The organism is Psychromonas sp. 14N.309.X.WAT.B.A12, from assembly GCF_030397575.1.
In the GTDB taxonomy this organism is placed as follows: domain Bacteria; phylum Pseudomonadota; class Gammaproteobacteria; order Enterobacterales; family Psychromonadaceae; genus Psychromonas.
Map to the genome: position 1 here is coordinate 576,716 of NZ_JAPNXS010000001.1, position 57,671 is coordinate 634,386.

A 57,671-nucleotide genomic window follows, 5' to 3' on the forward strand; every position below is an offset into this window, starting at 1 on the left:
ACTTTAGTGAAGCCATTGCAAAAGATGAATTTGCAGCTATTCCTGCAACGTGTCGCCGTACCAGCAAATACTTAACACACCCAGTTTTCTCAGCACATCATAGTGAAACACAAATGATGCGTTACATGAAAAAACTAGAAAATAAAGATTACTCATTAACTCACGGTATGATCCCACTAGGTAGCTGCACCATGAAGTTAAATGCAGCAGCTGAAATGCTACCAGTAACCTGGCCTGAATTTGGTCAAATGCATCCATTTGCACCAACAGAGCAAAGCTTTGGTTATCAAGAACTCGCTGAAAAGCTGTCAGCTATGTTATGTGAAATTACAGGTTATGATGGTATGTCATTACAACCTAACTCTGGTGCGCAAGGTGAATATGCAGGGTTAATTGCTATCCAGCGTTACCATGAAAGTAATGGTGATTCGCACCGTAATGTTTGTTTGATCCCAAGCTCTGCACATGGCACTAACCCTGCCTCTGCGACAATGGTATCAATGAAAGTTGTTGTTGTTGGCTGTGATGATGAAGGTAATATCGACCATGCTGACCTTAAAGCTAAAATTGACAAACATCGTGACAATCTATCGTGCATCATGATCACCTACCCTTCTACACACGGTGTATATGAAGAAGCTATTCAAGAAGTATGTGACTGGGTACATGAAGCTGGTGGTCAAGTTTACCTAGATGGCGCGAACATGAACGCACAAGTAGGTTTGACAACACCAGGCTTTATCGGGTCTGATGTATCACACCTTAACTTACATAAAACATTCTGTATTCCACATGGCGGCGGCGGCCCAGGTATGGGACCAATCGGTGTTAAAGCTCACCTTATCCCTTTCTTACCAGGACACATTGAAGTTACTGAATCTGCAGATAACAAACATTATGCAGTATCTGCTGCTGAATTAGGTTCAGCGTCTATCTTACCTATTTCGTACGCTTACATTGCGATGATGGGAGAGCAAGGTTTAACACAAGCAACTAAGTTAGCTATCTTAAACGCTAACTACGTTATGGAACGTTTACGCCCTCACTACCCAGTATTATACCTAGGTAAAGAAGGCCGTGTTGCCCATGAATGTATTATTGATATTCGTCCAATCGAAGAACTATCTGGTATTTCAGGTGAAGATATCGCTAAACGTCTAATGGATTACGGGTTCCATGCGCCTACTATGTCATTCCCAGTAGCAGGTACATTGATGATTGAACCAACGGAGTCTGAAAATCTAACTGAATTAGATAGATTCTGTGATGCAATGATCGCAATCCGTAATGAAATAAAACAAGTAGAATCAGGTGAATATACACTAGAGGATAACCCACTTGTTAATGCACCGCATACACAAGTTGACCTAATGGAAACGGAATGGACACATGCTTATTCACGTGAAATAGCTTGCTTCCCATCTGAATTCAGTAAAGGTGCTAAATACTGGCCTTCAGCAAATCGAGTAGACAATGTCTTTGGTGATCGTAACTTGATCTGTTCTTGTCCAAGTATTGAAAGCTACATGGAAGACTAATAAGCCACTTAGTGGTATCGCTATACTTCAAAGTGTTCAAGCTTTTTGAACATATTATCTAAACGACACCTTTATTTAGGTGTCGTTATTTAACACACTTACTTAGTATCTAATTAACCTTTTTTTAAAGGTGACGATCTCACTCGTTTTAAATATTTAATTTTCACAAAACAAGCAACAACAAGGTACCTATTTATAAGCATAAACCACTAAATTTAAGGAGTTAAATAATGAAGGATAAACAATCATCAGTACCAACATATGTCATTACAGCAGACTGCCCTAGCCGCTCAGGTACCGTTGATGTGGTAACACGTTTTTTGGTTGAACAAAGCTGCTACATTAACGAAATCCACTCTTTTGTGGATACCACGGAAAATAGATTTTTTATTCGAATTGAATTTAGATTAGATTCAGACGCCACATTTGACCAAGCTGAATTTAGTGAAAAGTTTGAACAACGTGCACAACAATTTGCAATGAAATGGCAACTTACTCCAAGTGATTACCAATCTAAAGTTGTGATCATGGTGTCAAAGCATGACCATTGTCTAAATGACCTACTTTACCGCTACCGTACTGGCGATCTCAATATACAAATTCCAGCTATTATTTCTAATCATCCAAACTTAAGAGAACTAGCTAACTAGCATGGTATTCCTTACTACCATTTACCAATCACCAAAGAAACTAAGCCAGAACAAGAAGCAAAAGTGTACCAAATCATTCAAGACTGTCATGCAGATCTAGTGGTTTTAGCACGTTACATGCAAGTGCTCTCACATGAAATGTCCAAAAAATTGTCAGGTAAAGCGATTAATATTCATCATTCATTATTACCCGGTTTTAAGGGCGCACGACCTTACTATCAAGCCTATGACCGCGGTATTAAATTAGTAGGAGCAACAGCACACTATGTGAGTGATGACCTAGATGAAGGGCCAATCATCAGTCAAAGTGTCGATACCGTAGACCACAGTTACTACCCACAAGACTTGGCAGCGAAAGGCCGCCATATCGAATGTTTAACCTTATCTCGTGCTGTACGTTACCACATAGAAAATCGTATATTCCTTCATGGTAATAAAACCGTCGTGTTTGGAAAATAATCGCTTTATGCACTTCGCGACGTATAAGGCTATGGTACTTTATGCCCTTTGATAGTTACAAAGGGCATAAAGTGCTATCGGCCTAAAACTAATGCTAAATAATAAGTCCAACCTAGTTAATATAATTTCAATAGCTTATATCGTACTCCGCCCTTATATTAAAAGCGGAGAATAATGATAATCCTATAATATTAGTTTTTTAACCATGCCCGCTTCAAAATGACCTGCAATATTACATGCAAGCTCAACATTCTTTTCTCCATGAAAATGCCACATAATTTGACCTGCTTCCCCTGGTTTTACTGTGATTGAGTTATCTGATTCGTGTTTATCATGATTCATTTTTGTCATCATTTCACGATGCTCAAACTGTTCTTGTGCGCTACCAATCATGAATTCATGATCCATTTTACCGGTATTCATTACTACAAATTGCACCACATCATTTGGCTCAATTTTCACTTCCTTCTTAAATGTTATTTTCATATCGTCCGATAACATTACATACACGACTTTATTTGGTTTTGCCCCTGTAGCGAGCATGCCAACATCTGACATACCTGGCATAGACATATGGCTATGATCCATAGCTATTTCGTCCATATTGTCGGTTTTCATGCTTGAATGATCCATCATCTCCTCTGTCATCGTTGCATGATCCATTTTTGCAACCGTTTGATCCGCTGCAACAGAAAATGGGGCGCTTAATAATATTGATAGCGATAATATTGTGCTGATTCTATTAAGTGTTTTGTTCATTGTGTTATTCCTTTTTTGTTTACGTAAATGTTGATTACAAGTCTTTTAATTCTTTGCTTTTCCAAAGTTTAAAAATGGCAGGGATAATCAGTAAGGTTAATATAAGTGCCGATGTCATACCGCCGATCATAGGAGCAGCAATACGTTGCATTACTTCTGAACCTGTACCAGCACCATACATAATAGGAATTAACCCTATTATTACGGTTAATACAGTCATCATCACAGGTCGAACACGCAAGCCTGCGCCTTCACGGATAGCATTTAATAAGTCAATTTGTGTGATTGATTGTTGATTTTCTTGTGCTTTAAGCTTTTTGTCATGCCATGCTTGATTAAGATAAACCAACATGATCACTCCAATCTCAACTGCAACACCAGAAAGTGCAATAAATCCAACGCCCACGCCAATAGAGAAATTGAAACCAAGTTGATATAGTAGCCAAACTCCTCCTACCATGGCTAAAGGTAAAGTGGCCATAATAATCAACACTTCGCCAATACGTCTAAAGCTCAGGTATAAAAGCAACATAATGATGGCAATGGTAATCGGTACAACAACACTTAAGCGCGCTTTTGCACGTTCCATATATTCATATTGGCCAGACCAAGCTAAAGAATAACCAGTCGGTAAAACCAGCTGTTCTGCTACAACTTGTTGTGCTTCTCTTACATAAGATCCTAAATCTCGACCATCAATATCAACAAAAACCCAACCATTTGGTCGTGCATTTTCTGTTTTTATCATGGGAGGCCCATCCTGGTAACGAATATCAGCGACATCAGCTAAAGCAATTCGGGCACCACTTGGGGTCACTAAAGGCAAGCTTTGTAACTTAACAACTGAGTCTCGATAACTTTGTGGATATCGGACATTAATAGGGTAACGCTCTAAACCTTCGACGGTTTCACCTACATTAATTCCGCCAATTGCAGTTGAGATAACACGCTGTATATCATCAATATTTAATCCATACCTTGCTGCACTTAGACGTTTAATATCAATGTCAACGTAGCGACCACCCGCAACACGTTCAGCATAAACAGAAGCGGTTCCGAATACGTTATTCAAAATAGGCTCCATATCTGCGCCTATTTTTTCAATCACTTTCAAGTCAGGACCAGCTATTTTTATGCCTATTTGGGTTTTTATGCCTGTTGCTAACATATCAATACGCGTTTTAATTGGCATCACCCATGCATTGGTTAAACCCGGAAATTGAATCAGAGCATCGAATTCTTTGCGTAATGATTCAGGTGTTACGCCCTCTCGCCATTGATCTCTAGGCTTAAATTGAATCGTCGTTTCAATCATGGTCAGGGGTGCAGGATCCGTTGCAGTCTCAGCGCGGCCAACTTTTCCCCACACCGTCTTAACCTCGGGAACGGTTTTGATTAACTTGTTGGTTTGTTGTAATAACTCTCTGGCTTTACCAATAGATATGCCGGGGTAAGTTGTTGGCATATACATTAAATCGCCCTCATCTAAAGGCGGAATAAATTCACTACCTATTTTTGAAATAGGGTAATAGGCGGAAGCCATCAATAACAATGCACATAGAATAATCACTTTAGGGAATTTAAGGCTGATATTTAATAACGGACGGTATAGTGCAACTAAAAACCGATTAACTGGGTTTTTATTCTCTGGTATCACTTTACCTCGAATAAAATATCCCATTAAAACAGGGACTAATGTGATCGCTAAACCTGCCGATGCTGCCATAGCGAATGTTTTAGTGAAGGCTAATGGAGAAAACATTTTCCCTTCTTGGCCCTCTAGTGCAAAAACGGGTACAAAGCTTAAAGTGATAATGAGTAATGAGAAAAATAAAGGGGCACCAACCTCTTCTGCTGCACGTCCCATTACTTGCCAACGGTTTTTATCAGTGAGCGGTGTTTTTTCAATATGCTTATGCACGTTTTCTATCATAACGATAGCACCATCAACCATTGCACCAATGGCAATCGCAATCCCGCCTAATGACATGATATTGGCATTAACGCCTTGCCAATGCATCACTACAAAAGCAGTCAAAATACCAACAGGTAAGCTTAACGCAATCACAATTGATGAGCGGATATGAAATAGGAAAAGTGCACAGACAATAGCAACAACAATAAATTCTTCTGCAAGCTTATGCCAAAGATTTTCAACAGCGCTATCGATAAGCGTTGAACGGTCGTAAGTTGATACGATCTCAACACCTTCAGGTAAACTATTTTGTAAAACGTTTAATTTATCTTTTACATTTGCAATGACTTGACTGGCATTTTCACCAAAGCGCATAACAACCACACCACCAACGGCTTCACCTTCGCCATTTAATTCGGAAATACCACGACGCATTTGTGGACCTAAATTAATGTCAGCGATATCCCCCAATAGTAAAGGTGTACCATTTTTATTCACTTTCAATGGCAATGATTTAATATCTTCAATATTGGTTAAATATCCTGATGTCCGAACCATATGCTCAGCTTCGGCAACCTCAATAACTGATGCACCAGTTTCTTGATTGCCACTTTTAATCGCCATATTTACTTGTTGTAATGTTAAGTCATATGCTCTTAACTTAGCTGGGTCAATTTGCACCTGATATTGCTTAACCATGCCACCAATCGTTGCGATTTCAGACACTCCATCTACAGTCTGTAATTCATATTTTAAGAACCAGTCCTGAATACTACGCAATTCTGCCAAGTCATGTTTACCAGTTTTATCTTGTAATACATAACTGTATATCCAACCCACACCTGTAGCATCGGGACCTAAACTAGGTTTTGCTTGATCAGGTAAATTGGGGGTGACTTGACTTAAATATTCCAACACACGAGAACGAGCCCAATACATATCTGTACTGTCATTAAAAATGATATATACATAAGAGTCTCCAAAAAATGAATATCCCCTGACTGTTTCTGCTCCTGGCACCGCTAGCATTGCAGTTGTTAGAGGATAAGTGACCTGATCTTCAACGACCTGAGGAGCTTGGCCAGGGTAACTGGTTTTGATAATGACTTGTACATCAGATAAGTCAGGTAAAGCATCCACAGGAGTATTTTTTACACTGTAAATTCCAGCTAAAACCAAAAAAACTGTGCCGACTAACACTAAAAATCGATTGTTGATCGACCAACGTATAATTGCCCCTATCATTGTTCACCTCCGAACAACTCAAGTTGCTCAAGAGAATAATCCCCTGCTTTTTTTGAAACTAAAAAGCTAACTTTTTGACCTTCTTTAAAGGCACTTAAATCAATGCCATTGGTGACAGAAAAATTCATTTCTCCTTTATCCCATTGCCATTCATCAATTGGCTCATGAACGATAGTAATCATATTAAAATCAACCATTAACATTGATATCTCACCACTAGACCAAACTTCATCAGCGAGCGTCTCTTGATTAACTTTTAAATTAAGAATTTCATATCCACCTGATTCTGCCTTTGCAATTTCAAAGTCAATCATCTGCCCTATTTTAATATCATTAAGATTGAGAGAATTGACAGCAGTAAAATTCATTACCATTCCCGGCCAATCCCATTCATCGATTGGCTCATGACTAATCGTAAGCATATTGTGGTCATTCATAACAGCCGTCACCTCACCGCTAGTCCAAATGCTTTTTTTAGGTTCATCGAGTCCATTAATTCTTGAAAGCTCTGCAGATTGACTCGACTCTGAATCTAATAAAAAATGTGCAGAAGTAACGACAGTATGTTGTTCATTTAAACCAGCTAAAACTTCAACCCGCCCATTCGCTTCTCGACCAATACTAATTCTAGCTGAACGGTATTTACCTTCTCCTTCTGACAAAACAACACGTGTCATTTCATTTGCTCTAATCACAGCAGAATAAGGGATGGTTAATACTTTCTCGCTGCTTTTGGGCTGCAAAAGAATGTTCGCGAACATATTCGGTTTTAGCTTGTTTTCTGGATTTTTAAATTTAAGACGTAGGCGTAAAGTGCGGGTTTCAGGATCTAAAATAGGGTAAATATAATCTACTGTCCCTCGCCATGTTTTGCCTGATACTGCATCAAGCGTCATAACTGCCTCGGTTCCCTCTTTTATCCATTCAGATTGACGTTCAAATACTTCGACTTCTACCCAAACGCTATCTATTGGGCCACCACTTATAATTGATTGTATTGGCGATATATAACCACCTTCACGGATATTTAACGACGCAATAACACCATCTGCATTAGCTTTTACAGCAATATTTTGCGTTGTCTTTTGCGCTTTGATGATCTGTTTTATCTGCTCACTATCAACCCCTAATGATGTTAACCTCTCTTTGGCACTGTTCACTAAACCGGAACGTCCACTTTGAAATGCATTGATCAGATCTTGCTGTGCTTTAACTAAATCTGGTGAATAAAAAGTAAATAGAACATCCCCTTTTTTCACTCGCTCTCCAACTGCATTAATATATAACTTATCAACCCAGCCTGAGATTCTGACATTTGTTTGCCATAATTGACTTTGATCAAAGGCTATATAACCGACTGTTTCAATACGTGGAGATAAACTTTCTTTACTGACTTGTTCAACTTTAACACCTAAGTTATTTTCAACCGATGAGTCAATAGTAACTGTTCCAGCTTGCTCACTTTTAGCACTTGCTTGCTCACCATACACAGGTACAAGCTCCATGCCCATTGGTGATAGGCCGGGTTTGTCACGCTGATAGTTAGCATCCATCGGGGCAACCCAATACAGTGGTTTATCAGATTTATTATCATTATTTGAATTCGTTTGATCTTCGATGCTGTGCCCCATCATCAATTTACTACTAGCAAACCCAATGACACCACCCGCAATTAAAGCCAGTACGATAATATTAAATTTTTTCATTATTTATTCCTAAAGCAAATACTAGTAGTGTGTTTCATTAAATGGTGAGTCAATTAATGGCTTAGAAACTGAGTATTCGAAACCATCTAATAAATAGGCTAGATTGCTATTGGCTTTATTTAAGTCTGTTACCAACCGCCACTTTTCAATTTCCATGGCTAACGCTTCGGCAGAGGTATTAATAATCTCGTCAAACTGGGCAGTATTTTGTTGATAACCTCGCTCAACCGCGCTTGTTTTTGCTTTCATTTGAGGAAGTAATGAATTGTTGTAACGAAGTATTCGTTGCTCTAAATTATGTTTATCAACAAGTAGAGCATTCACCTGTGCATTCATTCGAGAAAGAATAACTGCTTTGTTCGACTTTGCTTCAACAACTTGATATTTAGCTGAAGAATAAGATTTATCTTGGCGTTTATCTGTAAATAATGGAATATCCATTGTTAGATAAGCACTCACTAAATCGGCAGCGGGTTGTCCGTCCATACCGTCAGCTTGTCGGTGACCATATACTACTTCGACAGCAAATTTAGGGGTGTAGGCTTCTTCGGCGATAGAGACCTGGGTGGTATTAGCTTCAATTTGTAATTGAGCCATTTCACTTATTGGATGTTTGTTCAAAAAACCATAAAATTGTTCACCTTTAACCTGATTCAAATACTTATCAAGCTTGTCCCAAGTTAAGGATGGCGTTGCATTCAAGTCGGTTTGATTAGATAACCATTGAATACCAAGCCATTCAGAAAGTTGTGAGGATACACGTTGTTGCATTTGTTCATTTTCTTGCAGCCTTTCATCCAATTTACTGATTTGAATTTCAGCGTTAAGCAAGTCATGTACTTCACTTTGACCTAGCGAATAGCTAGTTTTAATATAGCGAGCCATCTCCTTCATTAGCTTTTTATTTTCTACTAATATTTGATGTGCTTTTTGTTGAAAACCTAACTCTAACCATAGTTTAGTCATGTTATTTATCACATCAAGTTCACGTGCTTTAATTTTAAATACGACGCTATCAGCTTGTTGATTAAGCTTTTTTTTCTGTAGGCTAAGTGTTGAACCTCGTTCAAATTCTTGCATTAATCCAATTGAAATGTTCGTCATTGACTCTTGATCAAAAGCAAAGCTATCAACTGGTAAATTGCCCACTCCCAACTTTAACTTAGGATCTTTTAAGGTGCTGTTTGCAATGCCCATTTCACGCATCGCTTCCGATTGAGCAAAAAATTGTTTTCTGCTTTGATCATTATTAAGTGCAAACTTGATTAGCGTATTCAGTTTATCTCGGTGTTTTAAATCAAAGTCTGCTGTATTAGCAAGGGTCAGCGATGAACTTAAAAGGCCCATGCTACCTACTGCTAATATCAGTAAATAGTGTGTTAATTTCATTATAAATTCCAATACATAAGATTTAGAAAAATCTTAATTAAATAAATATCTACACAAAAAAGTGCATCAAATAGATCTAACTTGTATTAGTTTATAAAATGGGAGGTCGATAAAGAGAGCTTGAAGGGGAATTTATAGTTGAATTTATACTTGTAGGAAATAACAAAGCAGTGCTTTGAGCACTTAGTAAATCATTATGAGTTGGTGTAATTAAAGAAGGTGTAGCCATGCAGTTTGCTGCAGCACAAGATTCTGAGCAACAGTCTTTTATATCGTCGGATGAGTTTATGCAATCATTCATTACATTAGTATGATGAAGATTATTACTTTTAACCATCAAGCTATGATCCATCGTTTGCATATCACAATGAACATTTTTCGTTGCGGCAGACATTAAAGTCATATCCATAGTTGAAACAGGTAAACTGAACGCAATAGAAGACATTAGCATACAAAATATGCTGAATAACGTTATCCCTATTTTACGAACAAAACTGAATTTCATAACTATTCCATAATGATTATTGGCATCAATATAATATTTCTTTATAAGTCTTGTCAAAGTTTATAACAATCTAATGATATTTATTTCGTACGTATTCTCGATTTAGATATTAATGATATCCACTTAATTTAAACGCTTTGTACCTAACTTCTTTAGATAATTTTATTTATGATAAGATGAAGTATCAATTTTTCTTAGTTTATAGAGAGTCATTAACTTTAAAAGGGTCTTCATGATAAATTCTCGTTTTATACCGTTTATATTTTTAGTATCGCTGACAGGCTGTGAAGTATTAGGTCCATCAATCAAGGTAACTGGGCCTAAAGTTATTATTGATGATTCAGAACATCGAGATGTTGGACATACAGAAAAGACTAAAAGCAAAGGAACGTTTTGTCCTCCAGGGCAAGCAAAGAAAGGAAATTGTTAATTATCGAATAAATTACTAAAATTTACCTTGATTTCTTACCAAGGCAGACACATTTTTCGATGAAAATGAATAAAGCACAGCGACGCTCTCAATTAATAGAATAATGACTCAATCATAGACTATGTATTTTAGACTTCTCGCTTAATTATTTCTTGTTCAAGAATCCGAAATAAAGGCAACCGTTTAAGGTTGCCTTTTTGTTGCAGCTTAATTAGCACTCTTAAATTGCCGTTACACTTTGCCGTTTAAAGAAAACGCTTAGTTACTTTTTAGCATTCCAAAGCGGCTCAGCACTAAACTCTTTTAAAGCTAACAATGCTTGCTCTGCTTTTTCAGTTTGCACAAATACATGATCATGGAAATAAGCTGCAATTACGTTTGCACTTATGTCATAAGACGATAATTTATTTGCTACAGCAGCAGTTAAACCAACGGCTTCCAAACTTGAATGAACAGTAAGAGTGATTTGCTTAAATGTCCCTGCAAATGCTAGTTTTTCTTGCCTTGCTGCTTCGACAGAAATTATCAATGTTAATCCTTCTGATTCTTTAAATGAAGCTAGGGGATTAAGGTGCTTATAATCTGAATAATCACCAGCAACTGTACAAAATACATATTCACCATCTTGTATTTCAGGTGACATTGATTTCAATAATTCATCTAACTCAATAATACCCGACACAATTGGGGTTTCCTTTTGGTTGCTAACAAAGCTATAAAATTTCTCATTCTCAGCCCAATTTTAATTATAAATATACACTATTTTATGTTTTCTTAAGATTCAAATAGATTATTGGGTTTTCAATAAATGATTGATGAAATTCAATTGTAAAGGCGTTTAAGCAAATTACATGGCTATTATACACTTATTAATGTTTTTGCTTTATGCATCAATCTACTAACACAATATCCAAACTATTTAACAAAGATAATGCTTCATAGCGTGAGAATTTGGCGCGCGATATTTTATTTTCCAATACATCGATGGTGAAGTTATTTGATTCGCTGAAATCCACGCTTTGTAAGTTCGTTCGCATAAACAAGCTGTTGGTAAAATCACAATAAGTCATGACCGAATTAGAAAAATCGCCTTCTCGAAAATCTACTTCGTGTAATTTGCATTCATCAAGTTTTAATTCATTTAGCGACAATCCAAAAAAAGTTGAATCATTTAAAATGCATCGATTAAACTTAAGTTCTGAGCATAAATTGAATGATGACCAATGTGCCACTGTCCAATCAATACCAACTAGTTTGCAATCAATAAAGTCAACGTCAAAAAAACGCGAGCTAGGTATCTTTAATAAACTAAGATTACAACGGTTGAATGAACAATTAAGAAAATTACATCGCGTGAATATAGCAGCTGATAAATCGCAATCATTAAACTCACACTCCTCAAACTCACAACCAAAAATATCGACAGATACTAGCCCTTGCTTATCAAAAGACTCATCAAAATACTGAGTGTTATTTTCTATATTTATCACTAAAAGTCCTTTAATTGTGGGAACGTGTTAATGGGTATAATTATTACCTATGATTTATTGCAGTTCGGAACAGGCAGCGTTCTTTATGATAATTGGTTAGACTCCTCTACAAATCAGCTTGAATCATCTCCTTAATTTTATAAGCTTTAACGAAATGATCTAGTTTATGTGTTTGAATCCACCAAGTAGCTACTTCCATAAGTAATTCAGGATTATCATTTTTATTGGCAAAAAAAGCATAAAAAGAAAGACCTACATTATCGCCTTTCTTCGCTATTTTTTGATCACATACTTCTATAATTTTTAACCTTAACGCTTTTCTCATGGTTTACTCATAAAATGAAGCTAATTCAATAAACATAGCCGTTTATTAAACCAAATAATCTTCAATTCTCAGTTGGAAATATACAATAATTAATCGATTCAAAGTAGCATCGATGCATTTGTAGTATGTTAAATCAAATTATTATCATGCCGTAAGTTAAAAAGACGAGAATAGAAAATGACTTATTAGCCTTTTGTGTGCTAATAAGTCATGATTTGTAAGGGTTAACATTGAAAGTTTAGTCTCTAAGTATCGGATACCTTTATGCTTATATCAAATGATCATGCCAAGCGATAATTAACACCACAGTAACCTGATATTTAGTAGTGTATAAAAGTCAATGCTGTACTTAATTTAACTCCTAAGCACTAAATACCACTTAGCTTTTTATAAATTACGTTGTCTAAGGCAAACTTTCCGGCCCCAGATAAGACCAATGAAAGACTCACTGCAAATAATGCTAAGCCAAACTCATATCCATTATTTGACATAAATAATCCATTTTCAATATGCACAGTGAATATTGCAACAGCCATTGTTACAGCGAGAACCCCACTAACGGGACGTGCTAGCAACCCTAATAAAATAAATATTCCTCCAAAAAACTCTGCGCTACCCGCCATAAAAGCCATTATAAAACCTGGTCCTAAACCAATTGATTCCATAAATTGCCCTGTACCCTCTAAGCCATATCCACCAAATGCGCCAAATAACTTTTGTGCTCCATGTGCAATAAAAATAATAGCGATAGGCACACGTAGAGCCAATGCAGAGTAACCTGCTTGTGAGCAAGTAATACTCTTGAATAAAGATTTCATATATTTCTCTTTCGAATTAAAAAAACCATAAACGGTTCGTATTGTAATTAAAGTGTAATTTCAGTTAACTCTTTCTGTGCTGCTGCTAACCGTGTTTCACTACCCGGCATGTTGAGCCCTTCTGCATAAACAAAACTCACATCTTTAATGCCAATAAAAGCAAAAAAGTCTTTCAAATACTGAGTTTGTGAATCATGCTCAGTACCCGCATAAATACCACCTCGTGCTGCAACAATAATCACTTTTTTATTTTCTAGTAATCCTTCTGGCCCGTTTTCGGTGTAACGAAATGTCACTCCAGCTCTTGCCACCCTATCAACCCATGTTTTAAATGTAGAAGGCACACCAAAATTATACATTGGCATTCCTATTACAATCGTATCGCTATTTTTTAGCTCTTCAACTAGGTTGTCTGAGGTTTTTGCTAATGCCACTTGCTCTTCAGTTCGCTCGTTCGGCTCTGCCATCCATGCACCTATTTCAGACTGACTTAGGTGCGGTAAATCATCAGCAGCTAAATCTCGTTGAATAACATTTGCATTTTTATTAGCAGCAAGGTTTGACACTAACGTTTCTCCAAGCATAGTGGATTGGCCTTGATGGCCATTTAGCGATGACGTAATAAATAGTATGTTTTTCATATAAACTCCTCACAATTTGAAAGTTAAAACACTTTGTTTCAGCGACGAGGCCATTATTTAGAAAAAATAAAAGAATGGAAATTGGTTAAAATAGTACAATCCATTCTATTAAAACGAATGATTTAAATGTTAACATTGCTTGTAAATACTATTGAACTTTCCGTCTCCCTTTAAGGAAAATAGGGTTTAACAAAAATACACACCGTAAAATTAAATAAAAGGCGTAATGATGCTAAAAATATCTTTAGAACAATGGAGAATGTTTCATGCTGTTGTTGAATTTGGTGGCTTTAATCAAGCTTCACAGAACGTCTATAAAAGCCAGTCTAGTATCCACAATGCGGTCAGCAAAATAGAAGAGTCACTTGGTGTAAAATTGTTTTTGATTAAAGGAAGAAAAACCGTTTTAACTGAAGCTGGACGAATGATATTAAGACGTTCTGATTATTTACTCGAAGAGGCGAAGAAAGTTGAAGACATCGGCCTAACATTAAGTAAAGGCATTGAAAGCCACCTTAAAATTGCCGTTGATGAAGTCTTCCCTCGAACACTACTTTATCAAGCGCTAGAGCAAGTATCAGAGAAATTCCCATTAGTGCAAATTGAGTTACTTGAATCAATATTAAGTGGCGCAAATGAAATGCTTGATAATGATAATGTTGAGATCGCTATTTCTCCGAACTCTCTAGGCGCTGGCGTGAGTGAGCACCTTTGTGAAATAAAATTTGGAGCCGTTGTAAATCCTGACCACCCTCTTAACAAAATTGACAGAAAACTGACGTTAGAAGATTTGAAAAAATGCCGACAAATTGTAGTAAGAGATTCTTCTACATCATCTAATAAAGAAAGAGCGAGTGATGGTTGGCTTAAAGCGAATCAACGATGGACCGTTAGCCACATGCAAAGCTCTATCGATATGATATCAAAGGGGTTAGGTTTTGCATGGTTACCGCTTAGTTTAATTAAAGATAAGCTTAATGATGGCACTTTGATCCCGCTTCAACTGGATGGCAATAGTGAACGAACAGTACCATTGTATTTAACATTTAAAGATTTTGATGCCTTAGGGCCAGTAGCACAACATTTTATCGTCACAATTAAAGCACTATGTACTGCCGCCTAAGAAGCACGTACAAAAACTAGAATACTATATTAAATAACGTTCTATTTTGTAGAACAATAAACGCTGAATTAACTAATTTTAACCACTTTTCAGAAACATTAGTATGAACTCCACATAAACAAACGGAGAAACTATAACTTATGAAATATATAAGAAGATCTGAAGATCGAGGTATCGCTAACTTTGGTTGGTTACAAAGCAAACATACTTTCTCATTCGGTCGTTATTATGACCCCAAACACATGGGTGTATCTGTATTACGTGTAATCAATGACGATATGGTTATGCCAGGTAAAGGTTTTGAACAGCACAGCCACCGTGATATGGAAATAATATCATATGTGATTGAAGGAGCTTTAAAACATGAAGATAGCTCAGGAAATAACTACATTGTACCTGCGGGTGAAGTACAAAGAATGAGTGCAGGAAGAGGAGTAATGCATTCCGAGTTCAATGCTTCACTGACAAATAAGGTTAAATTCCTTCAAATTTGGATCGAACCTAATATAAAGGGAATTAAGCCTAGCTACCAACAAAAAAAGCTTCCACAACAAGACGCCTTAACCAAATTAGTGACACCAAAGGGCGAAAATGGCACTTTATCAATCAATCAAGATGCGACTATTTCCCGCTTGGTGTTGGCAGCAGATGAGACGTTCTATTTAAAAACAGAAGCAAGAATTGGTTATTTACACCTTATTAAGGGAAAAATAATTGCAAATGATCAAGTATTTGAAGATGGCGATGCTTTCTCAATCGATCCAGAACAAGAAATAGAAATTAAATCTAACACAAGTGTTGAAGCGCTCTGGTTTGATTTACCTGAATAGAATTATAAAAACAGCTAAGTAATTATAAATCTAAAGTAAACTCAAATATAACGCTTAAAACCATAGTCGTTAATAACTAATACCTTTTCAGGTATTTAAAGTGCAAAAATATAATTACAAAACTATGCACATTGAAGGTAAGTCATGAATTCTGCGCACATTAGCTACCAGCTAATGCTGCGAACGCTAATTATTTTCTGATGATGAGGGTTTTAAGAAGAATTAATTAATTTGTCATCGCATTGTTTTTAATGGCTATGCAACCTTTATCGATATACTCCGTGAATAAAACGGACACTTCTAAAGGGTCAACAACGTCTTAGTATTTTGATAAAAATTACCAGCGTTGAATTACCATGAACTAACAAATAGCGACTAAAGGTTTACACCAAGGGCTAATAGTAGCTAAGACTATCAAACCTAACCGACCTTTCATTCCTTAGCTCATGGTTGAGTGGTTCAGCAAACTACAATACTAAATATTATTTCTGTCTTGTAAAATGCTTACATTACATAGTTATTTCGTTCCTCACATAAATCACTGCGGTATTCTACGAACTCTACTTCAAACCCGTTGGGGTCTAAATAATATAAGTTTGAACGAAAAGGATCTGATGCCCCATCCTTAGCGTGTTTAAAACCCGCTTTTAATAAACGAGATTGCATCGCATCTAAATTAGTGACCACAAATGCAAAATGCGCTAATCCAACTTGATGGCCATTTAAATTACGATTATCCCCTTCACCGTCATCACAAAATGTGAGGTATTGGTTATCATCTCCAAAATGCAGCCACTTTCTCGCTTTACCATTCCAAATTTGATCACCTTCCCCTCTCACATACCAATTAGGAAAGGCTACGCGGTAAAACTTTAAAGTTTCTTCTATATTAGTGACCGTTAAGTTTAAGTGTTCTAAGTACATGAGTTTCTCCGTATAGGTATTAAGTTTTCAGGCACTATAAATCCTCAACCTAACTTGAGGTCAATGAATAATTAATATAATGTAAAAAATAGAATAACTAGAGAGAAATGTGAAATGGATAATAAATTAGTACGTGAAGATCCTCTAACTGTTGGTTCAGTTGCCAAACGCTGTGCTGTAAAAGTGTCTACGCTGCATTTTTATGAAAGCAAAGGGCTTATTAAAAGTACCCGTAACATTGGCAACCAACGCCGTTATAATAGACAAGTATTACGTCGTGTATCACTTATTAAAGCAGCACAAAAAATGGGAATAACACTATCAGAAATTAAAGAACAATTAGATACATTAAACGGTAAAACTGCACCAAACCAGGAAGACTGGCAACGGTTATCAATGCATTGGAAAGACAGTTTAAATGAGCGAATTCAAAGTATGCAAAAATTGCGCGATTACTTATCTGGTTGTATTGGTTGCGGTTGTCTATCAATGGATGCTTGTCCGCTTTACAACGAGAACGACAAACTAGCAACAATAGGAAATGGTGCAGTTTTAATTGATAATCTAGCGGTTAAATAAACACTATTTAAAGATGAAAATCCCCTGACGTCTGCTAAAAATATTTTATATCTATACGCATTCTCGCAATTGTTGATAAGGCCTATCGGAAGCGACATTTGAACTTGGCGAGGCTGAGTTATAACAATTCTCCTTTAGCATGTAAATACTACATAACTAAAGATAAAAGAGTAATGATGAATAGTTAAAGCTAATGGTGCAGACCTTTAACGCGCCTTCGAAACAATACTGTTACAACTTAGGCTCTGGTAATATGGGGGGTGTACTATCCATATAAGTTAGGAAATTAGACCATATTTCATGAGTCCGCTGTTTTGTCAGTTTTGTTTTACAACTTAAAGACATTACCCCTCTTATTGTGCCACCACGCCACTGAGTATAGATAGCGTCACAATGCGCTTTTTCATACAATAACCATGCTTGTTGAGCTGAAACAATCGACTTAATCAGCTTAGGGTCACCTTTATTATGCTCCTTGCTTTTGTTTAGATATTTATTCAATATCGATTGTGCTTTTTCTAGTTCAACGCCTGCACAATAATTGATATCTAACGTGCTTATCGCTTTGTTACAGTCAATATCATCACTTAAAGCGTTTATAGAGTAGACACTAAGCAGTACGATAAAAAGTTTCTTCATTGGAGTTCCGTTAATACAATAGCAGCATTATCATAGCCTGTATTTTGTGGTTATGTTTGATTGCCATTTATATATCCATTTACTCAAGTGTTAATACCATCTGTTCGCTCAAGCACCCAGCATCTTGGATTATTTGAATACCCTATTTGTTCATAATAAAGGTTTGCTGTAGGCGCTGAAATCAGGATTAATTTACAGCTCTTATTCAATTGCCTCTGTGTTAATATTTGTAATTGTTTACCAATGCCACATTGTTGAAATACTTTATCTATGGCTAAATCTGAAAGGTAACAAGCATAATGAAAATCAGTTATTGACCGAGCTATACCAACTAAGCGATCTTGACGCCATGCTGTTATTATTAAATTACTATTTGAGAGCATACCATTCAAACACACCGAATCATTGATTGGGCGACGTTCACTTAATGTCGATTGAATCAATAAATCTCGAAACTGCTCAACAGATATAGACTCATTAATTCAATATCCATATAACCTTTAAACCTCATAGTCAATTAGTCAGAGCTTACTTATATCCGCGTGGAGAAAGCTAACCATTCAATTTATTTAAATTAGATAATAGAATATCAATTTTAATCGACTAATCAATGCCTTATAAACCAATAAAAAGCTAAATCATACAGATAAGCAAGCCGGCGTTTACCAATTAGGCTTATATTAACTTGTAAAAACAGTTAATTAAGCTGAACACTTTTATTAACAATTATGCCATTGCTAAAACAATGTAATTTTAACAATTTACTTTGAACATTTTTCATTATTTAGCATTGAAAATCTATTGCCTCATACTTACAAGAAAAAATAAACCATTATAATCAACATCTTAATGTAAATTACAAAGCTGGCATTGCCTTTGCTATGTTATAAATACGTATGCAATAAAGAGGTAACTGTTAAATGAGTAATTCAATACAAACGATCAACCCTTTTACTGAGAAACAATTAAAAGAATATACTTTGATGAGCCATCAAGAGGCTAAAAATGCGGTGAGTAATGCAGATGATTGCTTTGATGAATGGAAGCTTGTTCCTATTGCAGAGCGTGCAAAACTTGCTAACAAATTAGCTGAGGTAATCGAAGAAAATCGCGATGAATTAATTGAATTAATGGTCACTGAAATGGGCAAGGTTCAATCACAAGGTGAAGGAGAAGTCACACTTTGTGCGAATATTTGTAAATATACTGCCGACATTGCGGAGCAAGAATTAGCCAATGAAACACGCGACTATGAAGGCGGTAAAGCAGTAATCACCTACCAACCTATTGGTGTTATTTTAGGCATTCAACCTTGGAACTTTCCGTTATATCAAGTCATTAGATACAGTATCACTAATTTGGTTGCAGGTAATACTACGGTGATGAAACATGCGTCAAATGTATTTGGTATGGCTGAAAAAATACAGTCTCTATTTGATCAAGCAGGCTTCCCAAAATATGCCTACCAATCATTATTAATTGATGGGAAAACGGCAAGTAAGCTAATCAGCCATGAAGGGATTAAAGGTGTTACATTCACAGGTAGCGATAAAATTGGTAAAAAAGTAGCTAAAGAAGCGGCTAAACGCAGTAAGAAAACAGTATTAGAATTAGGTAGCAATGATGCTTATATCGTATTAGATGATGCAGATTTGTCACTTGCAGTTGAAACGTGTGTTAAAGGTCGTGTGGTCAATAATGGTCAAACTTGTGTATCAGCCAAACGTTTTATCGTCACTGAAAAAAACTACAATAAGTTTAAGGAGGAATTCACAAAAGCGATGTCCTCGCTTAAAACGGGTGCCCCTAAAGCTGATGATACTGACATCGGTCCAATGGCAAGAAAAGACTTACGTGAAAAATTGCACCAACAAGTCACTGAATCTATTGAAGCTGGAGCAACTGTTATTTGTGGCTGTAAAATCCCAGATGGTAAAGGTTACTTTTACCCAGCCTCTATCTTAGAAAATGTAACACCTGGTATGCCTGCCTACGACGATGAGTTATTCGGCCCAGTAGCAGCACTTATTAAGGCTAAAGACAATGATGATGCCATGCGTATCGCAAATGATTCACGCTATGGCTTAGGGGGTGGTATCTTTTCCAAAGATGAAGATAAAGCGACAGAACTGGCCATTAAACACTTTGATACTGGTATGGTAAATATCAATGGTTTTGCTTTATCGCAACCAAATCTACCTTTCGGTGGTGTAAAAAGCAGTGGTTATGGCCGAGAGCATGGTGGTTTTGGGATAAAAGAGTTCGTTAATATCAAATCAGTAATGGTCGCTAAAACAGCGGAATAGACATTAAACAGAGGCTTTGCTCTGCCTCCCACTGGCTAGACTTGGACATAGCCAGTGGATTCATTAGCGTGACAGGTTATTGATTGGAATGATCTGTCACGTTTCTAACAAGAGAATGTATCTCAAATCATTTAATATTACTTAATTTTCACCCCTAACGACAATGAAACTAAAGTCCCAACTACTATAGTGATCACCATCGATAATAAAGAACCAATCAACACATATTCTGTCATACTCCGATCGCCTGACTTACTTAACTCACCGAATCTAAAGATAGACTTAGCCGCTAATACAAACCCTACTGCTGCATAACTTCCCACTAGGGTAAAGGTGAGTATTAACACACGCTCTAAATAACCAATTAATTCACCACCAGCCACCAGTCCATTGGTATTCGCATTATTACCAGTATTTGTTATTGGGTACTTTTTTAACACAGTGCCAATAACAATTGAAGTTGGTTTAAGGATTAACAAGTAAGCGAAGACCACCATTAAGCCATCAAAAAACTTATCGTGCTTTAATACACTCTCAATAGTCACTCCCTTTGTCATATAAAAGGCAATCACTGTTAATAACAACGCATACAAAGTTTGTTGAAATACAAAATAGGAGAATCTATCCCCTTTCTCTGCTGTTGCCTTCCATAAATCCAGGATTACATGACTAACCGTCACAACAGCGACCAAATAAGCCGTTGTTTTTAAATCAAATGCTAACAGCCAAGCAGGCAAAAATATTGAGACGCCATGTAATAATGAATTAAGGTACAGTTCAGGTGAACGAGCTCTAGTTTCTTTCTTAATCTCTGTCCAACGTTTAGGTTGGAGGTAAAATTCACAAATGATATGCATCAGCATTAAGGAAATAACAATATTATAAAAATCAAGCATACTTAAGCTCCATGACTTGCTTATTAAACTTCATGTTAAGCGCCTTGATAAGCGGCCAACCTGACGCTTTTAGTGATTTGCTAGCGGTAGCTGTGGCAATATCCAGTTGTTCCGCTAACTCACTAATGCTTAACTCATCTTGGTGTTGAAGCATTGGTAGCATTACTTCACATTGTCGAGCAGTTAGCTCAGTTAATTGCTTATCAAGATATTTAAACAGTAATTCAAATTGCTCGGTCAAATTTGGATGTTCACAATTAAAAAGCAACCGTTCGTTTCTTAATCCTTTTAACCCTCTTCCAGACAACACAAAAGCTTCACCCATTGATTCCGAAATTAACGCTCGTAAGTCAGCATTTGCAGCAATGGCAAAACTAATACGACTATCAAAAGCCTTGCCAAGCGCTTTAATACCAAGTCGATATACAATGGTATACCTAAGTACATGCTCAATATCATGAACGACAGACTGAAACTCATCACCACGTTCAATACGATGCGCATTGGATGCGTTTACTTCCGTTATCCACCCTTGAATATCTTTAATGCGTATGAGTAATTGTTCAAACTGTTTAGAGCTCAATTTCGTTGAGCTAACAATATCACCACTGATCACTGCAATAGGTTTAGAAATAGGATTCACATTAACACTCCTTTCAGTATCCAAATATTAATTTAGCCCTTTTCGGCTAAAAGTGCAAATTTAGCTATTTATGGCTAAATAATGCAATATTGCTATTTCTGGCTAAATAGAGCGATAACATGAATTAATACTAATAATTATTTTGAGCGAGTTAAACGAATTAAAGAGGGTTAAACGTTTATTATATTGAGCTTGTATTTTAATAAAACTTAATTGCAGTACTGATAACTAATCATCTATTGTCTGCGCGATATAAAGCAAATCTTTTTTTATTTCGATAAAAGCATCAACTACATCTGGGTCAAAGTGTTCACCTGACGCCTGTTTAATATAACTAAAGGTGTCTTCAAAACTCACTGCATTTTTATAAATACGCTTATTAATCAATGCGTCAAATACATCAGCGACAGCCATTACTCTAGCGGATAGAGGAATAGCATCGCCCTTCAGCCCTAATGGATAACCACTTCCATCCCACTTTTCATGATGATAATTTGCAATTTCTACCGCAATATTAAGGTAAGGATTGGGGCCTAGTTTCTTAATAGTTTGTCTTAAAATATCGCCACCTAAAGCAGCATGAGTTCTCATAATAACCAGTTCATCGGTAGATAATTTACCCGGTTTAAGTAAAATATGATCGGGAATTCCTACTTTTCCTATATCGTGTAAAGGCGATGCGGCAGAAACAAATTGAATATAGTCATCATTAATTTCATGTTTATATTTAGGGTTTTTCTGTAGCTGTTTAATCAGCGTTTTAACATATAATCGAGTTCTGGTTATATGTCCGCCTGTTTCAGAATCCCTTAATTCCGCTACTGTTGCCATACAATCAATGATAGATAGATTAGCGTTAGCAATAGCATTTTGTACAGAGGCTAACTGCCTTTCTGAGCGATAATATTTTAAAGTCGTCATTACAATAAAGCTTGTTATTAAGCTAACGATAGAAATAAATGGAGATAGGTAAACCTGCGCATTATAAAGTAGGATTGGCGGCAGGATCAGTAACATACAAAATAATGAAACAGCAGATATATTTAAAGCCGTCACGTTTTTTCTGGCCATTAATAAAGAGAGTAATGCACCAATGACTAGGATCATAATCGACTCTAGTTGCTCAAACCACACAGGTAGGGTTAACACATCCCCACTGATTACATTGTCGATTAACGTTGCATGTAATTCAATGTTAGGAAAAACAGGATCTAAGTAAGTATTAGAAACATCATTCAATGCTGATGCCGTTGCTCCGAGTAACACTATTTTTCCGGTAAAGTAATCAGGTGAAATAGTGCCACTCAATAACTTCAGCATTGGAATCGTTTGATAGTGACGCCCTTTCCCTCTAAAGTTTAAAAGTGCATCACCAGATTGATCAACGGGGATATGATTATTATGTAACTGAACCGTAGCCCCTAAACCCCTATTCTTGATAGTAAACTCACTGCCTAAAGTAACCGTTAGCCCAGCAAGAGAGAGACTTGGTATTAATTGATTATTATATTGTTTTACAATAGGGATCCGTCTTACTAGACCATCTTTATCTATGCTGGGATTAATAAATCCAGTTGAAGCACTGTGTTGGTAAAACTGCCGTAAAGGGCAAATGATGCCGTTATAATATTCAAGGTTTAGGTTGGTTAGGCTATTTCCTCCTCTATCAACATTGATTGATTTATCACTGGATTTTTCGAGATAGCGATTGACGCATTGAACTTGTTGACTCACTTTGTGTTGAGAAAGTAAAGAAGGAAGAATGACAGGTGCACCATCAATGACCTGTGAAAAGTAAGTATCATAATCTTTTAACGCTTGTGGAATAGACATCAAATCTAGATCGATTGCAAATTGTGATGCAAAAAGTTGTTGAATGTTTACTAGAGATGTACGGTCTTTCTCTGATAATAATATATCCATTAAAATAGATGATGGCATACCTTCAATAATGATACGTAATGCTTCAGCAATTTGAAAACGAGGCCATGGCCATTGACCAATGGCTTCTATACTCTGGTCATCAATATCAATAATGATGATGCTATTATTAGGCTCCGAATGTGGATAATAACTGCTATAAAAATCGTATACTTTCCAGTCTAATGTTCTCTCATTAATGGGCGTTGAAATTGTGTAATATGCAAACAAAGTAGCAACAAGAAAACCGGCTAATGAGGGTAAGTATTTTGTTAGTTTACTAACAATGGCTTTTAAGTCACTTATCATGAATAAGGCATTACCAAATTTCAACTTCTACACGTCTATTTTTTGGTTCAACCTGTTTATCGGATTTGATCAGTGGATCACTCTCTCCATGTGAATCTATTCTATATTCAGCCTCTTTAATATTCTCAAATTGTAATAATTTAGCAACGGCATTTGCTCTTTCAGTAGAAAGCTTCAAATTGTATTCAGTGCTTCCTGCAGCGTCAGAATGACCAATAATATTGATAATAGGTGCTTTTCTTGCCTTAGCAGCTTCAATAATAGTAGGTACTAGTAATTGAGAGCCATTAAGTAATACCACACCATTACTTTCAAAATAAAGTAGGAATTTTTCTGGTTTTTGAGGTTGAATGGCGAATAAGGCTGCATGTTGTAACTTTATCTTTTGTAAGTCGACTTGTTCAGGAGGTGTTGGGCTATCAACGTCAGAAGTGACAATTACAGCATATCCTTGCTCATCAACAACTTGTGAGCCTGATTCATTTAAAACAATGATTTTGCTATTTTCTTTATCGTCAGGGAGTAACGTCACAGTGGTGGTTGTGGACTGAGTAGCACTCAATACCGCAACAAATGCAAAGGTGATAAAAATAAACATTTCCATATATTAATCCACCTCTACTAAGAACTTTGTACCACGCACACCGATTGTTGCTTCAGGTGTTTGTACTTTTATTGACTCAGGGGATAATTCGCCAAGTTTACCTGATGAATAAATTGCACTGCCATTTTGGATCATGACATCAAAGGAGTATTGCTTTTTCTTAGGAGAGAACAAATAACGATTAATAATAACTTGAGAGCTTGGACCAATTGATAACTGCGTACCATCAATAAAGACAAGCCCAATACTACTGTTGTCCTCTGTATCTATTAAATAACCTTCGTAAACCTTATCATTCAATTGAGCGTCGACTATTGTTGACCCTAATTGGATTGATACTTTTCCTTGTAAGGCTTTTATAGTGCCTATGTAAGCAGGCTCAGCGACAGCAGAAAAGCAAATAAAAGAAAAAGTAAATATTAAGTAAGAAAATACTCTGAGTACCATACACATCCCTTTAGCATGATTTATGAATAAATTTCATTTACAACTATACAAACCTATAATAGATAAACAAAATAATAATACAATAGCATTAAAATATAATTGTGCTGGGGCGGTGTATTTTCTTAACTATTGATTTTAAAGTGGCTGTGTTTACTTTTAATAAGTTAGATCAACTCAAAAAATACAAAGGCATATTAATTTTAATCATGAGGACTAGAATCTAGATTTGGACATTAAAGAAAATGAAGGCTAAACAATCGCTCGTATAGCCTTCTTGCCTACGATTATAAATAACGCGTTTCTAAATGCTTTTTAAAATGTGCTGTATTTAAGGTTTCACCTGTAGCACGCTTGATTAGTTCGTCAGTAGTATGCAGTGAACCTTGTGACCAAATGTTATCGCTTAACCATTTAAAAATTGGGCTAAGGTCACCACTTTTAATTGCACCATCAATATCAACTGTTTCCTGCATGGTTGCTTTATATTGTGCGGCATACATGGCACCTAGTGTGTAAGATGGGAAATAGCCAAAGGCACCATCAGTCCAGTGAATATCTTGCATGCATCCATTTTGATAATTACCTTTGGTGGAGAGCCCCAATGACGCTTGCATTTTCTCATCCCATAAGCCTGGTACATCGCTATGTTCGATAACACCATTGATTAAGTCGCGCTCTATTTCATAACGCATGATCACGTGTGCTGGATAAGTCAACTCATCAGCATCAACACGAATAAACCCTTTTTCAATTTTAGTGTAAATTTTATAGAGGTTCTCTTCTGCAAATACCGGATCTTGATGTGCACGAAAGGCATCAGCAGATAGTTTAGATAAATGAGAGATAAAAGGCTTACTACGACCAATTTGCATCTCAAAAAACAATGATTGAGACTCATGAACCCCCATAGAACGTGCTTCGCCAACAGGTAAACCTGCAAAAGCTTTTGGTAAACCTTGTTCATAACGCGCATGACCGGTTTCATGAACGATACCCATTAATGCTTGTACAAAGTCTCTCTCATCATAACGCGTAGTGATACGCACATCAGATGGAACACCGCCACAAAATGGATGAACACTTTGATCTAATCGCCCATGGTCGAAATCAAATTTCAATAATTTCATGGTTTCTATACCCAACGCTTTTTGACTAGATGTCGAGAAAGTGCCAGAAGGCATAATGATTGATTGTGTTCTCTGTTTCTCTAAAGCTTTTTCAATTAACTCAGGTAACCAAGTTTTTACATCTGAAAATAAAATATCTAATGAAGCTGTTGTTGTCCCTGGTTCGTATTTATCAAGCATTGCATCATAAGGTGTCAGTCCCAGCGCCTCACTACGAATTTTCGCTTCTTCACGAGATAGTTTAACGACCTCCTTCCAATTTTTTTCAAAGCCTTCCCAATCATTAACAGGACGTTGCGAACGCCAGGCATGCTCACATTTAGAACCTGCGATAGACTGAGCTTGCACTAGTGCTTCAGGTACTATAGTAGCTTGTTGCCACTGTCGTTTCATTTCACGTAAGCTAGACTGCTGCTCACTAGATAATGACTCCTGTTGTGCTTTGTCAAACCACTCTCCAAGTTGTGGTTGTGTCGATAGGCGATGTACATGCACCGATAATTCAGCCATAGCTTGTGAACGGGCGTCATTGCCACCAGCAGGCATATTTGCCGCAGCATCCCAGCCCAACATCGATTGAGCATGATTAAAATGATTAATGGTTTGGTAATGCGCAGTAAGTTGGTCGTAGTTTGACATAATCTATTCGCTTCCTATTTTGTTTCAGCTTTATCAATCACATCTTATTATAGTCTTGCGGATTCGAACAGTAACGAATGACTTTGTTGGAAAGGTAATTGATATAACGTCAGTCACTTGATATTTGAGAGTAGAATGAGATGAAAAAACTTAATGTAAAATTCAGGGTAAAGGTAGCTAAATAAACACTTTTCAAAAAAGAAAAAGCAGAGGTTAGACAGATAATTTGAAATAGTCTGTTAAAACTAATCCTTAATGGTTATATATTACTGTTCGTTTGTAAAACAACCATTATTAAATATTGATAATCAAATAAATATAAAATACCATCAATGGAGTAAAAGCTCATAAAACACTATCTTGTTGAGGGATTAACATGAAAATGACAAAACTATTATTATTTGCAGCTTGCGTAGCACCGCTATTAATTATCGACACTGCTCAATCAGCTATCAATAATCAATGCACTCAAATTGAAATTAACCAAGTGTATCAGCACGATCAACTCGAGCCTGGTAATACTGATAGTGTATCGGAAATATATGAAGCACAAATAGCTACACTCAATGACTTTGCCAAACAGCAAGGTTTGAATAAATTGACCATAAAGGCGATTCCACCAGAGCTTGATGCAGCTAACGCAAAACCGGAAAAGTCAGAAATAACCATTGCAATGACATTTGAAAGAGACAATGACGCGAGTATTATCGATAAAATAAATATAGAGCTTAAACCGCTTAATTTCTCTTATTCTGCAGTTATCTTAAAAAACATCCTTTGCGAAGTATAAAACCGCCAATCACTAATCTTTATTTAAACAAAGAGCGCTCATGAAAAACATTAAATCCCTGTATCTTGTACTTTGTTTAGCACCACTGCTGTTTATCAATAACTCTATAGCTGATGAAGTCGCCCCTTGTCCTACAGTTAAACTCAACCAAGTTCATTACTATCAGGTATTTAGCATCGATAAAACGAGCAGCCTAACTGATTTATATAATAAACAGATTAAGTTACTCAGCGCATTTGCAAGCAACAACAAATTGGAGAGATTTAAAGTACTCAACCAGGATATGAGTATTTCGGCTACAAGTTATATCCCTAATTTGTTAGAAGTTAATTTTTCGATATCATTTGAGAGTAAGTTTGACCAAAGTTTATTAGATAAAATTAACGCAGAATTTTCTCCTCAAAACTTTTCATTCTCTGTGATAAATATCGAAGAATGTGATGCATAAATGATATCAATATGCGTTGACATTAGCCTCGATATCCCCCTTTTTGTTGTTTTACCCACCCTACAAAGGTGTTAGCTGCAACATTATTCTGTTTACCAGCAATATGTAAAAAATACGCCTTTTCTTCGAACTCCATATAATCAGTGATGCTCACTAACTCTCCCTTAGCGATTAATTCTGACACATGCCAATCCCACACTAACGCTATGCCCGTATCATTTATCGCAGCTTGAATAACAGCAACTTGATCATCAACCATTAACGCATTATTTGGAATACGATAAGTTAACCCTGCTTTATTAGCCCAAGACTTCCACCCTTCCCAGAATGGCATTTCTTTTTTAAGCATGATTAAAGGTTGATCAAAGATACTTTGCAGGTCTATATGACCACCATGAGTTTCTAAAAATTTTGGACTACATACTAATTGAATTCGCTCTGCAAAAATTTGTTGGCAATTTTCATTTGCAGTTGCAATTGTTGAGTAATAAAAAGTCACATCATAGTTATCGCTTGCATCTATATAACGCTCATTACTAATAGTGATATTCAGCATAATGTCAGGATGTGCTTGTCTAAACTGTTCTATTTTTGGCAATAACCAGAAGTGCATAAAACATGGACCTACTTCTAAGTTGAGTGTCACTGCCGTCGAAGCGCCCTCTAGGACTTTGGTCTCCTCAGAAAGTATATCTAAAGCTTCTCTTACCCTTTGTAAATATTGATAGCCCTGTGCAGTTAATTGCACACCTTGCTTAGAACGAGTAAATAACTTGATATTCAAGAAGTTTTCTAGATTTTTAACCTGTTTACTCACCGCTGTAGTAGTCACGCATAGTTCGTCAGCAGCTTTGGTTAAACTGCCTAAACGTGCTGCTGACTCAAACACTAACAGATAACCTGTTGGTGGAATTAACCTAGACTTTATTGACACTTTACTGTTCACCCTTAACTTTAAGTTCAAGGTATATTAACTAAATAACGATTTACTAACAAACCTATCTGTCTAATATCATTTCAACCTTACAGAAAAAAGATTGAAATCAATGATTAAAGTGAAAGAGATCCGTCATGATTGGCTTACCCTTCCAGATGGAACACGTTTAGCGTTCCGAGCCTGGATACCACAAAATGCTGTTGATCAACCAGTACCCGCCATTTTAGAGTTTCTACCGTATCGTAAAAGTGATGGCACAGTAGTACGTGATGAAATCACAATGGCACAAACAGCAGCACAAGGTTATGCCTGCATACGTGTCGATTTACGTGGATGTGGTGAATCTGAGGGTTTCTTTGACGATGAATATTCAGCTCAAGAGTTACAAGATGGTTGCGACGTGATTGCCTGGATAGCTGCACAGGATTGGTGTGATGGTCACTTAGGCATGGTAGGCATCTCTTGGGGTGGATTCAACTCTTTGCAAATTGCAGCACTTAGACCACCCGCTTTAAAAGCGATTATCACACAATGCTCTACCGATGACCGCTACAATAGAGATATCCACTTTGAAGGTGGCTGTTTATTAAACGACAATATGACCTGGGCTGCTTTCTTCTGGGCCTATGCACAAGCACGCTCGCCAGATCCATTATTGATCGGTCAAGATTGGCAAGCTGTTTGGCTAAATCGATTACAGAATATGCCGCAGTTGGCAACGCCTTGGATATCGCATCAAACTCGTGATGAATACTGGCAACATGGTTCAGTCTGTGAAGATTATTCTGCCATTGAAATCCCTGTGTATGCCATGGGTGGCTGGTCAGATGGTTACCGAGATACCGTGTTTAATCTGTTAACAAATTTGAATGGACCTAAAAAAGGTTTAATTGGACCATGGGCACATAAGTACCCTAATATTGCCTTCCCTAACCCTAAAATAGATTATGTGAAGGAGTCTGTTCGTTGGTGGGATCGTTGGTTAAAACAGGTCGATAACAAAATAGACCAAGAACCCGCATTACAATACTATTTACAAAACAGTGTCGCACCGCAAACCGATTATGATTTTCGTCCGGGTGCTTGGGTTAGCGAACCAAACTGGCCATCAACTAATACTCATCTTCAAACATGGTATTTATCAGCACGAGGGTTAAGTACTCAGCAGCAAGTTGCTGACTATAAAGTGCCTATCTGTTCTCCACAAACCACAGGATTAGATGGTGGTAGTTTCTGTGTGGGTATTCGAATTGATATGGAACAACCCGGTGATCAACGTGCTGATGATGCAGGATCTTTAGTATTCGACTCCGACATACTTACTGAAGATATGCCGATCGCAGGTCAAATAGAAGCACAATTTGCAGTTAGCAGTGATAAACAACAAGCCAACTTAGTAGTACGCGTATCAGATGTACACCCAAATGGTGAGGCCACACGAATTACTTATGGTGTATTGAATTTAACACATCGAAATAGTCATGAAACACCTGAGGCGCTAATTCCAGGCCATGAATATGATGTGAATATAAAACTCAATGCGATGGCTTATGTGATCCCCAAAGGCCACAAGTTACGCGTTGCCGTGTCTACTGCTTACTGGCCACTAATCTGGCCAAATCCAGAACAAGCGACATTAACTTTTAATACTCAAAAATGTGCGGTAATTCTACCACTTAATCAGCACCCGACCATCAGTGAAAACATTCCTGAATATCACAAACCAGTTACTTTTAATGGCAAAGAACTAGCGGCTTCAGAAAGCAAGCGTGTTGTTCATAAAGATTACAAAACCGGCATTACTACACTGGAAACGCGTGAAGACTTTGGCCGTCAATTTTATGAATCAGCACAAAGTGATATTCAATTCATTATGGATCAACAGCAATCAGTTCATCACCGCGATCCATTAAGTGCAAAGAATGATATCAAAGTAAAAGTTGATATGGGCAGGGAAAATTGGAGAACCACTATCAAGGGCCACTATGTGATGACCTGCGATAAAGATAACTATTATTTGCAAGTGCAATGGCGAGCTTATCAAGATCAAACCTTAATCTTTAGCAAAGATTTTAACGACACAATAAAACGAAACTTTACGTAACTAACTCAAGGATGACATATGATTAAAACAATAAGACCCTTGGTGTTCTTACCTACTTTCTTGATATTAGCCGCTGCGCTGATATTAAGTTTAGTAGATTTAGACACCTTTATTAAGGTAACGGGTAACCTTAACAGCAGTATTTTAAAGCACTTTTCATGGTTATTTAGCTTAGGAAGTTTCTACTTATTAGGTTTAGTTGTACTAACTTACTTTTCTAAACTAGGTACTGTACGAATCGGTGGAGATGGCAGTGAGCCAATGATTAAAAAACCACAGTGGTTTATGATCGTACTTTGTACGACTTTTGCCGTGGGAGTATTGTTTTGGACAACTGCAGAACCTATCTATCACTTACATGCTCCACCAGCTAGCTTTGGTATTGAAGCAGCAAGTCCTAACGCCACTTTATTTGCTTTCTCTGCGATGTTTTTACACTGGGGACCAACCCCTTATGCAATTTATTGTGTTCCCGGGTTAATCTTTGCTTTGGCTTTCCATAATTTGAAAATGCCCTTCTCAATTTCAAGTTCACTACGCCCTGCATTTGGACGCTTTATTACTCCTGTTATGGCGGATATTATCGACTCATTAGCCTTATACTCGCTAGTCGTCGGTATGGCTTCTTCATTAGGTACGGGTGTGTTGACACTATTAGGTGGAATCAGTCAATATATTGATATTGAACGTAATGCATTAACATTAGGTATTATCACTGCAATCATTGTAGGTACTTTTATTTTGTCTGCTATTAGCGGTTTAATTAAAGGGATTGCACGTTTATCTAACATTAACTTTTGGATGCTGATCGCACTCTTTGTATTCATCTTCATCTGTGGGCCAACACTGTATATTTTGTCTATTGGAGTTGAAGGATTAGGTGCATTTTTGCAAAGCTTCTTCCGCTTAAGCTTATTTACAGGGCAAGCAGCAAATGATCCTTGGCCACAATGGTGGAGTGTATTCTACTGGGCTGTTTGGTTTGCTTGGGCTCCCATTACAGCAATGTTCTTAGGTAAAATATCTCGTGGTTATACGGTGAAAGAATTCATTCAAATAAATGTCATTTACCCAAGCTTATTTGTCTTCCTATGGATATCAGTATTCTCAGGTACCGCTATTTTCATGGATACCCAAAGCGCTGGTAAACTTTATGATGTATTAAATAATGAAGGCATTGAACAACTACTTTATTACATTATGAATGACTTACCATTCAGTGCAGTTACCTCATTCTTCTTGGTACTGATTGCCTTTATATCTTATGTAACGGCCGCAGATTCAAGTACTGATGCCATTGGTGATTTATGTACTAAAAACTTCACATCAGAATCTGATGCTAAAACGTCATTACCCATTAAAATACTATGGGGTACATTAATTGGTCTTGTTTCTTGGATAATGATAAGCACGGTAGGAATTGATGGTGTCAAGAAGCTATCATACTTAGGTGGATTACCAGCAACATTGATTATATTAGCTTGTAGTGCAACGTTAATATTATGGATTAAGAACCCGGGATTAGTCTCAGTAACAAGTAAAAATAATAAAGAGTAGTGAATAAACTAACCAACTAAATAAGTTATTTAGGCTAACAGAAATTATTTTCTGTTAGCCTTTTTTATGTAAAGTCATTGCTAAAAATAATGACTAAAATAGATAAATAAACACTATTAAATTACAAATTTGCTGATAGACTGCGCGCACCTAAAGAGGAGATAATCAAGTGGGTAAAAAACGTAAAGGTAACTCAGTACCGGCTGCTACTAATAATGTCAGCGTCCAAACACAAAAAATAACAGAGATCGGTCGTGGTACTATCAATCATTCGGCAATGGCCGCTTTAGTCACTAGTAAAGTATTTACGATGCGTGTTGAAAAAGCGAAAAAAGGCAAAGGTTCATTCAACCGTAAAGCAAAACATACAGGTAAAGAGAGTTATCAAATAGCCGCTTAGTTATACCAAAATATAATTGGCATGAAAATAATGCTAAGCGATATCTGATAACTCTCTTTCAAGATAAACCACAAGTATCAGTGCTTTAAAACATATTGAACGATACAGGTAACCCAAACTATCTGTATCGTTTCTCTCTCCTTTTAACCACTAAGTGACACCCCTTAATTAAAAATGTAAAACTACTATAATACTCATGAGTGTTAGGTACTGAGCAATATCAACATCCACATCATTAAAGATTATTGAATATTGAACTTTTCAATTGCTAAAATGCCCTATTATTTTCCTATCAAGAGATACAATGGCTAACTTCAATACTCATCTTAATACTGCTGTGATAATCACAGGTTTAGGCTCCGCTACCTTATTATCAGCAGGACATATCGATTTAAACAGCGCACTCTGGTTATGGTTTTTAGGTTCAATCGGCGGGCTATTACCAGATATAGATTCAGATAACTCTACTTCCCTCGATACTATTTTTAACTTATTTGCATTTAGTGCCGTCTTACTGGTGCTCCATTACATAACCACAGAATTAGTCATTGAAATTAGCTTTATCGAGTTAATCATAGTGCCTTTATTGGTTTACGGATTTATGAAATATATCATTAGACCTATTTTTGAGTGGATCACAGTACATAGAGGCAGCTGCCATTCTTTACTATTTTTAGTGTTAAGCGCGTTATTAACGACGCAAGTAACATGGCAATTGAATAGTCAATTAAATACAAAAGCAGCCATCTTTGCATGGTTAGCAGGTGGGTTTGTATTATTGGGTGGGTTAATTCATTTAATGTTGGATGAAATTTACAGTGTTGATTTAAGTAACGTAAGAATCAAACGCTCTTTTGGAACCGCTTTAAAGGTAGCAGACTTCGATAATAAATTAATCACACTTACTTCGGTCGTTGCTATCGTAGGCTTGATCTATATTGCACCTCCTACAGAGCAAACTATCACTGCTTTAAGTGATTGGTCTCATTTTAGATTTCAAACATTTAATTTCACCTTTTAAAGGTAAAGTTAATAATATCTGCTGATATTGCACTCAATACTTTTCAAAAATCAAATTTAAGACTGACTCGTAGTATTGAGTGCATTCTCAATGACCAACATTAAATAATACTCCATTACTTCATACTAAAAACCTTTCTATTTTATTAAGAAATACACTACTAACGAGATATTAATATCACTTAAAAGTACCAATAACGTAAATTTATTTGAATTGACTAATCAAACCTGTCTAAATGGTCAGGTGACATAAAAGTGCCATATTCGTTTGGCATGCTCATGACGCTAACGAATCATTTCTTAAATACTTTACAATAAATAGCGGAAGGTAAAATGGATTTTATAAAAACAATAGCAGCAGCTGCAGTCTCATTAGCTTTACTAACAGGTTGTAACGATGACTCTAACACGACAGAGCAAACCACTAATACCAGTGTACGTTTTGGAACTTATAACCTATCTTTTGACAGATATAGTTACGAAGAATTGGTGGAAGAGTTACAAATAACTTCTACTGAACAAACAGCCTTAATGACTAAATGGTTTTCTGGTGATTTAACAGATGATGAATTAGAAACCGTTGAAAAAGTGATTCAAATAAAAAATGTAGCAGCTATTATTCAGAGTGAACGCCCTGCTGTATTGATGATGGCTGAATTCAATAATGATGGTACGGGTGATGATAAAGATGCATTAACAGGTTTTCAAACTAACTACCTGTCAGTATCACAGAATGCGTTAGGCGCAACGTCTTCTGAGGAGCAATTACTCGACCCTATCGAATTTGGATACTCAGAGAGCTTCGCAACCAATACCGGCTTATTAAGTGACTATGATTTAGACCATAACGGTTCAATTGAATTACCCAGTGATGCATGGGGTTTTGGTTATTATCATGGACAATACGCATTTGGATTATTATCACAATACCCAATCGATACTGACAATATTCGAACTTTCCAAACCTTTAAGTGGAAAGATATGCCTGGAGAAAGTAATCCTACTGTCACAAATTGTGAAGATGAAGCTAATCCAATACCTGAGGGCTTGTCTTGCGGTGATAACTGGTATACCGATGAAGCTTGGGCAGAAAAACCATTATCGTCTAAAAATCATGTTGATGCTCCAATCATTATCCCAACAGCTAACGGTGATAAAACGATCCATTTGTTATTATCGCATCCTACACCACCCGTTTTCGATACGGTTACGGAAAATAATAAACTTTTAAATAGTGCTGAAATCAATTTTTGGAATGATTATATTTCAAATTCAGATTATATATATGATGATAATGGCGTCACTGGTGGCTTAGATGAAGAGGCTTCTTTTGTGGTAATGGGAGACCTTAATGCAGATCCAGAAAGTGGAGATGGTTACTTAGCAACTATACAAACTTTAATTAGTCATGAACGAGTCAATACAACAGCTACAACGGGAACTTATGTACCAACAAGCTTAGGGGCTAGTGAGTGCGTTGATAACGGGGATTGTGATGACACGACTTATCCTGAACGCATCACTAGTACTTTTAGTTTACGTGTTGATTACGTTATCCCCTCTACAGATATGAAGGTGAATGATTCGTCGGTATTTTGGCCTGCATCCTATGAAAATGGACGTTTATTAGTAAATGATGAACGTGTAGGCTCATCAGGTACTGGTAAAGATTTGTCTTCTGATCACCGTTTAGTATGGATTGACACTAATATTTAATCACTATCAATAACCAGCTACTCAACTCGTAGCTGGAAACTTGCTTAATATAATCACCACAGTGATAGCCAATGACTTCCTGTTGCGATGTTTATAAAATTACCCTTCTACATCAAAGTATAAAGATTTATAACGAATAACAGTTGTACCTGCATCTTGAATATAAGCGCCTGTTTTAAAGAAAAAACCATCCTCAGGCCAATCACTGTCAATGACATGGTCACCACTGCTATTTGTATGTGCTTGATCATCATCATCGCAATTATCAGCTGAATATTCACCACCAGACTTACACATTAATGTGCCACGTACATCATCCATTTTCATGGTCACAACACTGTCTTTAACTTGTACGTAAAAAGAGCGATGTTGATTTGTACTGACAGTAGGTTCACCGCTACTATCTAACCAACGATAAGTATCATATTCAGCATCACAGGTGTCTTTATCGCAAGCCGATAATCTCAATTTTGCTTCATAAAACTTAGTGCCATCTTCTACTATCTGAGCAATACGCATCAATGGTGCACCGATATTATCACTGTCAGAGTTATGCACTTGTAACACCGTAACTTCATCTAAACCATCGCTCGTTGAATTTATTTTAATCGTGCCTTCCATTGTGTTGGTATCAGAACGATTAAAATCCGTTAGATGACGAAACTCAGTACGTGATGATGACTCACCTTCATGAGTGATTTGCATGTAATTTTGACCACTTGGTACTCTAAAATCATCAGTTACATATCCATCAAATGATAGATCAGGATCACTCGAACTCGCATCCGCAAGCTTTGTAGAACCATCCGGAGAAGTTAATTTAACTTGATCAAGTGCAGATTGAAATATTGCTGTACCTGCGCTGTTTTCATAATTATATGGCGCAGTATCGGCAGCTAATGCACTAGCGCTTAATACAGAAAGTCCAAGAAAAATCGATTTGTTAAGATGACTTATTTTCATGCTATCGTTCCTTTAAGGTAAAGTAACCATCAGATTAATAAGGTATTTTATAAATTAATTTAAAATACTATTCGTGCATTCTTTTACTATTCAAAGCTGATCAGTAATGAACACACGAACAAATTAACAACACTCATTTAAGTATTACAATAATATTTAACCCCTGTAGGTAGTCACTCACAATTTCCTGCTAAGATTTTTAACTTTCGTGATTAGAAACATATAATCAATTATTGACGGTTGACAGAAAAAGAAAATAATAACTATTAACATTTCCAATTGGTTTAAGTGCTCATTGGCGGGTTTAATTACCTAGGATTAACGAGAGTATTAACGCTTTGTAGTGATTTTTTAATCATTTTGAGAGCATAACGGTTATTTATACCTAATAAAAAGTTAAGTTTGATAATAACTTGCCGATAATTTAACAAATATAACTTAACCTAGCCCGAACGTTTTAAAGTATCATTACTCTAAATATTGATTCGTTTCGCGTGTAAGGAGATTTATGGAAGTTTTGAATCAAAAAGGCGAATTAATTGAATTGGATACTGGCTTTAAGTTTGGAGATAGCTTCTTTACATTGTTAGATTTCGTGAAATATCCAAGCCCAGATGATGCATTACGATGTACAAGTGAATTGCAATGTAAACTGTTTTACCGAGATATTATGAATTATGCATTTGTAGATTCCCATAATCAGCTTTTAGCTGATGGCCATCTTCATTTAGCAGCTAAAAATTTAAATGAAATTAATAACTTATCATTAGATCATTTAACAGGGTTGAAGAAAAGAGAATACTTGGAGCGAAAATTAGCTAGTTTAGATAATGAACAGTATCTGGGTGACCCAGTCGATTTTTCTATGATAATGTGTGATTTAGATAACTTTAAATCCGTCAATGATAAATACGGTCACTCTGTTGGGGATGATACCTTAGCACTTTTTGGTAAATTAATTACTGATACATTGCGCCCTTCCGATTTTGCTTATCGATACGGCGGCGAAGAATTTTTAATCTTATTGCCTAACACTGAATTGAGTGATGCAGTTCTAGTGGCGGAAAGGTTAAGGCAAGTTATTGAAACTCGTTTACAGGTGGGCAACTTTGGTTTAAATCAGATTACCGCTTTTGATTTGGATGTCTCGAAAATATCTAATGATGACAGCGACATCAATAATGCATTTTTTTTAGCGCATAGTGTCACCTGTAGTTTTGGTGTAGCGAATTACCAAGAGCAAGGCCACTCAACGGAAGCATTATTTGATACCGCTGATGCAAATTTATACATCGCTAAGAAAAGCGGAAGAAATAAAGTATCTGCTTAAAACATGGAGCTTCATCAGTAATGCTAAATGAATTACTAAGCAGATACTCGAGTTTATCCGCTACTTAAAACGCAATACCAATTCATGTAAATCATCAGCAATCTTTTTCAAGTAATTTATTGAAGCTTCTGCTTCTGTTGTTAAGTTAACATTTTGATCTGTTAAGCCAGAAATACCCACAACTTGCTGATTAATATCTTCAGATACATGCGCTTGCTGTTCAATCGCTGTGGCAATTTGAATCGACATATCTGAGATTTGTGCAACTGCGTCAACAATACCTTTAAGCATTTCACTGCTTTCTAAGACTTTACTCATCCCATTATCGGCTTCAATAGTCCCCTGTTCCGCATGAACAACTGCAGTGCTTGTTTTATCTGTTAATAGCTGAACAATTTTAAAGATCTCACTTGTAGAGTCTTGCGTGTGTTTTGCTAAGTTGCGAACTTCGTCTGCTACAACAGCAAAACCCCGCCCTTGCTCTCCTGCTCTAGCTGCTTCAATAGCGGCATTCAATGCAAGTAGATTTGTTTGTTTAGCTATTTGGTCAATGATATTAGTTGCCGCGGATATTCTTTCCGCTTCTGCAGAGACTTCCGTGACAGAGCGATTAATGGTTTGTACCGTCTCTCTTAATTTATCAATTGACGCACTGGTCACATTTGCTAATGCTTCCCCTTTTGTTGCTAATGCTAATGCAGTTTCAGCATGCTCGGCTGTGTCAGAGACTCTAGATGATACTTCATTAATGGTGGCAGTAATCTCATTACTAGCAGTCGCAACTTGCTCCGTTTTAGCTTGCAATTGATCTAAACCATTTTTAGAATGTTGAACAAACTCAAACGAATTCTGGGATTCAGATGTTACTTTTATTGCAGCCACTTCAATACGACTCAATACCGTTATCAAATGTGATTGTTGACTTAAAATACCAACTTTAACCCTCCCTAATAAACCCGTACTTGATGTATAAGATTGAGCCGCCTGCTCATTTGAAAAGTAACCATTCAATAACTCAGCTAAAGCCAACAAGTTATTTTTATTCATGACACTCATCCACAACGCATATACAAGGTTAGATATGAGTAATAAGACGATAGCAGCGATCATTGAATTAATTGATAGCAGAAATAATGACAATAAGACCAGCACTACAAGTAATGCATTCGGAACAGAAATCAGCAGTGTTTTTCTTAAGCCTTTTCCTTCATTAACCCGTTTGTAAAGTTTTTCAGCTCTCGTTACATCTTGCTGTTTAGGGCACGATCTAACTGATTCATACCCCACAATCTGTCCATTTTCAGTTACAGGTGTTATATAGGCATCAACCCAATAATATCCACCGTCTTTACAGCGATTTTTCACTAACCCCATCCAAGGATTACCATGTTTTAACTGCCCCCACATGGCTTCAAATGCCTCTCTAGGCATATCAGGATGACGTACTAGATTATGAGGATGACCAATTAATTCATCTCGAGTAAAACCACTTATATCTATAAACTCCTGATTACAATCAATAATATTACCATCAATATCAGTCACTGAGATGAGCTTTGTGTCTTCTGCAAACGTTTTTCTTTGATCGGTCACAGGTAAATTTTTACGCATTAAAATGTCCTTGTTATTAAAGCAATTCCAGTACATTATTTTGATGTATTAGTTTCACTACTCTCAACTACACCAAAAGAGATACATTAATATTACATTAATTGACAATAAATTGATTGTGAAGCTGGTAGTAGTTTTATGATTTTTAGCTAATTAGAGGTAATAAAGCACCTTAAAAGAAAAATACTTAACCTTTCAATACCTTTAATCGCGAACAACTGATTAAAATAGGCTAAAATAGATGGTTATTATTTACCTTAGATCTATTTATTTAATGACATTTAATGCGATTCCCGATACAAATTCTGACACAGTGATCTCTTTCAAATCACTTAAACTTGTCTCCCCTTTATTAACTCGTTTAGATGAGATCCACTATACAAAACCGACTCCTATTCAGGCGCAGGCAATTCCTAGTATATTAGCAGGTCGAGATATTATTGCGGGTGCAAACACAGGTTCTGGTAAAACAGCTGCATTTGCTTTACCAATTTTAAATAGCCTTGATGCTGTTAACAAAAAACATAAAGCTACCGGTAACTTTGTAACGCATCTGATCTTAGTACCTACACGAGAGTTAGCAAAACAAGTTTCAGATAGCATAAAATCTTATGCGGTACACTTTAATGGTGCCATTAAAACAGTCTCGGTATTGGGCGGTGTTTCTATCAATACACAGATGCAAGCGTTACGTGGTGGAAGTGATATTGTAGTGGCGACACCAGGTCGTTTATTAGATTTAATCAACAGTAATGCGTTAAAACTCGATAAAGTACAAACATTAGTATTGGATGAAGCAGATAGAATGCTAAGTTTAGGTTTTAGTGATGAACTGTCGTCTTTATTAAGCTTATTACCCACTAAAAAACAAATTCTACTATTCTCAGCAACTTTCCCTGAACAAGTTAATACTCTTACCACAGAGCTTCTTAATGACCCCGTTGAAATTCAGTTACAAAATGCAGAAGAAAGTACATTAGTACAGCGTTTATTCACTGTTGATAAGGGCCAAAAAACCGCATTGTTATCACATTTGATTAAACAACATCAATGGCAACAAACATTAATCTTTGTTAACGCTAAAACGGCGTGCAAACATTTAGCAGATAAGCTCGCTAAACGCGGTATTACTGCTGAAGTATTTCACGGTGATAAAGGGCAAGGTGCCCGAACGCGAGTGTTAAATGCATTCAAGGCAGGCGAAATTCAAGTGTTAATCGCGACGGATATTGCAGCGCGTGGATTAGATATTGAAAAATTGCCTGTCGTGATCAACTTTGATCTGCCAAGAAGCCCTGCTGATTACATGCATCGTATTGGCCGAAGTGGCCGTGCAGGTGAAATAGGCCTAGCGATCTCTCTTATTGATTACGAAGATTACCACCACTTTAATGTGATAGAGAAAAAACATAAGATCTATTTAGAGCGTGAACAAGAGCCTGGATTTGAAACCACTAACTTTGAAAAATTAGTATTTGAAACAAAAACTAAATTAAAGGCACAACCCAAAGGTATAGGTAAAAAGAAACGTAACAAACAACCACCAATCAATGCAGACATTTGGTTAGGAAAGTCTTAAAAACTTATTAAGTTAACCTCATGTTATTTTGAGGTTAACTTAGCACATCACTCAACCTACACACCTTCATTAATTTTAGCCATTCATATCTTGCTCAGCTTAATACCTCACCTTTTCCAATACTCTTTTTTTACTTTTTCTTTTTGAAGTGGATTTTTTAATCATTTAACCTTCAATTTCCTTGTTTTATTTGCACTAAAAGAGATCTGTTTAACTATTGTATTCGTTTATTTATTATTCAACTTGCTGATAATTATTAGTAATAATTATCAATTTAGCTATAATGTTATATAAAACAGATATTTATTTATATTTATATAGTATTTTATTTTACAACATGATGATAATTAAAACATTTATATCCATAAAGGAGTAATCATTGATTTTGTTATCAAATGGGACATAACAGATTTTATGGAATTAAAGAAAAATACTGAGCTTTTAGCAAGCCAACAAAAGATTCTCACTAAAATAGCATTAGGAGACCCTCTTCAAGAAATATTGGAGTCTATATGTATATCTATTGAAGAACTAATTGATGACAAAACAGCTAAATGCTCTATTTTAAAGTTAGTCGATAACCTCCTTTATAGTATTGCGTCTCCTAGTATACCGAACACTTATTCTGAAGTAATAGATGGAGTCACAATTGGACCATCTGCTGGTTCTTGTGGTACTGCTGCATTTATTGGTGAACGTGTTTTAGTAGAGGATATTTCTAATTCACCTTTATGGGAAGGATTTAAGAATATCGCAAAAGATCATCAATTTCAGTCGTGTTGGTCTACTCCTATTATTTCGACCAAATCCGAAGTATTAGGTACTTTTGCAATCTACTATGATTCTCCAAAATCAGCTTCACAAGAATGTTTAAATTTAATTGATTACTTTGTTCACCTTTCCAGTATTGCTATTGAAAAAAGCAACGATGCATCTCATATGAGAAAGTTGATCAAAGATTTAAAAGTGACTAATCAAAACTTAAATGCCTTCATAAAAGTCATTCCCGACCCCGCCATTATTATCACTAAAGAAGGTTTATATCTTAATGTTTATGCGGCATCTGAGAACTTATTGAGTGACCCAATACAAGATTTAGTCGGTAAAAGCATTCATGACATTTTATCCAAAGACGATGCAAAAATGGCGTTAGATAAAATAAATAAAACATTACAAACTAACGAAATACAGGTTTTTGAATACACACTAACTATTCGAGCCAATGAATATATTTTCGAAGGTAGAACTATCAAGATTGATTATGACAATCAAAGTCATGTGTTATGGGTGATCAGGGATATTACTAATCGTAAAAACAGTGAGAATGAAGTTAAAAAATTAGTTTATTATGATCCATTAACTAACTTGCCCAATAGACGTTTACTTACTGAACGTATTCGCGATTGTGTAGAAAAAATAAAACAAGATAACACCATTAGTGTGTTGTTATTTCTAGATATTGACAATTTTAAACGCATTAATGATTCCTTAGGTCATAGTGCGGGAGATCAATTACTTATTCAATCAGCAGAACGTCTTGCTACTGTTTTAGGAGATGTTAATACTTTAGCAAGAATTGGTGGTGATGAATTTGTTATATTAGAAGATGAAATCGCTGACAATATACAACAAGCGAAATCTAACGTGATTAAGTTAGTGCAAAAAATACAGAAAATATTTATCGAAAAATTTGAAATAGGTAAACTTGCCTTTCAAATCAGCGCCAGTATTGGTATCTATTTAATCGATAAAAACCATGCAAATTCAGATAATATTCTGAAGTTTGCTGATACAGCTATGTATCGAACTAAATTCAAAGGAGGTAACGGGTATAGTTTCTTTGATCCTAAACAGCAAACTTTATTGGAAACAAAAACAGAGTTAGAAAGCGAGATAGTAAGAGCAATTGAAAATGATGAGTTCTGTGCCCATTTTCAACCACAAGTAGATACAGAAGGTAACGTAAGTGGTGCAGAGGCTTTAATTCGTTGGAACCACGCTACTAAAGGTCTAGTTCCTCCTTATCAATTTATTCCTTTAGCTGAACAATTTGGTTTGATACAAAAACTTCAAAATATTGTATTACATGATATCTGCTTACTATTAAATCAATTATCAAAAGACTCAAGTCTCCCACCGGGTTATCGAATAGCCATCAACATGGCACAAAATCAATTTAACTCCCCAACTTTAAAAACAGAGTTGATTTCTATTTTAAATCAATATGATATTCATCCTAATCAAATTAAATTAGAAATAACAGAAAGTATGTTATCGAATGATCTACCTTATACTGTACAACAAATGCATGAGCTTAAAGATCAAGGGTTTACATTTTCAATTGATGATTTTGGAACTGGTTATTCATGCTTATCAACATTACATGCTTACCCTGTTGACGAATTGAAAATAGACAAAAGCTTCATTGATAACATTGAAAATGTTCAAACTGGATTACCTATTGTTGAAACAATTATCAATTTAGCGAAAAATCTAAATATCTCGGTAATGGCCGAAGGCGTTGAAATAATAGAGCAATTCAACATATTGAAAGACAAAAAAACGGATGGTATCCAGGGGTATTTAATCGCAAAACCTATGCCTGCTGAACACTATATCAATTGGCATCAAGCAGCGACTAATTCATAATAAATAACATATAGTTGGGTAATACCTGGGTAAATTTCTTGTATTACTGACTTTAAAGTTGCCAAGGTCATATTTTCTTGTTGTGCATGCTCTATAGACAGATTATTAAATAATATTGGCTCTACGGCTAATATGTTTAACCGGCAAAACCATCGATCATCTTCAAAAGTATACACATCGACATGTGTATTGGGTAAATAGTGTTTCTCTTCCTCATTTCTTATCGTTAATGTTTTCTTACCGGATAAAATATCGGCTTCAAATCGTTCAAAAAAGGTTATCTTTGACGGAGATTGTTGAGAGGATGAGCTCATTGAATTTCGCTTCTTATAAAAGTGGCTAAGGATATTATTGCAGTTCACACTGCAATAATATTAATCCCTTTTAAGCCAAGATCAGGTAATTGGTGTCATTACTACAGATTAAGTTCTATAGTGCGCTAATATTTTACCTAGTTTCTCTGCACCTTCAGATAAGTTCTTCGTCCCCAATGAAGATTTATGGGCATAGTCACGAATAGATGTTGATTGATCGCGAATACCAGTCAATTCAGATGCAATATCATTAACTACCGAGCTTTGTTCTTCAGATGATGTCGCAATATGAAATGTCATCTCTATCACAGCTTGTGATGATTCAGCGATTGAATTGATATCAGTACCAATCTCTTTAATCAAACTTGTACTCGTTTGTGCCTGATTTACTGTGTTGTTGGTAATAGTTGATATGTTGTTCGTTTCAGATTGAAGGTTACTGATCATCGATTGAATCTCTACCGTCGCAGACTGTGTTCTACTCGCCAATGTTCTAACTTCATCAGCAACCACGGCAAAACCTCGTCCCATTTCTCCTGCACGTGCAGCTTCTATAGCAGCATTTAATGCCAATAAGTTAGTTTGATCCGAGATTGAATTAATGGTAGTGATCACTTCATCTATTTGTGTCGCATTCTCTTTTAATGTCGCCACCGAATATGAAGTTTCTTCAATATAATTAGATAGCTGTTGTATCTCACTTATCACTAATTGAACGCGTTGGTCACTTTGTTTGACATGTTCAGAATTCAACTCAACCTGCTTAGAAGCATTTTGAGATATTTCTGTCACTTCAAGTGATGAAGCGGTCATCTCTTCCATTGCCGTAGCAACAGAATCAAGCGATGTATATTGTTGATTAATTTGTATTTCACTTTGCTTACTATGCTCAGCAATATCCGATGAAGTATGGTGTAACATTGATGCATTTTCTTTCACGGTATCAACAAGTTCAGATAAGGTATCCATAGCTTTATCTAAAGATGCACCAATGGTCCCGAACTCATCTCGACCTTCAATAAAGCCTAAGCGAGAAGTTAAATCGCCTTTAACGATTTTTAAGGTTGTATCCCACAATACCCATAATGCACCACGTAAAAAGGTTGCAGTCCAATAAAGTACTAACGCGAATGGGAATAACCACAAAAAAGTAAGTAATAAACTATTAAATGCACTTTGTTTAGCTGTTTTTTCAATTGCTAATACAGATTCTGACAATGAAGCAAATTGTTGTGATTTAGTTTTAACCACGGCGGTAACATGGTCATTGTTACGCACAGTTTGATAAATAGAGGCCGGATATGTCACCCCTAAAAGGCTAATTTTATCTAGTTGATTAGTGGATTCAAGTGCTGTGACCATACCTGATAAACGTTGTTCTAAAGCTTTAGCTGATTGAGATTCAATACTGTCTATTGTATCGAGGTAACGACTAACAGAAACAAAACTAAGTATAATTATAAACAGGGCTAAGATGACCCAAAACTTGTCAAAAAGTGACATCTTAATAAATAACTTATCAATGTTTCTAAATTGAACTTGTTTCATATTATTTCCATATAAAGTGAGGTAGATCACGTGTAAAAAGTTATCTATTATTTATAACTTTATGTTTGATAACGTTGACTATAAAACAGCCAACAAAGGTTATTGTGTTGATTAACAAGAAAAATTAAATCATTAAACTTTCTAAAAATAAGATTCTAAGATCCAATATACCTCTAAAGTGTGACCTAGATCTACCAATGACGTTTATTTAGTATATTCATCTTATTACTAACAAAATATGTGGTTAATACGTGTTTATTTTACGCCTGTTAACCAACAAACAGTTTGTTCCCAGTGTAAATTCTCTGATGATTTTAACGAGACGGCATTATTTATGTGGTAATGGTTCTCCTTAAAAACCTACGAAGTCCATTACCTAATGAATAGTTATTGCTATTTTTGGCAACTATTTTTTATGGTCACCATACTTTCAATGGGTTTACCTGCGGTTACAGCAAAGGCTCTCCCCCACTTACCTAGGAGTTTTCCTCTATTAAATTAATTTACGTAGTATCTTTAACCACAATAGACACGGTTTGTACTGTTTCATCGGCAACAAAATTATAAGTAGATTTGATAATTTTCAGGTAATCAGTGGAGCCAATTATCTGTGTAATAATGATGGAACTAAAATTGAGGTTTTAGCTAAATTAATATCTGCCATAAATATGTAAATCACTTGTTTACATATAACCAATATATAACAGTGGATTTTAACCACTAATAATGATTTTAAATAATTAAATAAGTGAAATTATAGGGGACAGACTGTTTATACTAGCCTGCCATGCGAATGGTTAGTGTCAGGAAAAGTCGCTAAGCGCATCAAGTATTCACTTAGCGATATCGTTCAAGTTTTAATGTTCTGGTGGAGTTGGTAAAGCTTCTTTGAGTTGTGTTTCTGTCACCCCTAATTCTTTTGCTGCAGCCGTGACATCTAAGTTTCTTCCGCCGTTATTCATAATAACCTGCATTAACTGTTTTTCTGTCACACCTAGTGTTTTCGCTGCTTTATCGAAACCAGGAGGAGTACCATGCCCTGGACCACCACCTTGTCCAGGCCCTCCTTCAGCACCTATTCCTTGTTTCGCTGTTGTTGAAAAGTTATCTTTAGCAACTACGCCATGTAAACACGTTGGTAAATTAGGAAAAGTAGTAGAAGCATGATAATGGTATATGCCTTTAGGGTATTCATTTGTAGGGCCAAAATGACCGCCACAAATATCTAGATTTTCTGGTATTTTTCCGCTTAACTCTAAACTACCGTAAATTGGGAAGCCGTCAAAGGCATAAGCAAAAATAGCACTGGCTTTTTGCTCAATATGACATTCAATATCTAAGTGCTCTTCTTTATATACAGAATCAATATCGGTAGCTGTTGAATGCCAATGGTACCAACCACCTGGGTCGACATGTCCACCACATTTATCTAACGCTGGCATATGTCCTGTTTCTAATACAGAAGGTGCATCAGCAAAAATAGGCACACCATCTAACGCTAAGCCAACCTTTGCTACTGTACCTAAACCATTTACTTTTTCAGCTTTAACCGGATTGATTGGTATTAATACTGTCATTTCAACAGTCTTATCAACGGAAGCTTGTAAACAAGAATTGTTATTTTTAGGCTGAGTAGTACGCACATCTGTAATGTTTACTTTTCCATCTTCATCATAGAAGTGGTAACCTTGGCTATCCAACATTGATAAAAAGCCTTTATCTATTTGGTATAAACCAGCCATTTCCCCGTCCCAATCCCAAATACCACCTTTTTGATCAATACTTTCTGGACAAAATGGGCCTGTTTTCAGATTATCTGGCTGATATTTAACAACAAATTTTGCACAATTAGCCGCGTCACCATTTTCCAATGAGCACTCAACGATGACAGGATCTTTGACCAGGGCATCTTTATTAATGCTGTGAACATCAATACCAGCCCAAGCGCTATTAATAAGTAAAGTCATAACAACACTACTCGCTAATACATATTGTTTGAATTTTGGTAATTTCATTAAACTTCCTTAAATAATATTTATTATTTTTTTATAATCTAATCTTTATAAATTTATCTTTAGCGGATTTGATATCAGACTTATAGAACTAGCCAATTACGGCGCTATTTGCTTCAAAATTTATAACTACATCGCTTGAGCAGCTTTAACATATTGCTTACAATGCACTACTTTCACTTTTATAGGTTTATATTTATGAACGACACTCAGTCGCTACCAACACTCCCGGACCGTCTATCTGTTAACCCTCGTAGTCCATATCATGTTGCAGAGATATTTGAACACGATATTGGCATTAGACTTAATGGCAAAGAACGTTTTGATGTAGAAGAATATTGTATCAGCGAAGGTTGGGCATTAGTTTCAGCACATAAAGCTCTAGACCGTCGCGGCCAACCTCTTATGAGAACAGTTAAAGGTACCGTTGAGGCTTACTACCGATAGATATTAATGAGTAAAGGTGCTTCAAACGCACCTTTTTTATACATAACCTAATCAATTGTTTTACGTTAATTGCTATTACCTAGCTGGAAAGCCACCTACCACTGTATCTGTACTGGTATCACAAGTTGCAAATGAGTTATCTGGTAATTCACCTTTAAACCTAGGGCCCATTTGATATGGGAAAGAAGGAGAGAGTGTCCCATCATCATCTTCAGTCAAGGTAATATGGTAGTGATAACCTTTGCCATCACCAGTATCGTGACCATTATGCTCATCTAACACTGCACCAGTGACTTCCTCATCTGCATAATAATAATCTTCATAATAATATCCATTATCAGCAGCAATTACATTATCTGATAATGTAGTAACATCTTCACCGATATCAGGGCCATTTTCTTCGACTTCAGTGACACCAGCGTCAAGGTCATATTCATCTACAAGCACACAAGTTCTCTGACCTTCAGTATCGCAGCCACCTTCTGCTTCAGAAGCACCATAGTCACGTACTTTCCAACCACTTACGGCTAATTCACCAGCACTTTCGTATGGGCCATATAATGGATAACCGTCTGCAGCAAAACCATATATAGGTGAATGCTGATCACCTTCATCTCCAACTAACTCAGCTAAACAACTAGTATATTGATGGTGGTGATAAAGACCATTTGCCGCATGTCCAGCACAAATATCAACATCATATTGTTCAGCTTCAGGCGCTAAGTTATACCATTGGTTGGTACTATAAGTCATGCCATCACCCCAGTTAAAAATAGCAACTCCATTGACCATTAAACCAATGCTATTCAACCCCGTTTCACACACTTCACTATCATCTAAGTCTGTTGGTGTATCGATAAAATAAGCCTCTACAGACTGTTGATATGGACAACCAGGTCCAGGTGGCCAATAACCTGCGCCACCGGTATCATCGCAATTTTCGCTACTACTGTTATAACCGATATCTTGGCCGAACAAGACAAGATCACCTGCAGCAACGGTAGTATATCCATCGACAAAATCAGTTTCTGCTTTAGGGCGGTCATCTAAATTCTCGACCATTTTATCTGTCATAGTCATATCATATTTAGGGATACCGTTGGTCAGTACATAGGTATATTCAATGCCCCCATCTGTCACTGTTTCTGCTGATTGCACGTCCTCAACGACACCGTCACCATTATCATCTAAAATGTAAGTTGATGTATTGATGTTATTAATTATCCAATTAGAATCTTGGTCTTCTTCTGTATCTTCATCGGTAGTTTCTTCTACGTCATCAACTTCCGAGACTTCGTCACTGATCAAATCAGATGTTTCAGAAGATGAATCACCACAACCACCAATAACGAGTAGTAAAAAACCACTAAATAATAGATTTAAACATTCCTTGTTTTTCACTTTATTCCTCCGATATCAATATAATGTTAATTTAACGGAACAATGTGCAATAAATGTGCAATATCTAAAAAATAACATGTATATTTATATCAAAGATGAGTTGTGTATTTATAGGATAGGGAAGCTTTCAAATCGATAGGTGATAAAGGGAGAACTATTTGTATCTATGTAAAGCGTTGCTAAGATTTTTTTATTCTCAGCCACCCAATACATGTGACCATGGTTATTCAAAGTGACTGAAACGGTATTTATACCATTCTTAAAATAATGCAGTGGAATATGGATAGTTTTTCCATAAATTCGTCGAATTTTAGTGCCATTAATATACAAATGAGCATGCCCTTCTACAACATTTGATCTTGGGTCAATACTAACTTTCATTAACTCAGCCATAGTAGCTTTTTTAGGTGGTGGGATTAGGGAGTAATGTTTAGTATTTAAAGTCAAATTATAGCCATCAATAGTATCTTTACTAAGTTTTAGGCTTAACCTTGGAGATGGAATGTCAACTGGCACAGTAATGGGAAGGTGTGAATGCTCGATTATCTCTTGTGCTAATGATTGAGTAATCCCTGACAAAAATAAAGCCAAAATAGTGATGAATTTCATAATATCCTCTCATGAAATTGAGTTAATTTTCTAATGTATTTATATTTTTAAGTATTTAAAATGGATGCTATTAACACGCTATTTTGTTCGGTCGCTAATATTTTCCTTTTTTACAAATACACGTAATTTCATCAATAAGAAATAACTCATCTAACTAAAATAAAAAAATCAAAATATAGATAAATAATAAAACCTGATAGAGAATACCCGTTTCAGTATTGTTTATTACCCCGTAAATTTAAAATATAAACATTTAAAAACATAAACTTAAGAATTTATTGTTAGATATAAAAAATGCTGAAATGAAATATTTATTACTAAAATTAAATAATAATATCTCAAATCAGCACATCAATAAAAAACATAAATTTAATAAATAAATGACAAAACGATTTACTTAGACATTTATTAATTCTTTACTTAATAGTCTAATGTTACCCCTGCAAACATTAACGAACTATAGCCAGCAAAAGTATCAATAGGACGAATCTCAAGGTTCAATTCACCTTCAAATTCAATGTCAACTTTGTAGTTTTTCCAAGAAAAACCAGAACTCAAAGTAATTATTTCACTTTCTCCATTAATAATTAATTCTATTGAAGCTGATTCATGGCTCCATGCCCCAGCGGTAAGATAGATTGATGCCATATTGACTTGTTGCTCACCACTATTTAAAGTTAAGGCTATGCCATTATCAGGATTCCAACTCATTGATTGATAACCTTTATAGGTCTTGTCGTTTTGATCGGTAAATGTGTAACGATTAGTACGTGATTTAGTCGTTCCTATGTAGGATAAAGACGACAGTGTCGCATTTGATAAAGTACTATTCACCACTTCAAGTTGGTGGTTGAAAAATGTGTTATCTGATACATCAATATTAGTACCGTTATCAGTCTGAATATCGACTAATGCAGCATATTGAATAACTTCTTCTACGACTCTAGTAGTAGTTTCTATCTCATCAAAAACAATACCAGCAACCATCACTGAACTGTAACCACCGTGATCGCTATCTGTGGTGATCGTTACTGGTACTGTTCCTTCAAAACTAATATCGACTGCCATATACTGCCAAGAATACCCTTTTGTTAAGGTAATTGTTTCGGTTTGATCGCCAGCAATAATTTTCACAGAGGCTGAAGAGCTACTCCATGCGCCTGCTTGAAGGTAAATACGTGCAATTTGTGAAGTGCCATTACTGTACATATCAAAAGTAATACTATTACCTGTATTGAATGCCATGCTCACATAACCACTACTTAAAACAGTATCATCATCACTAAATGCAAAGTAATCAGTAGCTCTACTTCGGCTATTACCACTAGTCACATCAAACACTACAGATGACACAGTGGCATCACTATTGTCAGAGTTATAATGACTCTCATCATAAAATGAATATAAACCATGCTCTGTAACATCTATCTCAATTGGCTTACTGATAAACTCATGTGATAAAGCCACACTGTATGAATCATCAACATATTCAATCGTCTCTTCTACTTCTGTTATGTCATTATCACTGTCATAACCGTTATCGTCAGCTTCTGCCACTTCCATACAGGACTCATCTGAATAGCTTGATCCTGCTGAGTTAAAAGCAATAACTCGATAACAATAACTTTCATCCACTAACACATCATTATCTGTGTAACTGGTGGTGTTTGCCGAAAGCGTTGAAATGATAGCGGAATCATTTTCATTTAAACCACGTTTCTCAACATAAAACCCATCTTCATTAGACGAGCTGTCAGCCCAAGTAATATGTAGACTAGCAGCGTAAACTGAACTCAAGGGTAAATAAAACCCTAAAAATAGATATAAAATAACGTATTTGTTATAGATATAAACCATGTTGCTTCTCCGATCTTTTAGGCAACTCTATTTCAATCTGGGTTGAATTCGGAGCGTTTCGCCTGTTTTGCATTGTTTTTAAGCGCCTAATAAAGGACAACTTCCATTAGGTATTAATCATGTTGCGACAATCAATTTTGATAACATCCGTTCAACAAACTAAAAATACTACTTTAAGGGTAGTTAATTACTTTATTTATGCAAAATTAAACAAATCAAAATATGCATATTTCTAGCCTAAATACCGCTAAACGACTAATTTTAAGATGAATAATTTTTAAAATTATTTTTGAAAATCTATTTATATAATTCCATGGTTAATCGATAACTTAATGTTACAATACTACTCATATAGGGTTAATTATTTTTAATAACAATACCCTACAAACATTTAAATACTTATAAAAAAATAAAGGGACTTATGCGCTCACTTTCTATAAAAAACCGAATCATTCTATCTATATTACTGGTTGTTGTTGTATCAACGAGTGTGATTGCACTTGTCGCTCAATTAAAATCACGTGAACTGTTATTAAATCGCCTACAAAATTCGGAATTACCAAATTTAGTACAACGTGTTTCTCAAACAGTGGATGCAGAAATTTCTGAGATGAAGGCAATTACGAAATCAATTGCTAATAATCCATTTATTTATCGATTAATAGATAACAATGACAGACCAGAGATAGATAAACGTTTAACTGAATATTTATCAGGTATTGCTAATAGCAATAACTTGAGTAATGCCTCATATATTGAGCGCAACTCTGCACAGTATTGGAATCAAAAAGGCTTTCTTCGAGTGCTGCAGAATAATCAACACGACAGTTGGTATTTCAAATTCAAAAACAGTGGCAAGGAAACTTCTGCCAGTACTTACACTGAATCTGACGGTACAATTAATGTATTTGTAAACTATCAACAACTTAATGGAAGAGGTTCATCCGGTGTATCAAGAACATTTTCTGATATCGCCACCCTGTTACAACAATTTAAAATTGAGCAAACAGGATTTGTTTATTTAGTAGACCAAAAAGGTCTGATTAAAGTTCATAAAAACCGTAATTTTGCAGAAACTAAGAATGTTAATGATATTTTTCCTGAATTAGACAAAGGTACCCTTTTTGCTAAACAATCTTTCGCTTTCCAAGAAGTGGGTGATTACATGATTTCAACCAGCTATATTGAGAGTTTACAGTGGTATATCATTGCACAAGTTCCAAAAAGTGAGCTATATGAACCGATTACGGAAGCACGTAACTACATGTTAATCCTATTTTTGATTATCGTTTCCGTGTTCGTTGGTTTAAGTATTATTGTTTCCAATAAATTAGTTTTACCTTTACAAAAAATGGCTGAAAAATTCCAAATATTAGGTGATGGCGAAGGTGATTTAACCAGTAAAGTTGATGAAAATGGCGCTTATGAAATTGCACAACTAGCAAAAGGCTTTAACTCATTTGTAGCCAATATTCGTACCGTAGTCCATGATGTAAAATCCACTTCAACAGACATTAGAAGTGCTTCTGAAACTGTTTATAAAGATGCCAATGCGTCTAAATTATCACTTGATAAACAAAGAGATGAAGCACACCAAGTATCGGTAGCTATTAATGAAATGGGCAGTACAATTGCTGAAATTGCGAATAATGCAGCCGTAGCAGCAGATACAACAAACAAAGCAACGGACATGACATCACAGGCGCAAATAGTCGTTAATGAATCGACACAAACAATCAGCCACATGGCCGAAGATATGGAAGTTGTTTCTACTAACATTGAAACGCTAGCTCAACGTAGTGATTCGATTAGTAGTGTGCTTGATGTCATTAGAGGTATCTCTGAACAGACTAACTTATTAGCGCTTAATGCTGCTATTGAAGCCGCTCGTGCAGGTGAATATGGACGTGGTTTTGCAGTAGTTGCAGATGAAGTGAGAAACTTAGCTAAGAAGACCCACGAATCAACAGATGAAATTCATAGAATGATCACTGAATTGCAAGACGGCTCTAAATTAGCAGTAGACTCTGTGCATAAAAGTCGTGAACAAGCAATTTTAGGATTAAGTGCAGCACAAAAAACTAACTCTGTTTTAAATGAAATTGTTAACAATGTTCAACATATCTCAGACTTAAATACGCAAATTGCAACAGCGACTGAAGAGCAATCTGCAGTAATCAATGAAATTAATGTACATGTAGTCAATATCAGTGACAGTACCGAAGAAAGTGCACATGCATCGCAGAATATTGAATCTTCAACAGACTTATTGAAGTCGATGGCTGCAAGTTTAGATAAATTGGTAAATCGTTTTAAATCATAACCATCCAAAATATTAAGTGGCTTACTTAAATGTTTAATAAGCCACTTGTATATTCTATTTCTTTTCTACTTTTTTAGACTGGTCATCTTGCCCTTCATTGTTACCGCCTACTGTACTTTTTTCTGTTAATCGTAAAAATACACCTAATGAAATAAGCAAGAATGCAGTGCTGATGATGATCGCGACGGGATAATATAAATTACCCGCTAAATCCAATTGACTATATTTAATCACCATAATTAACCCTTCTAAGGATAATGCTACACATACAGTACCAATAAAACGCGGTAATGTTCCTCTAAGCGTTTTAATGGCATCTTTATGATGATGATCATCTGGCTCTGAATACTCTTTATTAATAATCAATGCTAATTCAAACACTGCGAGTGCTATCACCCCAATATTAATGCTTTTTAATAACACTTCAGTAAAATCAGATTGATTAATAAAGCCATCGACAACATGTTGGAATAATGAAAAGGTAATTGCAGCAGCTAACGCTAAAAAGATGATGGTCAATGCTTTTGAGAATATATTTCTCATAAATAAAGTAATTGATTCGTTCATTGTGCCCTCTTAAATAGTCAAAAAATTCATATCAATACCGAATAAAATTGGGTGTTAATATCAATATTTTGACGAGCACAGTAGCAATTAGTTCAATATGCAATGATGAGAGAAACATAACAGCCAATACACTAGCGTATTGGCTTTGGTTATTCTGGAAAGGTAGCGCTTTTTTTTACATTAAAGATGACCGAGCATCTTAAATAATAAGGAATTAAGCTTTTAATGCCATTTCAGCCATTTTCATGGTGCTTTCAAAAGATTCAGAGCCCGCAATAAATAAACCGTTATGACAGAACATAGCGTCTGCAAGTCCAGTTTCTTCTTGTAATGCTTTATCTGATAAACCCGCCCAGTTTGCAGGTAATGATTTTCTATCTTCGAAAGATCCTGGCTCAACCGGCACGGTTTGAATACGCCATTGTCCCGTTGAAGAAGGATAAACCATGTATAGCGCTTCCTGTGACATTGCATGTACAGTTCGCTTCCAAGGAATATACTTTTCTAACACAATGACTCTTGGATCAGGTGCATGTTGAATCGCTTTAGCAACAATCGCTTTTGCATTTAAGCCACCACTCGCTGAAGCAATGAATCGTGCCAACACTTTCTCAGCAAAAGCAACAGCTTGATCGAAGCATTCATCAAAATGCGCATCTTCTTGCCATGTTGGGTTAAACATAGAGATCGTTTGGCTAAGGCTAATACCCTGTGCAACCCCCTCTACATGCCCACAATCAATAGCATCTATGGTTGAGACTAACCCTGCATCGATAGACGTAGCAACATCTTCATCACCCGCACAAATTTGTACTCCATATTTTTGCCAAATTAAGCCAAATGAAGAGTAAGGTATACCATTTTCACGTGCCCCCGCACCACCTCGTTGGTGATGATCAAAGCGCCCTGTTTCTGAGTCATAAATACCCCCTACATCGATAACTAAGTCCGCTTGACGGATCACCTCTAGGTCTCTGGTTCTCACCAATTTAAATGAAGGAAAGATAGATTTTAGAGCTGCAATGCTGAAAACATCATCTGCATGAAAGTTACCGTTATGTGTCGCGATTGTAATTTGTGTCATATTTTTCGATTCATTTTATTTGAGATAAGAAATAGTTTGCGTGTTTTTACACTACCATCATATAAAAACCACTTCACCGGTGAATTCTATACTATGACAGCTCACAAACATAGGACAGCTAATACACACCAGCTTGGCATATCACTCACAATTTGTGTAAAACTGTTAGTTGATGCAACTATTTCAAATAAGTTAAGCTCATTTGTACTACAAATAAAAGCTAAATTTAGTTAATATAACTGATACTAAAAATATCAAGGAGTTACAAATGAGTATGTTGGATGAGGTAATGAAAGTATTAACCTATTACCACGGTGAAAATAACTTCAATATGAACCCACTTGTACCTAAAGATGTGGAGCATTATGCCCGGGCTGTATTAGATATACCCGATGATGAATATATTCTTGCTGCGATGCGAACGTCATTTACTCAATTTCATCGAGGCATAGTGATCGGAAGAGATGCTATTTATTGGCGCAATGATCATAAAGTTATAACCAGTGTTAATAAATTAACATGGAATGAATTAAGTCAGCAAAAAGAACAATTTCGTGCCCGTCGACGCACTGTAGAGTTAGGTAATGGAGCTATTTTCGATAATATTGGTTCCCTCAATAAAACCAGTATTATCATTAACTTGTTAGATTTATTAATCGATCGATATCAATCTCAAAACAGTCCGGCTGAAGGATTTATCTTTGATGAAAAAGAGATGGTAGAATTAGTAAGATCTATTCCAAATAATAAAGAAGAACTTAAAAAACAGTGTGCTGAAAGTGCCGCTGATGCAGAAACTGTGAGTTTTCTATCAATTTTAGGATCCATCTTTAAAAAAATTATCGGGCGCTAACATCCCCCTCTTTGTCCCTCTCCGCTAGTGTTTACTTCTCGTGTTTATGGTTTATCTATAAACACTTGATTTTTAATAGATATCACAGTCATAAAAGTGACATATTTTATTTGTAGCCTAGGCACATGGATGCACTTTAATTTCTATTTTTTACGTAATACCCGTCAAGCTGCTTAACTTAACGACTTTGTTCTTTTAAAAACTGAGTAAATATGTAAATTACGACACTTGAATAGTTGTTATTTATTTTAATATTTACCCTATCTATTTAGGACAGTTGGCATAACGACATAAAGTAAATTTATTGCCCTTTATTAAAGTGATTATTATGAATAATGTTTAACTAATGACAGTGAAATTATGCCCAATTTAAAGACGTTAACGATTCAATCAATTATTCACGATAGAAACTTATCTATCGTATTCCAACCTATCATTGAGAATGGCCAACAAGCTATTTTTGGTTACGAAGCGCTAACACGAGGTCCCGTAGGTACAGATTTCCATTCACCGATTGCTTTATTTGAAGCAGCCAAACAACAAGGTTGTTTGGTTGCATTAGAATTGTTATGCCGTGAGTTATCGATATCAGCCTTTAAACAAAGTAAATTACCCGGGAAACTGTTTCTTAATGCCAGCCCTGAAACCTTATTTGAGCCAAATTTTAAATCAGGTGAAACTCTAAAACTATTACAA

At 36.0% G+C, this 57,671-nt stretch carries 50 protein-coding genes and 1 pseudogene (2 of these 51 running past the window's edge); 21 read left to right on the forward strand and 30 right to left on the reverse strand.

The features are described from left to right. Both gcvP and purU read left to right on the forward strand, forming a co-directional pair. Window positions 1-1,538 carry the 3' portion of an aminomethyl-transferring glycine dehydrogenase gene (gene gcvP, locus OW492_RS02550; protein ID WP_290038213.1) on the forward strand. It extends 1,378 nt beyond the left edge of the window, so the window shows 1,538 of its 2,916 coding nt (coding positions 1,379-2,916); its start codon lies off the left edge, out of view; it ends in the stop codon at window positions 1,536-1,538. Window positions 1,539-1,768: 230 nt separating this feature from the next. Next, window positions 1,769-2,647 (forward strand): annotated as a pseudogene (gene purU / locus OW492_RS17010) (formyltetrahydrofolate deformylase). A gap of 183 nt (window positions 2,648-2,830) precedes the next feature. Here purU and OW492_RS02565 read toward each other — a convergent pair. From OW492_RS02565 to OW492_RS02585, 5 genes are all read right to left on the reverse strand, one after another. Further along, window positions 2,831-3,406 carry a hypothetical protein gene (locus OW492_RS02565; protein WP_290038215.1) on the reverse strand — a complete coding sequence of 192 codons (576 nt, stop codon included), beginning with the start codon at window positions 3,404-3,406 and terminating at the stop codon, window positions 2,831-2,833. 34 nt (window positions 3,407-3,440) lie between these two features. Next, window positions 3,441-6,566, reverse strand: a complete 3,126-nt coding sequence (locus OW492_RS02570; protein WP_290038217.1) for an efflux RND transporter permease subunit — start codon at window positions 6,564-6,566, stop codon at window positions 3,441-3,443. Then, window positions 6,563-8,272 carry an efflux RND transporter periplasmic adaptor subunit gene (locus OW492_RS02575; RefSeq protein WP_290038218.1) on the reverse strand — a complete coding sequence of 570 codons (1,710 nt, stop codon included), beginning with the start codon at window positions 8,270-8,272 and terminating at the stop codon, window positions 6,563-6,565. Before OW492_RS02575 ends, OW492_RS02570 begins: the two co-directional genes overlap by 4 nt. Before the next feature lie 21 nt (window positions 8,273-8,293). Next, window positions 8,294-9,661 (reverse strand): TolC family protein, encoded by a 1,368-nt coding sequence (locus OW492_RS02580; protein ID WP_290038219.1) that lies wholly within the window; start codon window positions 9,659-9,661, stop codon window positions 8,294-8,296. A gap of 91 nt (window positions 9,662-9,752) precedes the next feature. Then, window positions 9,753-10,166, reverse strand: coding sequence for a hypothetical protein (locus tag OW492_RS02585; RefSeq protein WP_290038220.1), 414 nt, complete (start codon window positions 10,164-10,166; stop codon window positions 9,753-9,755). Window positions 10,167-10,398: 232 nt separating this feature from the next. Here OW492_RS02585 and OW492_RS02590 point away from each other — a divergent pair, with 232 nt between their 5' ends. After that, the gene (locus OW492_RS02590; protein WP_290038221.1) at window positions 10,399-10,596 is read left to right on the forward strand and encodes a hypothetical protein; all 198 of its coding nucleotides are present in this window, start codon (window positions 10,399-10,401) and stop codon (window positions 10,594-10,596) included. A 262-nt stretch (window positions 10,597-10,858) separates the two neighbouring features. Here the strand turns inward: OW492_RS02590 and OW492_RS02595 are convergent, their stop codons facing one another. The 5 genes from OW492_RS02595 to OW492_RS02615 form a co-directional block, all read right to left on the reverse strand. Beyond that, window positions 10,859-11,278, reverse strand: a complete 420-nt coding sequence (locus tag OW492_RS02595; protein WP_290038222.1) for an ACT domain-containing protein — start codon at window positions 11,276-11,278, stop codon at window positions 10,859-10,861. A gap of 208 nt (window positions 11,279-11,486) precedes the next feature. After that, window positions 11,487-12,086, reverse strand: coding sequence for a pentapeptide repeat-containing protein (locus OW492_RS02600; RefSeq protein ID WP_290038223.1), 600 nt, complete (start codon window positions 12,084-12,086; stop codon window positions 11,487-11,489). A 106-nt stretch (window positions 12,087-12,192) separates the two neighbouring features. Next, complete coding sequence (locus tag OW492_RS02605; RefSeq protein WP_290038224.1) at window positions 12,193-12,411, reverse strand: DUF6500 family protein; 219 nt, start codon at window positions 12,409-12,411, stop codon at window positions 12,193-12,195. Window positions 12,412-12,779: 368 nt separating this feature from the next. Continuing rightward, window positions 12,780-13,229 carry a DoxX family protein gene (locus OW492_RS02610; protein WP_290038225.1) on the reverse strand — a complete coding sequence of 150 codons (450 nt, stop codon included), beginning with the start codon at window positions 13,227-13,229 and terminating at the stop codon, window positions 12,780-12,782. Between the two features lie 47 nt (window positions 13,230-13,276). Continuing rightward, window positions 13,277-13,870, reverse strand: a complete 594-nt coding sequence (locus OW492_RS02615) for an NAD(P)H-dependent oxidoreductase (protein ID WP_290038226.1) — start codon at window positions 13,868-13,870, stop codon at window positions 13,277-13,279. 229 nt (window positions 13,871-14,099) lie between these two features. Between OW492_RS02615 and OW492_RS02620 the strand changes: the two genes are divergently transcribed. Beyond that, window positions 14,100-14,993: a LysR family transcriptional regulator gene (locus tag OW492_RS02620; protein ID WP_290038227.1), complete on the forward strand. Its 894-nt coding sequence runs from the start codon at window positions 14,100-14,102 to the stop codon at window positions 14,991-14,993. A gap of 140 nt (window positions 14,994-15,133) precedes the next feature. Next, window positions 15,134-15,823 (forward strand): pirin family protein, encoded by a 690-nt coding sequence (locus tag OW492_RS02625; RefSeq protein WP_290038228.1) that lies wholly within the window; start codon window positions 15,134-15,136, stop codon window positions 15,821-15,823. 504 nt (window positions 15,824-16,327) lie between these two features. On the opposite strand, the gene OW492_RS02630 is transcribed toward OW492_RS02625, so the two are convergent. Continuing rightward, complete coding sequence (locus tag OW492_RS02630) at window positions 16,328-16,747, reverse strand: VOC family protein (protein ID WP_290038230.1); 420 nt, start codon at window positions 16,745-16,747, stop codon at window positions 16,328-16,330. Between the two features lie 114 nt (window positions 16,748-16,861). Between OW492_RS02630 and soxR the strand changes: the two genes are divergently transcribed. Then, a complete protein-coding gene (gene soxR / locus OW492_RS02635; RefSeq protein WP_290038231.1) occupies window positions 16,862-17,326 on the forward strand; it encodes a redox-sensitive transcriptional activator SoxR in 465 nt (154 codons plus the stop codon). A gap of 231 nt (window positions 17,327-17,557) precedes the next feature. Here soxR and OW492_RS02640 read toward each other — a convergent pair whose 3' ends face one another. Next, window positions 17,558-17,965 carry a lysozyme inhibitor LprI family protein gene (locus OW492_RS02640; protein WP_290038232.1) on the reverse strand — a complete coding sequence of 136 codons (408 nt, stop codon included), beginning with the start codon at window positions 17,963-17,965 and terminating at the stop codon, window positions 17,558-17,560. A gap of 83 nt (window positions 17,966-18,048) precedes the next feature. Further along, window positions 18,049-18,408, reverse strand: a complete 360-nt coding sequence (locus OW492_RS02645; protein WP_290038233.1) for a GNAT family N-acetyltransferase — start codon at window positions 18,406-18,408, stop codon at window positions 18,049-18,051. A gap of 477 nt (window positions 18,409-18,885) precedes the next feature. On the opposite strand from OW492_RS02645, the gene OW492_RS02650 reads away from it, so the two are divergent. Next, on the forward strand, window positions 18,886-20,271 hold the full coding sequence (locus OW492_RS02650) for an NAD-dependent succinate-semialdehyde dehydrogenase (protein ID WP_290038234.1): 1,386 nt from the start codon (window positions 18,886-18,888) through the stop codon (window positions 20,269-20,271). A 137-nt stretch (window positions 20,272-20,408) separates the two neighbouring features. Here OW492_RS02650 and OW492_RS02655 read toward each other — a convergent pair whose 3' ends face one another. The 6 genes from OW492_RS02655 to OW492_RS02680 form a co-directional block, all read right to left on the reverse strand. Continuing rightward, the gene (locus OW492_RS02655) at window positions 20,409-21,167 is read right to left on the reverse strand and encodes a DUF3307 domain-containing protein (RefSeq protein ID WP_290038235.1); all 759 of its coding nucleotides are present in this window, start codon (window positions 21,165-21,167) and stop codon (window positions 20,409-20,411) included. Further along, window positions 21,160-21,810, reverse strand: coding sequence for a hypothetical protein (locus OW492_RS02660; RefSeq protein ID WP_290038236.1), 651 nt, complete (start codon window positions 21,808-21,810; stop codon window positions 21,160-21,162). Before OW492_RS02660 ends, OW492_RS02655 begins: the two co-directional genes overlap by 8 nt. A 228-nt stretch (window positions 21,811-22,038) precedes the next feature. Next, window positions 22,039-24,039, reverse strand: coding sequence for a CHASE2 domain-containing protein (locus OW492_RS02665; RefSeq protein WP_290038237.1), 2,001 nt, complete (start codon window positions 24,037-24,039; stop codon window positions 22,039-22,041). Window positions 24,040-24,049: 10 nt separating this feature from the next. Further along, window positions 24,050-24,643, reverse strand: coding sequence for an OmpA family protein (locus tag OW492_RS02670; RefSeq protein WP_290038238.1), 594 nt, complete (start codon window positions 24,641-24,643; stop codon window positions 24,050-24,052). A 3-nt stretch (window positions 24,644-24,646) separates the two neighbouring features. Next, window positions 24,647-25,090 carry a FecR domain-containing protein gene (locus tag OW492_RS02675; RefSeq protein ID WP_290038239.1) on the reverse strand — a complete coding sequence of 148 codons (444 nt, stop codon included), beginning with the start codon at window positions 25,088-25,090 and terminating at the stop codon, window positions 24,647-24,649. Between the two features lie 284 nt (window positions 25,091-25,374). Then, on the reverse strand, window positions 25,375-26,856 hold the full coding sequence (locus OW492_RS02680; protein WP_290038240.1) for a carboxypeptidase M32: 1,482 nt from the start codon (window positions 26,854-26,856) through the stop codon (window positions 25,375-25,377). A gap of 376 nt (window positions 26,857-27,232) precedes the next feature. Between OW492_RS02680 and OW492_RS02685 the strand changes: the two genes are divergently transcribed. Next, window positions 27,233-27,646, forward strand: coding sequence for a hypothetical protein (locus tag OW492_RS02685; RefSeq protein ID WP_290038241.1), 414 nt, complete (start codon window positions 27,233-27,235; stop codon window positions 27,644-27,646). 40 nt (window positions 27,647-27,686) lie between these two features. Continuing rightward, a complete protein-coding gene (locus OW492_RS02690; protein ID WP_290038242.1) occupies window positions 27,687-28,094 on the forward strand; it encodes a hypothetical protein in 408 nt (135 codons plus the stop codon). Between the two features lie 22 nt (window positions 28,095-28,116). On the opposite strand, the gene OW492_RS02695 is transcribed toward OW492_RS02690, so the two are convergent. Next, window positions 28,117-29,028, reverse strand: coding sequence for a LysR substrate-binding domain-containing protein (locus OW492_RS02695; protein WP_290038243.1), 912 nt, complete (start codon window positions 29,026-29,028; stop codon window positions 28,117-28,119). A gap of 112 nt (window positions 29,029-29,140) precedes the next feature. Here OW492_RS02695 and OW492_RS02700 point away from each other — a divergent pair, with 112 nt between their 5' ends. From OW492_RS02700 to OW492_RS02720, 5 genes are all read left to right on the forward strand, one after another. Further along, window positions 29,141-31,135, forward strand: a complete 1,995-nt coding sequence (locus OW492_RS02700; protein WP_290038244.1) for a CocE/NonD family hydrolase — start codon at window positions 29,141-29,143, stop codon at window positions 31,133-31,135. An 18-nt stretch (window positions 31,136-31,153) separates the two neighbouring features. Beyond that, complete coding sequence (locus tag OW492_RS02705; protein WP_290038245.1) at window positions 31,154-32,692, forward strand: BCCT family transporter; 1,539 nt, start codon at window positions 31,154-31,156, stop codon at window positions 32,690-32,692. A 238-nt stretch (window positions 32,693-32,930) separates the two neighbouring features. After that, the gene (locus tag OW492_RS02710; RefSeq protein ID WP_290038335.1) at window positions 32,931-33,092 is read left to right on the forward strand and encodes a ribosome alternative rescue factor ArfA; all 162 of its coding nucleotides are present in this window, start codon (window positions 32,931-32,933) and stop codon (window positions 33,090-33,092) included. 304 nt (window positions 33,093-33,396) lie between these two features. After that, on the forward strand, window positions 33,397-34,113 hold the full coding sequence (locus OW492_RS02715; RefSeq protein WP_290038246.1) for a metal-dependent hydrolase: 717 nt from the start codon (window positions 33,397-33,399) through the stop codon (window positions 34,111-34,113). 332 nt (window positions 34,114-34,445) lie between these two features. Beyond that, window positions 34,446-35,828 (forward strand): endonuclease/exonuclease/phosphatase family protein, encoded by a 1,383-nt coding sequence (locus OW492_RS02720; protein ID WP_290038248.1) that lies wholly within the window; start codon window positions 34,446-34,448, stop codon window positions 35,826-35,828. Window positions 35,829-35,927: 99 nt separating this feature from the next. Here the strand turns inward: OW492_RS02720 and OW492_RS02725 are convergent, their stop codons facing one another. Continuing rightward, window positions 35,928-36,791, reverse strand: a complete 864-nt coding sequence (locus OW492_RS02725) for a polysaccharide lyase family 7 protein (protein WP_290038250.1) — start codon at window positions 36,789-36,791, stop codon at window positions 35,928-35,930. A 508-nt stretch (window positions 36,792-37,299) separates the two neighbouring features. Between OW492_RS02725 and OW492_RS02730 the strand changes: the two genes are divergently transcribed. Further along, on the forward strand, window positions 37,300-38,121 hold the full coding sequence (locus tag OW492_RS02730; protein ID WP_290038251.1) for a GGDEF domain-containing protein: 822 nt from the start codon (window positions 37,300-37,302) through the stop codon (window positions 38,119-38,121). Between the two features lie 60 nt (window positions 38,122-38,181). Here OW492_RS02730 and OW492_RS02735 read toward each other — a convergent pair whose 3' ends face one another. Continuing rightward, complete coding sequence (locus OW492_RS02735) at window positions 38,182-39,732, reverse strand: PAS domain-containing methyl-accepting chemotaxis protein (protein ID WP_290038252.1); 1,551 nt, start codon at window positions 39,730-39,732, stop codon at window positions 38,182-38,184. A gap of 274 nt (window positions 39,733-40,006) precedes the next feature. Here OW492_RS02735 and OW492_RS02740 point away from each other — a divergent pair, with 274 nt between their 5' ends. Both OW492_RS02740 and OW492_RS02745 read left to right on the forward strand, forming a co-directional pair. Further along, window positions 40,007-41,311, forward strand: coding sequence for a DEAD/DEAH box helicase (locus tag OW492_RS02740; protein WP_290038336.1), 1,305 nt, complete (start codon window positions 40,007-40,009; stop codon window positions 41,309-41,311). Between the two features lie 414 nt (window positions 41,312-41,725). Beyond that, on the forward strand, window positions 41,726-43,960 hold the full coding sequence (locus OW492_RS02745) for an EAL domain-containing protein (protein ID WP_290038253.1): 2,235 nt from the start codon (window positions 41,726-41,728) through the stop codon (window positions 43,958-43,960). Here OW492_RS02745 and yqfB read toward each other — a convergent pair. From yqfB to OW492_RS02760, 3 genes are all read right to left on the reverse strand, one after another. Continuing rightward, window positions 43,939-44,274, reverse strand: a complete 336-nt coding sequence (gene yqfB / locus OW492_RS02750; protein WP_290038254.1) for a N(4)-acetylcytidine aminohydrolase — start codon at window positions 44,272-44,274, stop codon at window positions 43,939-43,941. The two genes, OW492_RS02745 and yqfB, sit on opposite strands and share 22 nt — an antisense overlap. A 108-nt stretch (window positions 44,275-44,382) precedes the next feature. Further along, the gene (locus OW492_RS02755; RefSeq protein WP_290038255.1) at window positions 44,383-45,822 is read right to left on the reverse strand and encodes a methyl-accepting chemotaxis protein; all 1,440 of its coding nucleotides are present in this window, start codon (window positions 45,820-45,822) and stop codon (window positions 44,383-44,385) included. An 857-nt stretch (window positions 45,823-46,679) separates the two neighbouring features. Then, window positions 46,680-47,837 carry a YHYH protein gene (locus tag OW492_RS02760; RefSeq protein ID WP_290038256.1) on the reverse strand — a complete coding sequence of 386 codons (1,158 nt, stop codon included), beginning with the start codon at window positions 47,835-47,837 and terminating at the stop codon, window positions 46,680-46,682. A 195-nt stretch (window positions 47,838-48,032) separates the two neighbouring features. Here OW492_RS02760 and OW492_RS02765 point away from each other — a divergent pair, with 195 nt between their 5' ends. Then, on the forward strand, window positions 48,033-48,281 hold the full coding sequence (locus tag OW492_RS02765) for a DUF3297 family protein (protein ID WP_113819964.1): 249 nt from the start codon (window positions 48,033-48,035) through the stop codon (window positions 48,279-48,281). Between the two features lie 75 nt (window positions 48,282-48,356). Here the strand turns inward: OW492_RS02765 and OW492_RS02770 are convergent, their stop codons facing one another. From OW492_RS02770 to OW492_RS02780, 3 genes are all read right to left on the reverse strand, one after another. After that, entirely contained in the window at window positions 48,357-49,682 is a 1,326-nt protein-coding gene (locus OW492_RS02770) for a YHYH protein (RefSeq protein ID WP_290038258.1), read from the reverse strand. A gap of 108 nt (window positions 49,683-49,790) precedes the next feature. Continuing rightward, window positions 49,791-50,291 (reverse strand): hypothetical protein, encoded by a 501-nt coding sequence (locus OW492_RS02775; protein WP_290038259.1) that lies wholly within the window; start codon window positions 50,289-50,291, stop codon window positions 49,791-49,793. A gap of 420 nt (window positions 50,292-50,711) precedes the next feature. Further along, window positions 50,712-52,148 (reverse strand): fibronectin type III domain-containing protein, encoded by a 1,437-nt coding sequence (locus tag OW492_RS02780; protein ID WP_290038261.1) that lies wholly within the window; start codon window positions 52,146-52,148, stop codon window positions 50,712-50,714. 421 nt (window positions 52,149-52,569) lie between these two features. Between OW492_RS02780 and OW492_RS02785 the strand changes: the two genes are divergently transcribed. Next, window positions 52,570-54,471: a methyl-accepting chemotaxis protein gene (locus tag OW492_RS02785; protein WP_290038263.1), complete on the forward strand. Its 1,902-nt coding sequence runs from the start codon at window positions 52,570-52,572 to the stop codon at window positions 54,469-54,471. Between the two features lie 54 nt (window positions 54,472-54,525). On the opposite strand, the gene OW492_RS02790 is transcribed toward OW492_RS02785, so the two are convergent. Both OW492_RS02790 and OW492_RS02795 read right to left on the reverse strand, forming a co-directional pair. Next, on the reverse strand, window positions 54,526-55,038 hold the full coding sequence (locus OW492_RS02790) for a hypothetical protein (RefSeq protein WP_290038264.1): 513 nt from the start codon (window positions 55,036-55,038) through the stop codon (window positions 54,526-54,528). 214 nt (window positions 55,039-55,252) lie between these two features. Then, window positions 55,253-56,122 carry an MYG1 family protein gene (locus OW492_RS02795; RefSeq protein ID WP_290038265.1) on the reverse strand — a complete coding sequence of 290 codons (870 nt, stop codon included), beginning with the start codon at window positions 56,120-56,122 and terminating at the stop codon, window positions 55,253-55,255. 268 nt (window positions 56,123-56,390) lie between these two features. On the opposite strand from OW492_RS02795, the gene OW492_RS02800 reads away from it, so the two are divergent. Next, the gene (locus OW492_RS02800; RefSeq protein WP_290038266.1) at window positions 56,391-56,975 is read left to right on the forward strand and encodes a hypothetical protein; all 585 of its coding nucleotides are present in this window, start codon (window positions 56,391-56,393) and stop codon (window positions 56,973-56,975) included. A 360-nt stretch (window positions 56,976-57,335) separates the two neighbouring features. Beyond that, a protein-coding gene (locus tag OW492_RS02805) for a bifunctional diguanylate cyclase/phosphodiesterase (RefSeq protein WP_290038268.1) crosses the window boundary here: on the forward strand, window positions 57,336-57,671 show its 5' portion. Its footprint extends 1,437 nt past the window's final position; only the first 336 of its 1,773 coding nucleotides appear in the window; it begins with the start codon at window positions 57,336-57,338; its stop codon lies beyond the right edge, outside the window.

What these genes read in the sequence shown, in the direction of transcription:
- OW492_RS02565 (WP_290038215.1), bottom strand. Translation starts at nt 3,406, where the DNA reads ATGAACAAAACACTTAATAGAATCAGCACAATATTATCGCTATCAATA.
- OW492_RS02570 (WP_290038217.1), bottom strand. Translation starts at nt 6,566, where the DNA reads ATGATAGGGGCAATTATACGTTGGTCGATCAACAATCGATTTTTAGTG.
- OW492_RS02575 (WP_290038218.1), bottom strand. Translation starts at nt 8,272, where the DNA reads ATGAAAAAATTTAATATTATCGTACTGGCTTTAATTGCGGGTGGTGTC.
- OW492_RS02580 (WP_290038219.1), bottom strand. Translation starts at nt 9,661, where the DNA reads ATGAAATTAACACACTATTTACTGATATTAGCAGTAGGTAGCATGGGC.
- OW492_RS02585 (WP_290038220.1), bottom strand. Translation starts at nt 10,166, where the DNA reads ATGAAATTCAGTTTTGTTCGTAAAATAGGGATAACGTTATTCAGCATA.
- OW492_RS02590 (WP_290038221.1), top strand. Translation starts at nt 10,399, where the DNA reads ATGATAAATTCTCGTTTTATACCGTTTATATTTTTAGTATCGCTGACA.
- OW492_RS02605 (WP_290038224.1), bottom strand. Translation starts at nt 12,411, where the DNA reads ATGAGAAAAGCGTTAAGGTTAAAAATTATAGAAGTATGTGATCAAAAA.
- OW492_RS02610 (WP_290038225.1), bottom strand. Translation starts at nt 13,229, where the DNA reads ATGAAATCTTTATTCAAGAGTATTACTTGCTCACAAGCAGGTTACTCT.
- OW492_RS02615 (WP_290038226.1), bottom strand. Translation starts at nt 13,870, where the DNA reads ATGAAAAACATACTATTTATTACGTCATCGCTAAATGGCCATCAAGGC.
- OW492_RS02620 (WP_290038227.1), top strand. Translation starts at nt 14,100, where the DNA reads ATGCTAAAAATATCTTTAGAACAATGGAGAATGTTTCATGCTGTTGTT.
- OW492_RS02625 (WP_290038228.1), top strand. Translation starts at nt 15,134, where the DNA reads ATGAAATATATAAGAAGATCTGAAGATCGAGGTATCGCTAACTTTGGT.
- OW492_RS02630 (WP_290038230.1), bottom strand. Translation starts at nt 16,747, where the DNA reads ATGTACTTAGAACACTTAAACTTAACGGTCACTAATATAGAAGAAACT.
- soxR (WP_290038231.1), top strand. Translation starts at nt 16,862, where the DNA reads ATGGATAATAAATTAGTACGTGAAGATCCTCTAACTGTTGGTTCAGTT.
- OW492_RS02640 (WP_290038232.1), bottom strand. Translation starts at nt 17,965, where the DNA reads ATGAAGAAACTTTTTATCGTACTGCTTAGTGTCTACTCTATAAACGCT.
- OW492_RS02650 (WP_290038234.1), top strand. Translation starts at nt 18,886, where the DNA reads ATGAGTAATTCAATACAAACGATCAACCCTTTTACTGAGAAACAATTA.
- OW492_RS02655 (WP_290038235.1), bottom strand. Translation starts at nt 21,167, where the DNA reads ATGCTTGATTTTTATAATATTGTTATTTCCTTAATGCTGATGCATATC.
- OW492_RS02665 (WP_290038237.1), bottom strand. Translation starts at nt 24,039, where the DNA reads ATGATAAGTGACTTAAAAGCCATTGTTAGTAAACTAACAAAATACTTA.
- OW492_RS02670 (WP_290038238.1), bottom strand. Translation starts at nt 24,643, where the DNA reads ATGGAAATGTTTATTTTTATCACCTTTGCATTTGTTGCGGTATTGAGT.
- OW492_RS02675 (WP_290038239.1), bottom strand. Translation starts at nt 25,090, where the DNA reads ATGGTACTCAGAGTATTTTCTTACTTAATATTTACTTTTTCTTTTATT.
- OW492_RS02680 (WP_290038240.1), bottom strand. Translation starts at nt 26,856, where the DNA reads ATGTCAAACTACGACCAACTTACTGCGCATTACCAAACCATTAATCAT.
- OW492_RS02685 (WP_290038241.1), top strand. Translation starts at nt 27,233, where the DNA reads ATGAAAATGACAAAACTATTATTATTTGCAGCTTGCGTAGCACCGCTA.
- OW492_RS02690 (WP_290038242.1), top strand. Translation starts at nt 27,687, where the DNA reads ATGAAAAACATTAAATCCCTGTATCTTGTACTTTGTTTAGCACCACTG.
- OW492_RS02700 (WP_290038244.1), top strand. Translation starts at nt 29,141, where the DNA reads ATGATTAAAGTGAAAGAGATCCGTCATGATTGGCTTACCCTTCCAGAT.
- OW492_RS02705 (WP_290038245.1), top strand. Translation starts at nt 31,154, where the DNA reads ATGATTAAAACAATAAGACCCTTGGTGTTCTTACCTACTTTCTTGATA.
- OW492_RS02715 (WP_290038246.1), top strand. Translation starts at nt 33,397, where the DNA reads ATGGCTAACTTCAATACTCATCTTAATACTGCTGTGATAATCACAGGT.
- OW492_RS02720 (WP_290038248.1), top strand. Translation starts at nt 34,446, where the DNA reads ATGGATTTTATAAAAACAATAGCAGCAGCTGCAGTCTCATTAGCTTTA.
- OW492_RS02725 (WP_290038250.1), bottom strand. Translation starts at nt 36,791, where the DNA reads ATGAAAATAAGTCATCTTAACAAATCGATTTTTCTTGGACTTTCTGTA.
- OW492_RS02730 (WP_290038251.1), top strand. Translation starts at nt 37,300, where the DNA reads ATGGAAGTTTTGAATCAAAAAGGCGAATTAATTGAATTGGATACTGGC.
- OW492_RS02735 (WP_290038252.1), bottom strand. Translation starts at nt 39,732, where the DNA reads ATGCGTAAAAATTTACCTGTGACCGATCAAAGAAAAACGTTTGCAGAA.
- OW492_RS02740 (WP_290038336.1), top strand. Translation starts at nt 40,007, where the DNA reads ATGACATTTAATGCGATTCCCGATACAAATTCTGACACAGTGATCTCT.
- OW492_RS02745 (WP_290038253.1), top strand. Translation starts at nt 41,726, where the DNA reads ATGGAATTAAAGAAAAATACTGAGCTTTTAGCAAGCCAACAAAAGATT.
- yqfB (WP_290038254.1), bottom strand. Translation starts at nt 44,274, where the DNA reads ATGAGCTCATCCTCTCAACAATCTCCGTCAAAGATAACCTTTTTTGAA.
- OW492_RS02755 (WP_290038255.1), bottom strand. Translation starts at nt 45,822, where the DNA reads ATGAAACAAGTTCAATTTAGAAACATTGATAAGTTATTTATTAAGATG.
- OW492_RS02760 (WP_290038256.1), bottom strand. Translation starts at nt 47,837, where the DNA reads ATGAAATTACCAAAATTCAAACAATATGTATTAGCGAGTAGTGTTGTT.
- OW492_RS02765 (WP_113819964.1), top strand. Translation starts at nt 48,033, where the DNA reads ATGAACGACACTCAGTCGCTACCAACACTCCCGGACCGTCTATCTGTT.
- OW492_RS02775 (WP_290038259.1), bottom strand. Translation starts at nt 50,291, where the DNA reads ATGAAATTCATCACTATTTTGGCTTTATTTTTGTCAGGGATTACTCAA.
- OW492_RS02780 (WP_290038261.1), bottom strand. Translation starts at nt 52,148, where the DNA reads ATGGTTTATATCTATAACAAATACGTTATTTTATATCTATTTTTAGGG.
- OW492_RS02785 (WP_290038263.1), top strand. Translation starts at nt 52,570, where the DNA reads ATGCGCTCACTTTCTATAAAAAACCGAATCATTCTATCTATATTACTG.
- OW492_RS02790 (WP_290038264.1), bottom strand. Translation starts at nt 55,038, where the DNA reads ATGAACGAATCAATTACTTTATTTATGAGAAATATATTCTCAAAAGCA.
- OW492_RS02795 (WP_290038265.1), bottom strand. Translation starts at nt 56,122, where the DNA reads ATGACACAAATTACAATCGCGACACATAACGGTAACTTTCATGCAGAT.
- OW492_RS02800 (WP_290038266.1), top strand. Translation starts at nt 56,391, where the DNA reads ATGAGTATGTTGGATGAGGTAATGAAAGTATTAACCTATTACCACGGT.